Origin of the sequence: Thiopseudomonas acetoxidans, from assembly GCF_030362935.1 — a bacterium.
Taxonomy (GTDB): domain Bacteria; phylum Pseudomonadota; class Gammaproteobacteria; order Pseudomonadales; family Pseudomonadaceae; genus Thiopseudomonas; species Thiopseudomonas acetoxidans.
In genome coordinates this window covers 1-57,144 of the sequence record NZ_JAUCDY010000011.1, presented here as the reverse complement: position 1 = coordinate 57,144, position 57,144 = coordinate 1, and the positions used below count along the sequence as shown (strand labels likewise).

The 57,144-nt window shown below is 48.4% G+C and carries 54 protein-coding genes and 1 tRNA gene (1 of these 55 only partly in view); 32 read left to right on the top strand and 23 right to left on the bottom strand.

Going from position 1 to position 57,144, the window contains the following annotated elements; translation table 11 throughout:
• From nudE to QEZ41_RS09285, 7 genes are all read left to right on the top strand, one after another.
• Positions 1-443, top strand: partial view of an ADP compounds hydrolase NudE gene (gene nudE, locus QEZ41_RS09315; RefSeq protein WP_289411181.1) — the 3' portion only. 118 nt of this gene lie to the left of the window's left edge; only the last 443 of its 561 coding nucleotides appear in the window; its start codon lies beyond the left edge, outside the window; the stop codon is at positions 441-443.
• Positions 443-1,261 (top strand): 3'(2'),5'-bisphosphate nucleotidase CysQ, encoded by an 819-nt coding sequence (gene cysQ / locus QEZ41_RS09310; RefSeq protein ID WP_289411222.1) that lies wholly within the window; start codon positions 443-445, stop codon positions 1,259-1,261. Before nudE ends, cysQ begins: the two co-directional genes overlap by 1 nt.
• 65 nt (positions 1,262-1,326) lie before the next feature.
• Entirely contained in the window at positions 1,327-2,502 is a 1,176-nt protein-coding gene (locus tag QEZ41_RS09305; protein WP_289411180.1) for a YbfB/YjiJ family MFS transporter, read from the top strand.
• Positions 2,503-2,759: 257 nt separating this feature from the next.
• Complete coding sequence (locus tag QEZ41_RS09300; protein ID WP_289411179.1) at positions 2,760-3,089, top strand: ArsR/SmtB family transcription factor; 330 nt, start codon at positions 2,760-2,762, stop codon at positions 3,087-3,089.
• Positions 3,090-3,477: 388 nt separating this feature from the next.
• Positions 3,478-3,678: a YgaP family membrane protein gene (locus QEZ41_RS09295; RefSeq protein ID WP_289411177.1), complete on the top strand. Its 201-nt coding sequence runs from the start codon at positions 3,478-3,480 to the stop codon at positions 3,676-3,678.
• 157 nt (positions 3,679-3,835) lie between these two features.
• Positions 3,836-4,264 (top strand): protein tyrosine phosphatase family protein, encoded by a 429-nt coding sequence (locus tag QEZ41_RS09290; RefSeq protein WP_289411176.1) that lies wholly within the window; start codon positions 3,836-3,838, stop codon positions 4,262-4,264.
• Positions 4,265-4,449: 185 nt separating this feature from the next.
• On the top strand, positions 4,450-5,445 hold the full coding sequence (locus QEZ41_RS09285) for a cytochrome-c peroxidase (protein WP_289411175.1): 996 nt from the start codon (positions 4,450-4,452) through the stop codon (positions 5,443-5,445).
• 243 nt (positions 5,446-5,688) lie between these two features.
• Here the strand turns inward: QEZ41_RS09285 and QEZ41_RS09280 are convergent, their stop codons facing one another.
• From QEZ41_RS09280 to QEZ41_RS09255, 6 genes are all read right to left on the bottom strand, one after another.
• Positions 5,689-7,920, bottom strand: coding sequence for a bifunctional diguanylate cyclase/phosphodiesterase (locus tag QEZ41_RS09280; protein WP_289411174.1), 2,232 nt, complete (start codon positions 7,918-7,920; stop codon positions 5,689-5,691).
• 139 nt (positions 7,921-8,059) lie between these two features.
• A tRNA-Phe gene (locus tag QEZ41_RS09275) sits at positions 8,060-8,135 on the bottom strand.
• 46 nt (positions 8,136-8,181) lie between these two features.
• Positions 8,182-8,457 (bottom strand): oxidative damage protection protein, encoded by a 276-nt coding sequence (locus QEZ41_RS09270; RefSeq protein ID WP_289411173.1) that lies wholly within the window; start codon positions 8,455-8,457, stop codon positions 8,182-8,184.
• 9 nt (positions 8,458-8,466) lie between these two features.
• Positions 8,467-9,519, bottom strand: a complete 1,053-nt coding sequence (gene mutY / locus QEZ41_RS09265) for an A/G-specific adenine glycosylase (protein ID WP_289411172.1) — start codon at positions 9,517-9,519, stop codon at positions 8,467-8,469.
• Positions 9,519-11,696, bottom strand: coding sequence for an AsmA family protein (locus QEZ41_RS09260; RefSeq protein ID WP_289411170.1), 2,178 nt, complete (start codon positions 11,694-11,696; stop codon positions 9,519-9,521). The genes mutY and QEZ41_RS09260 overlap by 1 nt, the downstream gene beginning before the upstream one ends.
• Positions 11,697-11,750: 54 nt before the next feature.
• Entirely contained in the window at positions 11,751-12,152 is a 402-nt protein-coding gene (locus tag QEZ41_RS09255) for an acetyl-CoA sensor PanZ family protein (protein WP_289411168.1), read from the bottom strand.
• A 98-nt stretch (positions 12,153-12,250) separates the two neighbouring features.
• Between QEZ41_RS09255 and hisB the strand changes: the two genes are divergently transcribed.
• From hisB to hisF, 3 genes are read left to right on the top strand one after another with little or no spacing between them, the layout of a single operon-like run.
• Entirely contained in the window at positions 12,251-12,844 is a 594-nt protein-coding gene (gene hisB, locus QEZ41_RS09250; RefSeq protein WP_289411167.1) for an imidazoleglycerol-phosphate dehydratase HisB, read from the top strand.
• A 32-nt stretch (positions 12,845-12,876) separates the two neighbouring features.
• Positions 12,877-13,611, top strand: coding sequence for a 1-(5-phosphoribosyl)-5-[(5-phosphoribosylamino)methylideneamino]imidazole-4-carboxamide isomerase (gene hisA / locus QEZ41_RS09245; RefSeq protein WP_289411165.1), 735 nt, complete (start codon positions 12,877-12,879; stop codon positions 13,609-13,611).
• A 51-nt stretch (positions 13,612-13,662) separates the two neighbouring features.
• The gene (gene hisF, locus QEZ41_RS09240) at positions 13,663-14,433 is read left to right on the top strand and encodes an imidazole glycerol phosphate synthase subunit HisF (RefSeq protein ID WP_289411163.1); all 771 of its coding nucleotides are present in this window, start codon (positions 13,663-13,665) and stop codon (positions 14,431-14,433) included.
• A 267-nt stretch (positions 14,434-14,700) separates the two neighbouring features.
• Here hisF and QEZ41_RS09235 read toward each other — a convergent pair whose 3' ends face one another.
• The 3 genes from QEZ41_RS09235 to gpmI form a co-directional block, all read right to left on the bottom strand.
• Entirely contained in the window at positions 14,701-15,990 is a 1,290-nt protein-coding gene (locus tag QEZ41_RS09235) for a S41 family peptidase (RefSeq protein ID WP_289411162.1), read from the bottom strand.
• Positions 15,991-16,065: 75 nt separating this feature from the next.
• Positions 16,066-17,310: a murein hydrolase activator EnvC family protein gene (locus QEZ41_RS09230; RefSeq protein ID WP_289411161.1), complete on the bottom strand. Its 1,245-nt coding sequence runs from the start codon at positions 17,308-17,310 to the stop codon at positions 16,066-16,068.
• Positions 17,311-17,404: 94 nt separating this feature from the next.
• Positions 17,405-18,940, bottom strand: coding sequence for a 2,3-bisphosphoglycerate-independent phosphoglycerate mutase (gene gpmI, locus QEZ41_RS09225; RefSeq protein WP_289411159.1), 1,536 nt, complete (start codon positions 18,938-18,940; stop codon positions 17,405-17,407).
• A 180-nt stretch (positions 18,941-19,120) separates the two neighbouring features.
• Between gpmI and QEZ41_RS09220 the strand changes: the two genes are divergently transcribed.
• The 4 genes from QEZ41_RS09220 (at position 19,121) to QEZ41_RS09205 (ending at position 21,299) form a co-directional block, all read left to right on the top strand.
• The gene (locus tag QEZ41_RS09220) at positions 19,121-19,537 is read left to right on the top strand and encodes a rhodanese-like domain-containing protein (protein ID WP_289411158.1); all 417 of its coding nucleotides are present in this window, start codon (positions 19,121-19,123) and stop codon (positions 19,535-19,537) included.
• 1 nt (position 19,538) lies between these two features.
• Positions 19,539-19,793, top strand: coding sequence for a glutaredoxin 3 (grxC, locus tag QEZ41_RS09215; RefSeq protein ID WP_289411157.1), 255 nt, complete (start codon positions 19,539-19,541; stop codon positions 19,791-19,793).
• A 63-nt stretch (positions 19,794-19,856) separates the two neighbouring features.
• Positions 19,857-20,324, top strand: coding sequence for a protein-export chaperone SecB (gene secB, locus QEZ41_RS09210; RefSeq protein WP_289411156.1), 468 nt, complete (start codon positions 19,857-19,859; stop codon positions 20,322-20,324).
• A gap of 57 nt (positions 20,325-20,381) precedes the next feature.
• On the top strand, positions 20,382-21,299 hold the full coding sequence (locus tag QEZ41_RS09205) for a response regulator (protein ID WP_289411155.1): 918 nt from the start codon (positions 20,382-20,384) through the stop codon (positions 21,297-21,299).
• A 5-nt stretch (positions 21,300-21,304) separates the two neighbouring features.
• Here QEZ41_RS09205 and ubiA read toward each other — a convergent pair whose 3' ends face one another.
• Together ubiA and QEZ41_RS09195 are read right to left on the bottom strand one after the other, a co-directional pair.
• Positions 21,305-22,201 (bottom strand): 4-hydroxybenzoate octaprenyltransferase, encoded by an 897-nt coding sequence (gene ubiA, locus QEZ41_RS09200; RefSeq protein ID WP_289411154.1) that lies wholly within the window; start codon positions 22,199-22,201, stop codon positions 21,305-21,307.
• A 9-nt stretch (positions 22,202-22,210) separates the two neighbouring features.
• The gene (locus tag QEZ41_RS09195) at positions 22,211-22,774 is read right to left on the bottom strand and encodes a chorismate--pyruvate lyase family protein (protein ID WP_434556809.1); all 564 of its coding nucleotides are present in this window, start codon (positions 22,772-22,774) and stop codon (positions 22,211-22,213) included.
• Positions 22,775-23,031: 257 nt separating this feature from the next.
• Between QEZ41_RS09195 and QEZ41_RS09190 the strand changes: the two genes are divergently transcribed.
• Complete coding sequence (locus tag QEZ41_RS09190) at positions 23,032-23,307, top strand: HU family DNA-binding protein (RefSeq protein WP_289411152.1); 276 nt, start codon at positions 23,032-23,034, stop codon at positions 23,305-23,307.
• A 123-nt stretch (positions 23,308-23,430) separates the two neighbouring features.
• The gene (locus QEZ41_RS09185) at positions 23,431-23,826 is read left to right on the top strand and encodes an SCP2 sterol-binding domain-containing protein (protein WP_289411151.1); all 396 of its coding nucleotides are present in this window, start codon (positions 23,431-23,433) and stop codon (positions 23,824-23,826) included.
• On the opposite strand, the gene QEZ41_RS09180 is transcribed toward QEZ41_RS09185, so the two are convergent.
• Positions 23,823-25,322, bottom strand: coding sequence for a YifB family Mg chelatase-like AAA ATPase (locus tag QEZ41_RS09180; RefSeq protein ID WP_289411149.1), 1,500 nt, complete (start codon positions 25,320-25,322; stop codon positions 23,823-23,825). The genes QEZ41_RS09185 and QEZ41_RS09180 overlap by 4 nt on opposite strands.
• 39 nt (positions 25,323-25,361) lie before the next feature.
• On the bottom strand, positions 25,362-25,625 hold the full coding sequence (locus tag QEZ41_RS09175; RefSeq protein ID WP_289411147.1) for an accessory factor UbiK family protein: 264 nt from the start codon (positions 25,623-25,625) through the stop codon (positions 25,362-25,364).
• Positions 25,626-25,845: 220 nt separating this feature from the next.
• Between QEZ41_RS09175 and glnK the strand changes: the two genes are divergently transcribed.
• Positions 25,846-26,184 carry a P-II family nitrogen regulator gene (glnK, locus tag QEZ41_RS09170; RefSeq protein ID WP_289411146.1) on the top strand — a complete coding sequence of 113 codons (339 nt, stop codon included), beginning with the start codon at positions 25,846-25,848 and terminating at the stop codon, positions 26,182-26,184.
• Positions 26,185-26,422: 238 nt separating this feature from the next.
• Entirely contained in the window at positions 26,423-26,704 is a 282-nt protein-coding gene (locus QEZ41_RS09165; protein WP_289411145.1) for a hypothetical protein, read from the top strand.
• 95 nt (positions 26,705-26,799) lie between these two features.
• Here the strand turns inward: QEZ41_RS09165 and QEZ41_RS09160 are convergent, their stop codons facing one another.
• The 5 genes from QEZ41_RS09160 to QEZ41_RS09140 form a co-directional block, all read right to left on the bottom strand.
• A complete protein-coding gene (locus tag QEZ41_RS09160) occupies positions 26,800-27,282 on the bottom strand; it encodes an acyl-CoA thioesterase (RefSeq protein ID WP_289411144.1) in 483 nt (160 codons plus the stop codon).
• A gap of 50 nt (positions 27,283-27,332) precedes the next feature.
• The gene (locus QEZ41_RS09155) at positions 27,333-27,749 is read right to left on the bottom strand and encodes an SMI1/KNR4 family protein (protein WP_289411143.1); all 417 of its coding nucleotides are present in this window, start codon (positions 27,747-27,749) and stop codon (positions 27,333-27,335) included.
• A 12-nt stretch (positions 27,750-27,761) separates the two neighbouring features.
• Positions 27,762-28,604, bottom strand: coding sequence for a Tim44 domain-containing protein (locus QEZ41_RS09150; RefSeq protein WP_289411142.1), 843 nt, complete (start codon positions 28,602-28,604; stop codon positions 27,762-27,764).
• 107 nt (positions 28,605-28,711) lie between these two features.
• Positions 28,712-29,902 (bottom strand): BaiN/RdsA family NAD(P)/FAD-dependent oxidoreductase, encoded by a 1,191-nt coding sequence (locus tag QEZ41_RS09145; RefSeq protein ID WP_289411141.1) that lies wholly within the window; start codon positions 29,900-29,902, stop codon positions 28,712-28,714.
• A 5-nt stretch (positions 29,903-29,907) separates the two neighbouring features.
• On the bottom strand, positions 29,908-30,363 hold the full coding sequence (locus QEZ41_RS09140; RefSeq protein WP_289411140.1) for a YiiD C-terminal domain-containing protein: 456 nt from the start codon (positions 30,361-30,363) through the stop codon (positions 29,908-29,910).
• A gap of 179 nt (positions 30,364-30,542) precedes the next feature.
• Here QEZ41_RS09140 and QEZ41_RS09135 point away from each other — a divergent pair, with 179 nt between their 5' ends.
• Both QEZ41_RS09135 and mscK read left to right on the top strand, forming a co-directional pair.
• The gene (locus QEZ41_RS09135) at positions 30,543-32,276 is read left to right on the top strand and encodes a potassium/proton antiporter (RefSeq protein ID WP_289411139.1); all 1,734 of its coding nucleotides are present in this window, start codon (positions 30,543-30,545) and stop codon (positions 32,274-32,276) included.
• A gap of 74 nt (positions 32,277-32,350) precedes the next feature.
• Complete coding sequence (mscK, locus tag QEZ41_RS09130; protein WP_289411138.1) at positions 32,351-35,641, top strand: mechanosensitive channel MscK; 3,291 nt, start codon at positions 32,351-32,353, stop codon at positions 35,639-35,641.
• A gap of 47 nt (positions 35,642-35,688) precedes the next feature.
• On the opposite strand, the gene QEZ41_RS09125 is transcribed toward mscK, so the two are convergent.
• On the bottom strand, positions 35,689-35,976 hold the full coding sequence (locus QEZ41_RS09125; protein ID WP_289411137.1) for a DUF2782 domain-containing protein: 288 nt from the start codon (positions 35,974-35,976) through the stop codon (positions 35,689-35,691).
• A gap of 138 nt (positions 35,977-36,114) precedes the next feature.
• Between QEZ41_RS09125 and polA the strand changes: the two genes are divergently transcribed.
• The 5 genes from polA to QEZ41_RS09100 all read left to right on the top strand — a co-directional run bounded on the left by polA (position 36,115) and on the right by QEZ41_RS09100 (position 45,632).
• Positions 36,115-38,844, top strand: coding sequence for a DNA polymerase I (polA, locus tag QEZ41_RS09120; RefSeq protein ID WP_289411136.1), 2,730 nt, complete (start codon positions 36,115-36,117; stop codon positions 38,842-38,844).
• A gap of 348 nt (positions 38,845-39,192) precedes the next feature.
• Positions 39,193-41,370, top strand: a complete 2,178-nt coding sequence (locus QEZ41_RS09115; protein WP_289411135.1) for a malate synthase G — start codon at positions 39,193-39,195, stop codon at positions 41,368-41,370.
• Positions 41,371-41,728: 358 nt separating this feature from the next.
• Entirely contained in the window at positions 41,729-43,669 is a 1,941-nt protein-coding gene (locus QEZ41_RS09110; RefSeq protein WP_289411134.1) for a putative nucleotidyltransferase substrate binding domain-containing protein, read from the top strand.
• Positions 43,666-44,373, top strand: coding sequence for a 3'-5' exonuclease (locus QEZ41_RS09105; protein WP_289411133.1), 708 nt, complete (start codon positions 43,666-43,668; stop codon positions 44,371-44,373). The genes QEZ41_RS09110 and QEZ41_RS09105 overlap by 4 nt, the downstream gene beginning before the upstream one ends.
• Positions 44,374-44,483: 110 nt before the next feature.
• The gene (locus tag QEZ41_RS09100; protein WP_289411132.1) at positions 44,484-45,632 is read left to right on the top strand and encodes an SPM autocatalytic domain-containing protein; all 1,149 of its coding nucleotides are present in this window, start codon (positions 44,484-44,486) and stop codon (positions 45,630-45,632) included.
• An 8-nt stretch (positions 45,633-45,640) separates the two neighbouring features.
• On the opposite strand, the gene gmk is transcribed toward QEZ41_RS09100, so the two are convergent.
• A complete protein-coding gene (gene gmk / locus QEZ41_RS09095; RefSeq protein ID WP_289411131.1) occupies positions 45,641-46,264 on the bottom strand; it encodes a guanylate kinase in 624 nt (207 codons plus the stop codon).
• A 301-nt stretch (positions 46,265-46,565) separates the two neighbouring features.
• Here gmk and QEZ41_RS09090 point away from each other — a divergent pair, with 301 nt between their 5' ends.
• From QEZ41_RS09090 to QEZ41_RS09080, 3 genes are all read left to right on the top strand, one after another.
• Positions 46,566-48,476, top strand: a complete 1,911-nt coding sequence (locus QEZ41_RS09090) for a methyl-accepting chemotaxis protein (protein ID WP_289411130.1) — start codon at positions 46,566-46,568, stop codon at positions 48,474-48,476.
• A gap of 192 nt (positions 48,477-48,668) precedes the next feature.
• Complete coding sequence (locus tag QEZ41_RS09085) at positions 48,669-49,016, top strand: DMT family transporter (protein ID WP_289411129.1); 348 nt, start codon at positions 48,669-48,671, stop codon at positions 49,014-49,016.
• An 8-nt stretch (positions 49,017-49,024) separates the two neighbouring features.
• Positions 49,025-49,846 (top strand): LysR family transcriptional regulator, encoded by an 822-nt coding sequence (locus tag QEZ41_RS09080; RefSeq protein WP_289411128.1) that lies wholly within the window; start codon positions 49,025-49,027, stop codon positions 49,844-49,846.
• On the opposite strand, the gene QEZ41_RS09075 is transcribed toward QEZ41_RS09080, so the two are convergent.
• Together QEZ41_RS09075 and ccoN are read right to left on the bottom strand one after the other, a co-directional pair.
• Positions 49,835-50,032 carry a hypothetical protein gene (locus tag QEZ41_RS09075; protein ID WP_289411127.1) on the bottom strand — a complete coding sequence of 66 codons (198 nt, stop codon included), beginning with the start codon at positions 50,030-50,032 and terminating at the stop codon, positions 49,835-49,837. The genes QEZ41_RS09080 and QEZ41_RS09075 overlap by 12 nt on opposite strands.
• Entirely contained in the window at positions 50,025-51,452 is a 1,428-nt protein-coding gene (ccoN, locus tag QEZ41_RS09070) for a cytochrome-c oxidase, cbb3-type subunit I (RefSeq protein ID WP_289411126.1), read from the bottom strand. Before ccoN ends, QEZ41_RS09075 begins: the two co-directional genes overlap by 8 nt.
• A gap of 423 nt (positions 51,453-51,875) precedes the next feature.
• Here ccoN and QEZ41_RS09065 point away from each other — a divergent pair, with 423 nt between their 5' ends.
• The 3 genes from QEZ41_RS09065 to QEZ41_RS09055 all read left to right on the top strand — a co-directional run bounded on the left by QEZ41_RS09065 (position 51,876) and on the right by QEZ41_RS09055 (position 55,154).
• A complete protein-coding gene (locus QEZ41_RS09065) occupies positions 51,876-53,642 on the top strand; it encodes an SLC13 family permease (protein WP_289411125.1) in 1,767 nt (588 codons plus the stop codon).
• A 72-nt stretch (positions 53,643-53,714) separates the two neighbouring features.
• Positions 53,715-54,128, top strand: a complete 414-nt coding sequence (locus QEZ41_RS09060; protein WP_289411221.1) for a diguanylate cyclase domain-containing protein — start codon at positions 53,715-53,717, stop codon at positions 54,126-54,128.
• 66 nt (positions 54,129-54,194) lie between these two features.
• Positions 54,195-55,154, top strand: a complete 960-nt coding sequence (locus QEZ41_RS09055; protein WP_289411124.1) for a 6-phosphofructokinase — start codon at positions 54,195-54,197, stop codon at positions 55,152-55,154.
• A gap of 93 nt (positions 55,155-55,247) precedes the next feature.
• On the opposite strand, the gene QEZ41_RS09050 is transcribed toward QEZ41_RS09055, so the two are convergent.
• Positions 55,248-55,535 carry an encapsulin-associated ferritin-like protein gene (locus tag QEZ41_RS09050; protein WP_289411123.1) on the bottom strand — a complete coding sequence of 96 codons (288 nt, stop codon included), beginning with the start codon at positions 55,533-55,535 and terminating at the stop codon, positions 55,248-55,250.
• Between the two features lie 275 nt (positions 55,536-55,810).
• On the opposite strand from QEZ41_RS09050, the gene QEZ41_RS09045 reads away from it, so the two are divergent.
• A complete protein-coding gene (locus QEZ41_RS09045) occupies positions 55,811-56,809 on the top strand; it encodes a YecA family protein (protein ID WP_289411122.1) in 999 nt (332 codons plus the stop codon).
• The last annotated feature ends 335 nt before the right edge of the window (positions 56,810-57,144 follow it).

Genomic DNA, 57,144 nt, shown 5'->3' with positions numbered 1-57,144 from the left:
GAGGTCGAGCTGACGGGCATGGCGCGGTGATGATTGTCGCCTTGGATGAGCGCAATAATGCGGTGCTGATTGAGGAATATTGCGCTGGCAGTGCCAGTTATGAATGGTCGCTGCCCAAAGGACTCATAGATGCAGGTGAGAATGCTTTGCAAGCGGCCAACCGTGAATTGCAGGAAGAAGCGGGCTTTGCCGCGAAAGAGTTAGAGGTGATTGCAGAGTTGAGTCTATCGCCCGGCTACATGAGCCAACGGGTGACGGTGGTGCTGGCGCGGGATATTTACCCGTCTAGTTTACCTGGCGATGAGCCCGAACCCATGCGTGTGCGTACCCATCCGCTATCTGACTTGCTTGCATTGCTACGCGAGCCGAATTTTTCCGAAGGCCGCGCTTTAGGTGCACTGTATATTGCGCGAGATTTACTGATGGAGCGTGGCCAATGGTGATGAATGCGCAGCAGATTCAAGCACTGCTAAAGCTGGTAGAGGAAGCAGGGCAGCAAACATTGCCATTTTGGCGCGCTGATGTAAGCGTGAGCAGTAAAGCCGATGACAGTCCGGTTACCGCTGCAGATATGGCGGCGCATCGCGTGTTAGTCGCGGGCTTACAGCAGCTTACCCCTGATATACCCGTTTTATCAGAAGAGGCCTGTGATATTCCTCTAGCCCAGCGCCAACAATGGCAGCGGTGGTGGTTGGTTGATCCGCTGGATGGCACCAAAGAGTTTATCGCTGGCAGTGAAGAGTTCACCGTTAATGTGGCGTTGATTGAGGCTGGTCAGGTGGTGTTTGGCCTAGTGGGTGTGCCGACGCAGAATGTGATTTATTATGGCGGTAAAAATTCAGGTGCTTGGCGTGTTGAGCAAGGTAAGACACATGCCATTAGTGTGGCAAAACCCGCGCAACCCTTGCGTGTTTTAGCCAGTTTGCGCCATTCCAGTCTAGAGCAGCAGCAGCTAATGCAGCGTTTACAGCAAGAAGCTGAAATTGAGCTACTCAATGCCGGCAGCTCGTTGAAGTTTTGTTGGTTGGCAGAAGGTAAAGCCGATCTGTACCCGCGTCTTGCGCCTACGTCGCAATGGGATACAGCAGCCGCGCAGGCAGTGTTGGAAGGCGCAGGCGGAGAGGTGATTGATGAACAGGGTAATCCAATAACTTATGTAGCTCGAGAAAGCCACTTAAACCCGTACTTTTATGCCCTGCCAAAAGGTTCTGTGTGGCGCGATAAAATAGTGAATACAGCGCTGCTAAAGCGTACCGACTAACGTCTCAAGGCTGCAGGAGAAAAAACATAGCACACTAACCAACTATTTTTTAAGCGGTAAGGCATATGAATAACAATAACACGCCAAATTTACTTAAAGTCATCGTTGCCGGTGCCCTTATTTTATTAGTGGTGCACACCCTTGGGCGCTTTATCTACACACCTTTGCTGCCATTGCTGATTGCCGATGGCGCGCTGACGATCAAGCAGGGTGCAGATATTGCCAGTTGGAACTACCTAGGCTATTTGATCGGTGCATTACTGGCGATGCGCTGGCACCGTATTGAGCAAATTCGTAGTGTGTTGCCTTGGGCGTTAGGGATAAATGTGCTCTGCACCTTTCTGCAGACACAAACGGATAGCTTCGAGCTTCTTTCAATGTTGCGGCTGATTAATGGGATTAGTAACGGCATTGTATTTGTGCAGGCGCCGGCGTTTATTTTAGAGTGGCTGGCGCGCCACGGACGCGCCAGTGCCAGCGGCTTGGTTTACCTAGGCGTTGGCGTTGGTCTGATCGTTTCCAGCGCCTTGGTTAGTATACCTGCCGACTGGTTATCAGGCTCCGAACGTTGGTGGCCTGCGTTTATTTTAAGTGTGCCGTTGGCCATTTGGGGTTGGCGACAGCTGATGCGGCTCGAAGTGGCATCGCCCATCACGGTGAGTTCCGCCGGTATACCAGCCAGCAGCAAGCTATTAGATAAAAACAGCACCCCGTTGTTCTTATCTTATGCCGGTGCAGGCATGGGCTATATTTTGCCCATGACCTTCCTGCCGACACTGGCATCACAGTTACCTGATATACCCAAGTCATTGGTCGGTTACAGTTGGCTGGTGGTGGCCTTGGCTACCTTGCCGGCGCCTTGGATCTGGAATAGAGCCGGTGCAATGCTGGGCGACACCGTTGCCCTGCGGGTGAATTACGCATTGCAACTGCTAGGTGTGCTAGCCGTGTTGGTCATACCGGGCACGTTCGGGGTCTTGCTTTGTGGTCTGTTGGTGGGGAGTACTTTCCTTGGCACCGTTTTGCTGTCTCAACGTTTGGCCAGAACCTTGCATCCACACCAAGGGCCACGTCTCTCAGCAGCACTGGTCGCGCTTTATAGTGTAACTCAGTTGGGCGGTCCATGGCTGACAAAACAATGGCTAAACGCCGGTGGCACTCTGCAGGGCGCATTCTGGTTAGGCGCTGGGGCATTGGTCTGGGGGCTGTTCTGGGCCTTCCTTGTTCCGCGAAGAAGTTGACAAAAGTCATGGACTTAGCGTTTTGCTAATGATGCTACAAATTAAAATACTTATTATTCGCGCATAGAATATACTTTTACAAAGACCAATAGCATTGGTTAAATAGTGCGATCCTGTCTTTGATAGACCCTATATAGAGCTATCTAGTTGCTACACCTTATAAATTATAGGTGTCATGCCAACTAGGATTAAACTGTGTAAAAATAAGCTTTCAATTTGCAGCATGCAAAAATGATGACTTTTTAAGGTGAGTAAGCATGAATAACTTGAATCCAGCAGCAATGGATTTGGAAAAGCTGCGTGAAAGCGCAGACGATGCGGGACAGTTGCTCAAAGCATTAGGCAATCCAGATCGTTTACTGCTGTTATGCCAGCTGGTAGAAGGTGAAATGAATGTGGGCGAGCTGGAGAAACGCTTACAAATCGTGCAGCCGACATTGTCACAGCAGCTAGGTGTGCTACGTCGCGAGGGTATGGTTGATACTCGGCGTAGTGGGCGACAAATTTACTACCGCATCAGCAGTCCAGATGCGCTGGCTATTATCAAAACGTTACATGACCTGTATTGCGCAGTGCCTGAGTCATAACAGCACAGCAAGCGCCGTATACGCCTAAATGCCCCTATTGCTTCTTGTAAAAATGCTCTATATTTGTTTTAACTTTGCTTGATGGTCTGTTTTCCCTGTGCGTTGCTTGTGCAGAGAAAGAGTCCAGCAAGGTAAAAGTAAAGGAACCTCTGAATAACGTTACCGAGGACGCTAACACAAGGCAAAAACGTGCGAAAAAGCGCAGTTTACACCGAGTAAATGAGCATTTTATTCGCTTCGCTCCCCCTTCGGGGCCGTGCTAAAGCACGTTCAATCTAAAAATTGTGAGTACGTTTTTAACGCAGTGGTAGCTACGCAGGTAGTTATTCAGAGGCTTCTAAACAAGCTTCATTCTATTCGCTCACTAAGTTTGGACTTGGAGGCAAATATGAAAACAAATATGGCGGTTTGGGATCGTGCAGCGCGTGCTGCAATAGGTGTATTGCTTGTTGTACTCACCTTGGTTGGTGTTATCGGCTGGTGGGGCTGGATAGGTATTGTGCCGTTAGTCACCGCAGCGATGGGAAGCTGTCCTGCTTATACTGTCTTTGGTTTTAGTACCTGTAAAAAGTGTAACGACAAAAGCTAGCATGCGTAGGCGATTGTCTTTAAAAAAGCACCCTCAGGGGTGCTTTTTTATGCCTAGGTGTTTTTAAGCTGTTACTATTCCCGAGTGAATTTTTGACGCTCTAGGGTGCCAAGCTACTTAAATTATCTAGATTTATAAATATGACGATGAGGGCGTGATGCAGCCATTTAAATATTTAACCGAGCAGTTGGCGGTGGCGGGACAGTTGCAGCCGGAAGACATGCAGCGTGCACATGCGGCAGGCTTTAAGACAATCATAAATAATCGACCGGATGCGGAAGAGGCGGGACAGCCTACCAATCAGGCTATTGAGCAGGCAGCAGCGCAGTTGGGCTTGGACTATTACTTTATGCCAGTGCTCGCGTCGCAATTAACCGATGACAATATTGCCGAATTTACTAAGCTGGCTCCCCAGATAGAGAGTCCTGTGCTGATGTTTTGCCGTACAGGAACGCGCTGTACCTATTTGTGGGCATTAGCAGAGGCGGCGAATCAGGATGTGCAATGGCTGGTAGAGCAGGCGCAGCAAGCGGGTTATGACTTAAGTGGTATTGCTGCACGCATGGAGCAAAGACGGCAAAAATAAACTTGTAGTGGGCAGAATCTTAAATTCAGTGCTGGCGTAATAGCGGGATGTGAATATTTGCCGTAGGGTAAGTACATAACATATAAAGGAAATTTCGTTGAAACAGGCTAGCTGGTTGACGTAGATCAAGTATATAAATTTTATCTGCTGCACAGTTAACCTAGTCATAACGAGAGGTGAAACCTATGCATAAGCTAACTACATTAGCTCTAACGATTGGATTTAGTGTGGCTGCAATTGCAGCGCCGCGCAACGAACCAATCCAGCCCATTGAGCCAGCAGCAATCACAGATGAAGCCAAGGTGGAGTTGGGTAAACAGTTGTTTTTCGACCCGCGTCTATCCAAGTCTGGCTTTATTTCCTGTAACTCATGCCACAACCTGAGTATGGGTGGTACGGACAATATCCCAACATCCATTGGTGATCAGTGGCAAGAAGGTCCGATTAACTCGCCTACAGTACTGAACTCCAGCTTAAACGTTGCTCAGTTCTGGGATGGTCGTGCCGCGGACTTGCAAGAGCAGGCGGGTGGCCCTATCGCGAACCCAATGGAAATGGGTTTTACCCATGAGCTAGCCGTTGAAGTGTTGCAGTCTATTCCTCAATATGTAGACAGCTTTAATCAGGTTTACAACGTTAAGAAAATCACCATTAACGAAGTTACAGATGCCATTGCCGAGTTTGAGAAAACCCTAGTTACGCCGAACTCGCGTTTTGACCTCTGGCTCAAAGGCGATGACAAAGCACTGACCAAAACGGAGCTTAAAGGCTATGAGTTGTTTAAAGGTGTTGGCTGTACTGCGTGTCATAATGGTGTGAACGTAGGTGGTAACTCGTTCCAGAAAATGGGCTTGTACGAAGAGTATGTCACCAAGAACCCTGCTGAGGGTGTGGCTGGCTTGACCGGTAATGACTTGGATCGCTTCAAATTTAAAGTGCCAACGCTGCGTAACGTAGAGTTAACCTACCCCTACTTCCACGACGGTGCGTACTGGACTTTGGAAGAGGCGACAGACGTAATGGCGCGCTTGCAGTTGGGTCGTACGTTGAAGAAAACCGAGATTGACAACATTGTTGCTTTTTTGAAAACGCTGACTGGTGAGCAGCCAACATTCACCATGCCTATTCTGCCGCCATCTACTAATGCAACTCCGCGCCCGGAGCCATTTGTTAAAAAGTAATTGGCATAGAAAAAAACAAACCCGCCGCAATGGCGGGTTTGTTCGTTTAGGGCTGCTTTTTTTGGAGCGCATCTTATGCGCGAATGGGATTCAGCCGGAAGCTGTTGAGCGGTTTGCAAGTCCATCGCGCAAGAGTTGCGCTCCCACAGTATTAAGCGTCGCTGCACCGGGCTTGAGTTGGCACAGCTCTTTGTGGGAGCGCATCTTATGCGCGATTGGAATTATCCGATAGCAGCTGAGTTATTAGCTGATTAGTTGCTCAAACTCAGCAGCTGGCATGGGTCTGCCGAAGAAATAGCCCTGCGCCAAAATACAGTTGCTTTGCCGTAAAAACTCAGCCTGTTCTAGGGTTTCTATACCTTCAGCCTGAATTTCTAGCTGCATGCTAAAGCCCAGTGCAATGATGGCGCGGACAATGGCGGCGTCACTGCCGTCGCTAGGTAGGTTGCGAACAAAGCTTTGATCTATCTTGAGCTTGTGCACGGGAAGGGATTTGAGGCGGTTCAGTGATGAATAGCCGGTGCCAAAGTCATCAAGAGCTAAGCGCACATTCATATCACAGAGTTTGTTCAGCAGGCTATCGGCGCGCTCTACATCGTCCATCACCGCGCTTTCAGTGATTTCAAGTTCTAAATAGCTTGGGTCAAGCTGACTCTCGGCTAGTGCCTCAACGACTTTTTCGGTGAAATCTATACGGCTAAACAGTCTGCTGGAGACGTTAACAGCAACAAACTTAAGATCTAAGCCAGCATCCAGCCAAGCTTTCATTTGTTGGCAGCTAGTGTTTAGCACCCACGAATCAATATTGGTAATTAAGCCGCTGTCCTCAGCAATAGGGATAAAGTCAGCTGGGGAAATCATGCCGCGCTCTGGATGCAGCCAGCGCACTAAAGCTTCACAGCCCACGATGCGCTCTTTGGTCAGTGAGTAAACAGGCTGGAAAAACACCCTTAACTGATTGTTTTCCAACGCATAGCGCAGTTCGCTAGCAATACGTAATCTTTGGTAAGCCTGATCAGTAAGCTCGCTGGTATAAAACGCAAAGGTAGCGCGACCAATAGCTTTGGCTTTACTTAAGGCGGTATCGGCATTGCGGAAAATTTCCTCGGAAGATTTGCCGGATAGTGGAAACAAGCAAATACCTATGCTGGCGGTTATGAAAATTTCATTATTATCAACAATAAATGCGGTATCAAAAAGTGTTAGAATTTGCTGTGCGAGCGTAGCGGCTTCGGCGGCACTGCTTACATTGTCAAACACTACAGCAAACTCATCACCGCCAAAACGTGAGAGGGTGGCATTGTTCTCCATAAACTGGCTGAGTCGCTCTGCAGCAGCCTTTAACAGCTCATCGCCTCGCGAGTGCCCGAGGCTCTCGTTGATGTTCTTAAAATGGTCTAGGTCGACGATAAACAGTGCTGCTTGGGTTTTACTCTGTATGGCCCTGCGCAATGACAGTTTAATATGTTCATGCAACAGCAAACGGTTGGACAGGTTGGTCAGCGGATCATAATGTGCTAGGAAGCTCAGCTCAGATTGCGAGCGCTTGAGCAAAGAAATATCAGAAAAAATCGCCACGCTGTAAGTAACGAAGCCGTTTTCATCGCGTATCAGACGAATACTTTGCAGTTGTGGCAGGATTTCGCCATTTTTGCGGCGGTTCCAAATTTCACCGCACCAGTAATCCTGTTCCTCTAGGGAGCGCCACATTTCTTGGTAAAACTCTTTGGTGTGCCGACCCGACTTAAATAAACGCGGGTTTTTACCTAGTACTTCATCAGATTGATAACCAGTAATTAACGAAAAAGCAGGATTAACAAACACAATGGTGTTGTTGTGATCGCTAATTAAGACGCCTTCATGAGTGGCTTCGAAGACGGCATTCGCCTGCAGCAAGCGGTCGTGGTCTTGGCGCTTGGCGCTGGTGTCAGTGGCCATCCCAATTAGACTTAGGGGTTGACCATGGTTATCAAAAATAAGACGGCCGCGAGAGTGAATCCAGCGGTATTCGCCATCGCTGTGTAGCATGCGGTAGGTGTTTTCATAACAGGCAGGATTGCGGTCAGCAATGAACTGCATTACTTTTTTGTAGATGCGCTCACTTTCGTCTGGGTGTAAATAATTCTGCCACTGACTTTGTTCTTTGGCGAAGTTTACCGGCTCATAACCCAGCATGCGGCAGTAGCTGGGTGAAAATGTAATTTTTTTATTGCCATCGGCAAGATGCCATTCCCAAACGGATTCGTGACCTGCTTCCAGTGCGATATTGAGCTTGGTGATTTCTTGCTTTGCTTGTTGGTTAGTGTGTTGTAGCTTGCGCAGTGCAAAATAAAAATACACTGCAGACACCATAAACAAACCAGCTGCAGTGGTATACAGTTTTATTTGTGAATTATTGGTATAAGGAAGCCATAAGCTAACGCTTAGCAAAGCTAGGGCTAATATAAAGTAGCCCACAAAAATCTTACTGAGCATATTAAGCTTCATAGTGTATCTGTCATGCTTATATAAGGATTATATGAATATAGAGGGCGCAGTTACTGTAGATTATTTTGTGAAAACTAGCTAGGCAGAAATAAAAAAGCCCATTCGAAAATGGGCTTTTATTTGAAAATGGTGCCCGGAGACGGAATCGAACCGCCGACACGAGGATTTTCAATCCTCTGCTCTACCGACTGAGCTATCCGGGCAACAATGGGGCGCTATTAAAGAGCTTTATTAAGAGGTTGTCAAGCCTTAGTTGTCGCTGGGTGGAACATAACCTTCTGCGCGGGCAAAATCTTCGCCAGCAAAGAACTTTTCCATCTCTTGCATGACGAATTTGCGGTCATCAGCATCCATCATATTTAAATGACGCTCGTTGATAATCATCGTTTGATGCGCTTGCCATTCATCCCAAGCTTGCTGGGAGATGTTTTGTAAGATGTCTTCGCCTTTTACACCGGGGAAGGGCGCGCGCGCTAAGCCGGGCAGCTCTTGTTTTAGTTTTCGACAAAATACCATACGAGACATATTAAACTCCTAATCGATGAGATTAAACTGCTGTCCAAGTAGTTTTTTAATGGGGGCAGCAAGGCCAATTGCTTGCGGTTGCTTGGTGTTATACCAAAACCATCCAGATTCAGCCAGACAAATTGGTTGCTCGGCTAGTTGGATTAGCCAGGGTTCTATCGTTAGCTCGAAATGGCTAAATTTATGCGTTAGTGGTGGTAGTGGTTGTTGGTCGAGTGATTTGAGCTGGTGCTTGTACATGAATGCATCCAGCTGCGCTAGGTCGTCCAGTTCAGGCAGACTGAATAAACCGCCCCACAAACCTTGCGGTGGACGTTGATAGAGCATGACCTGCTGCTGAGGGTCGCTAATAATTAACATGTTGCTGGTTTTCTTGGGCAGCAGCTTTTTAGGTCGCGGTACGGGCAAGCTTTGTTGCAGGTTTTGTTTGAGGGCTGAGCAGCCTTCACGCACGGGACAGCTATCGCACTGTGGACGACTGCGCGTGCATAGGGTTGCGCCAATATCCATCATAGCTTGGTTGTACTGAGCAAAATCCTGTGCGGGCGTGAGCTGCTCTGCAAGCTGCCATAATCGCTTGCTAGCTGCGCTGGTGTTGGGATGCTCAAATTCGGCGCTGTAGCGCGCTAAAACGCGTTTAACGTTACCGTCTAGGATGGGTGCGCGCACTTGCATGCTTAAGCTGGCTATGGCGCCGGCTGTTGAGCGTCCAATTCCTGGTAGCTCGTTTAGCGCGTCGACGCTGCTGGGGAAGTTGCCAGCATAGTCTCGGCAGATGAGCTGTGCGGTTTTGTGCAGATTGCGCGCACGCGAGTAATAACCCAGTCCGGCCCACAGGTGCAGCACCTCATCTAAAGGTGCTTGTGCTAATTGCTGGATATCGGCAAAGCGTTGGATAAAACGCTGATAATAATCAATGACGGTGCTGACTTGAGTCTGCTGCAGCATAATTTCAGACACCCAAACTTTGTAGGGATTGATGTCTTGCTGCCAAGGAAGAGTTTTGCGGCCGTGTGCCTGATACCAGCGCACAATGGCCGCGCTAAACTCGTGGGGTGACATTATCTGAACAAACCTTTGAGGGCATCCTTAAGGTCAGGGCTGACTTTCTCGCCGAGTTTTTTGTCGAGTTTTTCGGTGAGTTTGCTGCCGGCCAGTTTGGCGGCAATTTTACCCAGCCCGTCTTGGTCTAGCTGACAATTAGGCGCATCACCGGTGAGCGGGCCGCGACAGCGGATAGGCAGTTCTAATCCCACATAACGCTCATTGATGGCGCAGGCAGGGTCGGGCATTTCTCTGCTATCGCCCAGTAGGGTTGCACCGATCTTATAATCCAAACCCAGTAGGTTTAGATCTAATGAGCCCGTGCCTTTCACGTTTAATCCGGGAATGTTAATGGTTAGGTCAGGGTTGTGCGCGCGCCCATTTTTAATGCTGACGCTGCCGTTGAGCGCATTAAACTGAGTGGTGTTGCCAGTAAAGTTTTGCGTTAGTTGCTTGCGGTTAAGCGTTGCAATGGCCGTACACAGGTATTGGTCAACGTTGATGGTGGTGAGCTTGCCATCGCTGACTTTAAAGTTGCTAGCACCATTTAAGTTGGCAACCCAAGCACGTTCGCTGTTGCCTTGAGTGTTGAACTTTCCACTTAAAATAATTTTCCCTTCAAGTGGCGCTTCTTGTTCAAAAGCAGCGAGTAACTTCTCGATGGGGATATTTTTAATCTCTGTGTTCAGCGTAATTTGCGGGTTGTCGGTTTTGGCGTTGACAGTGGCGTTGCTAGAAATACTGCCATCGTAAAGATTTGTTGAGAATTCTTTAAGGGTAAGCGCGCCTTGGTTGGTTTGTGCATTAATATTCAGATTGCGCAGTGGCAGCTTATTGAAGGTTGCCTCTTTGAGTTTCAGTTGCGTATCAAGGTTAAGTTCGCGTAGGTCGGCCAGCGGTAGCACCTCGGCGGTGCTCCATGGGTTTTCAGTGGGCGAAGGGGGCAGTGGGTTATTGCCGGAGCCGCTTGATTTGCTTGAGCTGGTGGCACTGGTTTTCGGTGCTGTGCTGGGCGGCAGGTAGTCGTCTACATTGATTTTGTCACCATCAAGAATGGCGAAAATTGCACCTTTAGCAAGATTTTTACTACCAAAAGAACCGGTAAAGCTGGTTTCATCCAGTTTGATGTTGGCATCGTTGAAGCTAATAGTCTGTGTGGTGCCTTTCACTGCGCTGCTAAATTCAAAGTTGGTTAACGCCTTAGAGTTTTGAGTTTCGGGCAGGTCTATGCCAACGCTCGGTAAAAATTCGCGTAAATTGACGGTGGCAACGGATAGTTTTCCTTGAATTTGCGGTTCTTTGTCAAGTTGCTCGATGCGCAGGTCAGTCATGGCTTTGAGCTGGTTCAAGGAGATTTTCAGCTGGTCAATTACTGCTATTTGCGCACTTTGATCTAACAGCATATTGCCGCGCACGGTGAAGTTAGCTGATTTTCCATTTAAAGGTTCACCGGCAAATTCACCGGCCATTTTTAAGTCCTTAACTTGATAGCGCTGCAGTTCAAAATCTAGACTGGCCAAAGCGCTCATCTCAATGCGTGCGCGAATCAGCGGTTCGGCGTTAGCCATAAAGCCAGATATTTTCAGTGGGATATCTTTATCGGTGCTGATGGCACCGGTGGTGATTTGTACGTTTTCCAGTGTGAAGTGCTGCTTGGCTTGCTCGTCTTTGTAGTCAATACGAGCGCTGTTCACTATTAGGCTGTCAATATCGAGCTTAAGACTGGAGTTAGCTGTTGCAGTGTCTTCAGGTTTTGTTTGACTTTGCTCGGTTGTGCTGCTCTTTTGTTCTTGCTTAGCGGGTTGCGGCTCCCAGTTGCTGAGTCCTTTTTTGTCGCGGTGTAAGTTAAGGCTGAGACCATCCACACGGATGTCGCTCATTTGAATTTCTTTACGCAGCAATGGCATGACGCGCACGGACAAGGCGAGTAAGCGCACATCAGCAAAAGGCTGTTCGGGGGTGGCCAATTGTGCGACTTGCACATCAGTAACCTCAAGCCCAAGCCAAGGAAATAGACTCCAGCCAATTTCACCATTTAAGTGCAGCTCCAACTCAGCTTTGTCGCGTACCAGCTGACGAATTTCATCTTTATAGTCGTTGGGATCAAATAGATGGGTTATAGCAAAACCAGCAGCTACTATGAGCAATAAAAGGCCAACTAAAAATAGCCCTAGAACTTTGCTAACAGATTTCACAATTAGACTCCTTAGTATTTGCTCAGAAATGACTTTAAGTTTAACAGAGGTGGTTTAGTTTGACAGTTGCGTTGGATAATCGTTGCTCTTAGCCCACTGCTGTAGGCTGTCAAGTTGCTGGGGAATACAAAGCGTTAAGCTGGTTTGTTCTTGTTGTGCAACACGATGAACCTCTGACACTAGTCTTTTTGCCACGCCACGCTGGCGGGTAATTTCTCTGATGCATAGATGAGATAACAGCCATTGTGTGCTTTGGCGATTTAACAAAGCAGCACCCAGCAGACGACTATTAAAGCGCGCGGTGACTAAGGCATTGTTAGCTATGCCGTGCTCAATGAGTGTTGTTGCATCGGCGTAGGGTGCCAGTAGCTCAGCTGGCATGTCGGCATAAATTTTATCTAGATCCGCTAAATCTTGCTGGCTGAGTTCGGTTGGATATTCAATAAATACGGGCATGTTGATGATCCTTGGCTGTGTGGAAGCTGCTGTGCTAGCGATTGAGCGCATAGACGCATATAATAGCAAAGTTTAGTTTATCCTTTATGGAGTACAGTATGACTCAGCGTATCGCTTCTGTAGAGCGTAATACCTTAGAAACCCAGGTTAAGGTGTCGATTAATTTAGATGGCACTGGTGAAGGGCGTTTTGCTATGGGTGTGCCTTTTATGGAGCATATGCTCGACCAGATCGCACGTCATGGTTTGATTGATTTGGATGTTGAGTGCCAAGGCGATTTGCACATTGATGATCACCACACCGTCGAAGACGTGGGCATTACGCTAGGGCAGGCGTTTGCTAAAGCTGTGGGTGATAAACGCGGTATTTATCGTTACGGCCACTCCTATGTAGTGATGGATGAAGCCATGTCGCGCGTGGCGCTAGATTTTTCCGGTCGTCCTGGTTTGTTTATGGATGTGCCCTACAAACGTGCGTTGGTGGGCGGCTTTGATGTGGATTTGTTCCAAGAGTTCTTCCAAGGATTTGCTAACCACGCGCAAATTACCCTACACATTGATAACCTACGCGGCTTGAATACGCACCACCAAATCGAAACTGTATTTAAGGCCTTTGGTCGTGCGCTGCGTATGGCGTTGGAGCGTGATCCACGTATGGAAGGTCGCATGCCTTCCACTAAAGGTTGCTTATAAGCCCTGCTCACTATTTTAATTAAGGCTGTTCGATGCTGATTATTCCTGCAATTGATTTAAAAGACGGTGCCTGTGTTCGCTTGCGTCAGGGGCGCATGGAAGACTCCACAGTGTTTTCTGATGATCCAGTTAGCATGGCGGCCAAATGGGTCGAAGCGGGCTGTCGCCGCTTGCACTTGGTGGATCTTAACGGTGCCTTTGAAGGCGAGCCGGTTAACGGTGAAGTGGTCACTGCGATTGCTAAGCTGTACCCCGATCTGCCGATTCAAATTGGCGGCGGTATTCGCACCCTAGAAACCATTGAGCATTATGTGCGCGCCGGTGTGAGCTATGTGATTATCGGCACTAAAGCGGTGAAAGAGCCTGAGTTTGTGGCCGAAGCCTGTAACGCTTTTCCGGGCAAAGTTATTGTTGGGCTGGATGCTAAAGATGGCTTTGTTGCCACCGATGGTTGGGCTGAGGTCAGTGAGCTGCAGGTGATTGATCTGGCTAGGCAGTTTGAGAACGATGGCGTTAGTGCCATTGTTTACACCGATATTGCCAAAGACGGCATGATGCAAGGCTGTAACGTTGAAGCCACCGCTGCCTTGGCGCGTGCGACTCGTATTCCCGTAATTGCCTCGGGCGGTATTCATACCATTGCTGATATTCAAGCGTTGCTGGATGCACGTGAGGCGGGGATTGTCGGTGCCATTACCGGACGAGCTATTTACGAGGGCACACTCGATGTGGCCCAAGCACAGCAACTGTGCGACCAGTTTAAATAACTTAAAGCCCTCAGCAGAGGGCTTTTTTATCTGCACCTAGGAACGAAAAAAATGACACAGCCAAAACGCATTATTCCTTGTTTAGACGTTGAAAATGGCCGCGTGGTAAAAGGGGTCAAGTTTGTTGATATCCGTGACGCCGGTGATCCAGTCGAGATTGCGCGCAAGTACTCGCAAGAGGGCGCTGATGAGCTGACTTTCTTGGATATCAGCGCCACGGTGGAAGGGCGTGCTACCACCTTGCAGATGGTTGAGCGTATCGCAGCCGTGATTAATATCCCGCTGATTGTCGGTGGTGGTGTGCGCACGGTTGAGGATATTCGTGCCTTGCTTAAAGCCGGTGCCGATAAGGTGTCGATTAACTCGGCAGCGGTGTTTAACCCTGAATTTGTGCGTGAGGCAGCCGCTGAGTTTGGCAGTCAGGGCATAATTGTCGCCATTGATGTGAAAAAAGTGTCCGCTGAGGGTGAGCCTGCCCGTTGGGAGATTTTCACCCATGGTGGGAAAAAATCAGCCGGTGTGGATGCGGTTGAGTGGGCGCAGAAAATGCAGGACTACGGTGCCGGAGAGTTGCTAGTGACCAGTATGGACAAGGATGGCATGAAAACCGGGTTTGACCTTGAAGTAACCCGTGCCATTAGCGAGGCAGTGAGTATTCCAGTTATTGCCTCTGGCGGTGTGGGTAATCTTGAGCATTTGGCTGAAGGAATTCTGCAAGGTAAAGCTGATGCGGTGTTGGCGGCCAGCATTTTCCACTTTGGTGAATACAGCATTGCGCAAGTCAAAGCCTATTTGGCCGAGCGCGGCATACCTGTGCGCTAAACCTGTTAGTAGGGTTTGAATTGTTGTAGCGCCACTTCTTGCACTGTTGAAGCGCAGCTGTGGGAGGGCAACTGTGGGAGCGCAACTTTTGCGCGAAAGAACCATCCTGCAGCGTTGAATCCAATCGCGCATAAGATGCGCTCCCACAAAAAGCTGTGCCCCTCAATAGCTGTGCTTCTCAATAGCTGTGCCCCTTAATAGCTGTGCCAACCCAAGCCTGGTGCAGCGAACGCTTAATACTGTGGGAGCGCAACTTTTGCGCGATTGTTATCGGACCTTTTCTTTGCTGGCGATGATGTTTAGACCTTTAAGCAGGTTGAGTGCTTGGTTGAGTTGGTAGTCATCGGTAATCGCATCTACGGTGTTTTTCTTATCCGTGGTACTGGGCGATTTGTCGTTATTTAGGTGTCCAACTAAATCTGCTTCTTTAATAGTGATGCTTTGTTGCTCTTGGCTAATCTTTGCACGCTCAACAACGATATCAGGCTCAATACCTTCAGCCTGAATTGAGCGGCCCAGCGGTGTGTAGTACAGCGCGGTGGTTAGCTTTAAAGCATGCTCGTTATTCAATGGCAGAATGGTTTGTACCGAGCCTTTACCAAAACTGTTGGTACCCATCACAATCCCACGCTTATGGTCTTGTAATGCACCGGCGACAATTTCTGAGGCGGAAGCGCTACCGCTGTTAACCAGAATAACCAAGGGAATATCACCAATACTGGTACGGCTGTTAGCGAAGTAATTTTGCTCGGAGTTATCCAAGCGGCCTTTGGTATACACTATTAAGCCTTGGTCAATGAATAAGTCAGTGACATCAATAGCGGCTTGCAGCAGCCCGCCTGGGTTGTTACGCAAATCAAGCACTAAGCCCTTAAGTAGGTTGTTCTTGTCTTGATTAAGCTTGCGTAGTGCCTTAGATACCTCGTTAGCAGTGTTGCTCTGGAACTGGCTGATGCGGATTAGGCCATAGCCTTGCTCAAGCGTTTGTGCGCGTACACTTTGTGCTTTAATTATCGCGCGCTTAAGTTTTACGTCAAAAGGAGCACGGTTTTCGCGCGCAATAGTCAGCACGATAGAAGTGCCGGGCTTACCGCGCATTTTGGCAACAGCATCCATCAACGACATGCCTTTGGTTGGCTGACCATCAATCTTAATAATGAAGTCTTGGGCTTCAATCCCAGCCCGAAAAGCTGGTGTGTCATCAATAGGCGAGACAACTTTCAATACATCGTCTTCCATACCCACTTCTATACCTAGGCCGCCAAACTCGCCGCTGGTGCTTTCTTGCAGTTCCTGAAAGGCCTTGGGGTCAAGGTAGCTAGAATGAGGATCAAGGTTATTGAGCATACCTTTGATGGCGTTCTCGAGCAGAGTTTTGTCGTCAATCGGCTCAACATAAGCAGACTTGATGCGCTCCATAACCTCAACAAAAGTACGCAGCTCTTCGAGGGGCAGGCGTGGTTCCTGTGGCTCTTTGGCCCCTACTTGCCAGCTTAGAGTTACAGCAAAGAAAGCGATAACTAAACGTTGTACAACAGTTTGCGAGTTGCTTGGCATATGCCTACTCCTAAAAATTCATCTCAACAGCATAAAAGGTACTGTTATGGTCTTGCTGGCGCCTAACAAAGTGGCTTAGGTTCGGCACCATTGATTGGGGTCTGTGGCTTTGCCTTGTTTGCGAATGGCAAAGTAAAGCGCACTTTGTGCTTGTCCGCCAGTATTACCGACGGTGGCTATGACTTGTCCTGCTTTTACGGTATCGCCCGCTGAGCTGAGTAAGCTTTGGTTATGACCGTATAAGGTCAAGTAACCGCCGCCGTGATCAACAATAATGAGCATGCCAGCGCCGCGTAACCAATCGGCAAATACCACGCGGCCCGGATGAATGGCTTTGACTTGCGTGCCTTCCGGAGCCTGAATCAGCACGCCATCCCATAGACTGCGTGAGTCACCTCTGGGAGTGCCGAAGCGGGCAATCAGCGGACCGCTTACCGGCCAAGCCAATTTGCCACGCGCTTTATCAAAATTACCACCCGGATGGCTGAAGCTGCTACTGACCACAATGTGTTTGCCATCTTTGGGTTGATTTTGAATTTGGTTTTGTTGCTGCTGCCGAGCTATCGCCTGCGCTTGCTCTAGGCGGCGTTTTTCTTCTTGCGCTTGCTTGGCTAGCGTAGCCTCAATGGTTGCCAGCACTTTGTTCAGCTCTTGCTGGTCTTTTTCTTTGGAGCTGATTTGCTGTTGCTGTTGGCTTTGCTGTTGATTCAGTTGCTTTACTCGTTGCTGACGCTGCTGTTTTAGCTCGGCTAACTGCTGTTTGTCTGTCAGTAGACTGTTTTTTTGGTTTTCGATTTGTTGTTGCTGTTGGCGGATATCGCTTTGCAGCTCAGCCAGCTGTGTAATGGTTTTATTATAGGTGTCAATCTGCTCGCTACGCGCTTTGTGCATGTACTGGTAGTAGGTCAGGTTGTGGTTGGCATGACCTGGCTGTTGCTGGTTTAAAAATAAACGCAGGGGTTCTTGTTGACCTGCCTGATAGGCGGCGCGCCCCTGTATGGCAATCAGTTTTTGTTGTTGCTGGCGCTGTATTTGCAGCGTCTTCGCTTCCTGGTTGAGCTGCTCAAGCTCTTGCTGATTTTTTTTAAGCTCAGCTTCTAGCTGACGCACTTTAGTTTCCAGTGCGCCAATTTCTTGCTCAGTTTTTTGTAATTCGCGTTGTGCTGTCGATTTTTCACTCTGTGTTTTTTTAAGCCGCTGCTTGAGTTCGGCGATATCCTTTTTGGCTTGTTCAATTTGTTGTCGCGTAGCAGCGCGTTCGTCAGCATAGCTAGGCTGAACGAGACTAAGAAGCAATAAGGCGAGCAAGAAACGTAGCATGACTAAAACCGACCGCACAGAAAAGAACAGTATAAGAGTTAATGAGGGGTATAAATGTTAATAGCCGCACGCGCTACGCGGCGGCTTTGGCTATTTATAAGAGTTCTACAAGGTTGGTACCGGTCATTTCTTCAGGAATAGGTAAACCCATCAATGTAAGTAAGGTCGGTGCAACATCAGCCAAGATGCCACCACTACGAATACGTGCGGTACGCTCACCAATATAAATAAAAGGAACAGGCTTGCAGGTGTGTGCAGTATGCGCTTGTCCGGTGTCGGTATCGAGCATCTGTTCAACATTACCGTGGTCCGCAGTGATCAGCGCTTCGCCACCGACGCGTTTGAGAGCAGCTACAATTTTACCCATGCAGGCATCCAAGCACTCAACGGCCTGCACTGCAGCAGAAAAGACACCGGTATGGCCCACCATGTCGCCATTGGCAAAGTTGACGATAATGACGTCAAATTCTTGCTTATCAATGGCTTGCACGATGCGATCAGTGACTGCGGGTGCGCTCATTTCAGGCTGTAGGTCATAGGTGGCGACCTGAGGTGATGGAATCAGTACGCGGGTTTCGCCAGGGAAAGGCTCTTCACGACCGCCGGAGAAGAAAAAAGTCACATGAGCATATTTTTCGGTTTCAGCAATGCGTAACTGAGTTTTGCCCAAATCAGACAGGTATTCGCCCAGCACATTGGTGAGTGCTGAGGGCGCAAATGCACAAGGGGTCGCAAAGCTAGCGGCGTATTGAGTCAGCATCACGTAGTCGGCCAGTTGCGGTACGCTTTGGCGAGCAAAACCAGCAAAGTCGTCTTGGATAAAGGCTTGGGTGATTTCACGCGCGCGGTCGGCACGGAAGTTCATAAAGATCACCGCATCGCCATCGCTGATAGGCGCCGCGTCGCCGATTTGTGTCGGCTTAACAAACTCGTCAGACTCGTCACGCGCATAGGCCGCGGCTAAGCCTTCGTTGGCCGTGCTGGCGGTAAATTCGGGTTGTGCATCAACGAGCAGCTTCCAGGCTTTTTCCACGCGGTCCCAGCGGTTATCACGGTCCATTGCGAAGTAACGACCAATCAGTGAGGCGATACGGCCTTTGCCTAACCTGTTAAAGGTGTGTTCAATAAAGTCGATGGAACTTTGCGCGCTGCGCGGTGGGGTATCGCGTCCATCGAGGAAAGCATGCACATAAATAGTCTCGGCGCCGCGCTGGACTGCTAACTCCACCATCGCTGCCAGATGTTCTTGGTGGCTATGCACACCGCCATCTGATAGCAAACCCATAATATGCACGGCTTTGTTGTGAGCAACGGCTTTATCTACGGCTTGGCACAGGGCGGGGTTGGTAAAGAAATCCCCCTCGACAATAGCTTTGGTGATGCGGGTGAAGTCTTGATAGACCACACGGCCTGAACCGAGGTTCATATGCCCGACTTCTGAGTTACCCATTTGGCCTTCAGGTAAGCCGACGTCCATGCCACTGGTGGAGATTAAGCCGTTGGGGTAGTCGCGGCGCAGTTGATCGTACACAGGCGTGCTGGCGCTATAGATAGCGTTGTGTTCAGTGGCTTCGCTATGGCCGAAGCCGTCAAGAATCATTAAAACGACAGGTTTTCGAGAGTTTGGCATACTGCTGGGCTCACTAAGTAATAACATTTAATAGAGTTATTTTACCCTGTTGACACTTTTTAGTCATGAATATTAAAAAATGCTACGGATAGCCTTTTGCTGGTAATGCGAGTTTGTGCTGTAGCTTATGCGGCTAGCGTGTATAATCAGCCAATTTTAACCCAAGCTGGGAAGATAATAATGTTGGAACGGGTCATAGAGTTTGTCGGTAATCACTATATTCTGGTGAGCAGTTTTATTGGATTGGCAATCCTGCTAGTGCTGCATGAAACAAAGCGTTCAGGGCGTAATTTGAGTAGTCGCGAGGTGACTGCGCTGATTAATCGTGATGAAGCTGTAGTGTTGGATATACGTCAGCAAAAAGATTTTTCGGCGGGTCATATTGTCGATTCTATTCACATACCTGCGGCTAAACTTAAAGAGCGTATCGGTGAGCTAGAAGCATACAAAGATAAAACCATTATTGTGGTTTGTGCCTCTGGAATGACAGCGGGTGCTTCCTGCTCAGAGCTAAACAAAGCCGGATTTACTACGGCACGTCTTTCGGGTGGTATTGCTGGCTGGCGTTCAGATAACTTGCCAACGGTAAAAAAATAAAATGAGTAAGGTAGTAATTTACAGTAGCGACTGGTGCCCATTTTGCGTGCGTGCAAAGCAGTTGCTAGCCAGTAAGAACGTTACGTTTGAAGAAATACGCGTGGACGGTCAGCCAGAGCTGCGTGCGCAAATGGCACAAAAAGCCGGCCGCACCTCTGTGCCACAGATTTGGATCGGCGAGCTGCACGTAGGTGGTTGCGACGATCTCTTTGCGTTGGAGCGTGCTGGTAAATTAGACACTTTATTACAAGCTTAAATTAGGCTGTTAAAGTGCTAAAGTATTTGTTAACTTGATCTTGAAATCATTAAGGAAGGTTTTATGTCAGAGCAAAATAGTGAAGCAGTTACACAGGAACAGCCCAGCTCACAGTTTTCATTACAGCGTATTTATATAAAAGACCTTTCTTTTGAGGCGCCTAAAAGCCCTGAAGTGTTTCGTGAAAGCTGGCAGCCAGATATTGAATTGAACCTGTTTACACAAAAGCGTCACTTGAATGATGATTTCTATGAGGTTGTGTTAGGTATTACCGTTACCGCAAAAACAGAAGAGCATGTAGCTTTTATTGCAGAAATACAGCAAGCCGGTATCTTTTTAATTCACGGCTTTGATGAGGCCGCTCTAGGTCATGCATTGGGTTCATTTTGCCCAAGCATTCTGTTTCCTTATGCGCGTGAAACCTTAGATAGCGTGGTCATTAAAGGTTCATTTCCTGCATTAATGCTGGCGCCGGTTAACTTTGATGCACTGTATGCTCAAGAAATGGAGCGTCAACAAGAGCAGGCTTAATCAGGGGCTGTTGTTGCAGGCTTGGTGATAAGTTATTAAGTTTTTCTGGGAGATAGCATGAGTAAAGTAAGTGTATTGGTGGTTGATGATGCATCATTTATTCGTGATCTTGTTAAGAAAGGCCTAAGAAGCTATTTCCCAGGAATTGTCACGGATGAGGCCGTTAATGGTCGTAAAGCGCAGCAAGTTTTAGCCAACCAAACCTTTGATCTGGTTTTGTGCGACTGGGAAATGCCGGAGATGTCCGGTTTGGAGCTGCTTGTGTGGTTCCGCGAACAACCGCAGTACGCCAAAGTCCCCTTTATTATGGTGACCAGTCGCGGTGATAAAGAAAATGTGGTGCAGGCTATCCAGGCTGGTGTGTCTGACTACATTGGCAAACCTTTTACCAACGAGCAGCTCATCACCAAGGTCAAAAAAGCCCTCAGCAGAACAGGTCGTCTTGCAGTGCTAGAGGCTGCTGCGCCCAACCGTATGTTAAGTACCGGAACGGCCAATGACTCACTCTCGGTTTTAACTGGTGGCAAGCCCGCTGAAACTGCACCACGAGCCGCTCCAAGCGCGCAACCAGCGGCATTTTCGTCACCATTAATTAACCAAGCACCACCGGTACCAGCCAAATCTGCTGCACCAAAGGGGCGTGGACAAGGTCGCCTGCGCTTACCTAATGCTGAAATGGACTGTGTTATTAAAGCCATTAGTCTCAAGGAAGCAGCGTTGGTGGTTAGACGTACAGAGATTTTGCCGCAAATTCTAGATTCGGTAGTACTGGATTTAGAGCAGGGTGAAACGGCTGAAGTGGCGCGACTCAATGCCTATATCCACTCGCTGACTGCAGTGGACGCCAGTCCTGACAGCGAATGGCTGCAGGTGAATTGTCGCTTTGTCGATAAAGACCCGCAGAAGATGGATTATATTTCGCGCTTAATTGCTCGCGGAACGGCGCAAAAGCACTTTGTCCCCAGCGCTAAATAACGCCACTACACACTGGCTAAAGCATAGTCGGTGACTATCCCTAGGAAAATAGCCAGCCCAGCCCAATGGTTGTGCAAAAACGCCTTAAGTGACGACTGCGCGTCGCGCTCGCGCGTGGAATAAAACTCCCACGTAAAGCATGCAGCAGCGGCCAGCAAACCAATATAAAAATATATTCCCAACGCAAAATTCTGCCCCACTAAGACTAAGCACAGCAGTGCACAAACTTGCAGTGTGAGAATAATGACACGGTCCGCATCACCGAAAACAATAGCCGTCGACTTAACCCCGATTTTCAGATCGTCTTCTCTATCACTCATGGCGTAGTAGGTATCGTAAGCGATGGTCCACAGCAGGTTAGCGATATAAATCAGCCAGACTTCTTTAGGTAGATCGCCTGCTTGTGCGGTGAAGGCAAGAATAATACTGCACGAATACGCCGCGCCTAAAAACAGCTGTGGGTAGTAGGTATAGCGCTTGGTAAAGGGATAGAGTGCCGCCAAAAAGACTGCTAAAAAAGCCCAGTAAAAGGTCAGTTGGTTGGTCAGCAAGACCAAGCCGAAGCTTAGGCTGATTAAAATCGTGAAGGTAATTAACGCTTCCTTGGGTTTAACGCGTCCAGTTGCTAAGGGGCGTTCTTTGGTGCGCGAGATGTGGCCATCAATTTTTCGATCCGCGAAATCATTGATAGCGCAACCCGCAGAGCGCATTAAAATGACGCCTAGTACAAAAATAACCACATTGTTAAGGCTGGGTGAGCCTTGTCCGGCAATCCATAACGACCAAAGCGTTGGCCAAAGTAACAGGTAAATGCCTATAGGCCGATCCCAGCGCATGAGTTGAATAAAATCCCATGCCCGTGGATGAATCGCATTAGCTGAACGCAAAATCTTTAAATACATAACAATAGGCTAGTGTTTATGAGTGGCTAAGTGTTGCCAGAATGCAGGTAAAAAAGCTTCGGCGACTAAAATTTTAAGCGGCTCTTTGCTAAAGCAAGAACGGCGCGCCCAAAGTGTGCTTGCGTCGCTGGTAAAAGGCAACAGCGTATCGGGTAGGATTTTAGGCGTTAATTGGCAGATTTCAATAACGCCACGCTCAAAGGCCTGATCGCTAAATAACAGTTCTCCTAAGGAGCGCGTACCTAAACAGGCTAGGTCAAAATCAGACTCTTGTAGCGAAGCTTGGCTGGCGACGCTGCGTGCATACACCCAGGGCTGTTGCTTGCCGCGCAAAAAAACCTCTCTTACCCAGCCGCTGCTTTGCTCGGGACAGCCTAGAGCAGCACACTCATCAGCGCGCAGCCTTTGCCAGCCTTCATTAAGGGGTAAAACGCTAAAATTATTGTGGCTGAGTTGTATTAGACGCTGAGTTAAAGAGTCTTGATTAAACAACCAGTCGTTAACTAGAGGTTCTGATTGTGGCTGGGAATGCCAGGTTAGCGCTGTGTTTATTGGAGTACTCACGATAACTATCTTGTTTTGCAAAGCGCCAATCTTAACACGTTGGTCAATGGTTTTTTAGTTCTGCATGGCTGTCAAAATTGCCGATGGCAGGCCACTTGGTTTATGTACAAGATTCTTGATTCAAAGCAAAGAAAGGCTCTAGCCTCTGTTGACGGCTCATGTCATTCTTAGCCCCCTACGGCAAAGGCTTTGTTGGGTGAGTTGAATAGGACAAAGCATTTGCTGTTTATACAATAGGTACAATAGGGCAAATTAAGAGGCTTAACATGCGTAAACCGGAGTTGGTTTCAGCTATAGCTGATAAAGCGGGCTTGACTAAACAACAGGCTGGCAGAGTATTAAATGCAATTCTTGATGAAATTACTGTGGCTATGGAGAAAAATGACACAGTAAGTTTGGTTGGTTTTGGCAGTTTTTCCCAGCGCCATCGCGGTGCACGTACTGGTAAAAACCCGCAAACAGGCGCTGAGATGCAAATAAGTGCGAGTAACACCGTAGCATTTAAAGCAGGTAAGCAGTTGAAGGATGCAGTAAACTCGTAGCAGAATTATTGAGTGTATTTGCTTCGATATACTCAGAATTAACGCACAATTGGTGAGAGCTGGTTGTGCGTTTTTTACGCATAATAATAAATAAATTAAGAAAAATCCTGGGGGGGGATAAAAATGAAATTTCGTTTTCTACTGTGGATGATTGCACGCATGCTGAGCAAGGCAAGTAAGGTTAATCCGCAATTACAGCAACAGCTGGCCGACAAAGAGCTAAGCTTTAGTTTGCAGACAATGGATGGCAAGGTAGCCCGTAGCTTTCATGTGCAAAATGAGCGTATAAGCAGTCATTCAGGAACTACGGCATCGCCTATTTTTGTTATGAGTTTTCGTGATGCCAGCTTCGGTTACTCGGTGATGACGGCAAAAAACAAGCAGCTTGCTTTTATGCAGGGCATCCAAAATAAAGATATAAAAATTACCGGTGATACGGCCAAGGTGCTGTGGTTTCAGGGCTTGTTTAAGTATGTCATGCCTAAAAAAACAAAGACTCAACTAAAAACAAATAATTAATTGATGTTCTGAAAGCGATACTGCAATGCTTCGGCTAAGTGGTGTTTGCCTATTATCTCTTGTGCATCTAAATCAGCCAGTGTGCGTGCCACTTTCAGCACTCTGTGGCTGGCGCGCAGGGACAGCTTAAGCCGCTCGCAAGCCTGCTCTAACCAAATTCGATCGGCTTCTGCCAAAGTACAAAACTGGTGTAGCGAGTTTGTCGCGAGTTGACTGTTAGTGCTGCCTTGACGCTTAAGTTGTATTTGCCGAGCCTGACTGACTATAGCTGCAGCTTCTTGGCTGGTTATACCTGACTTGCTCTGCTGCGGCATAAGTGAAGTGGGTTCACGCGCCATGCTGACGTGCAGATCAATGCGGTCTAGCAGCGGCCCTGATAATTTATGGCGATAGCGCGCAATTAGCTCTGGCGTGCAGCGACAGCGCCCATCGGGGTCGCCTAGATAGCCGCATGGACAGGGATTCATCGCCGCTACCAGTTGAAAGCGTGCGGGAAACTTCAGCCGTCCATTGGCACGTGCAATCACAATGTGACCTGCTTCCAGCGGCTCGCGGAGTACTTCAAGCACCTTGCGATCAAACTCTGGCAGCTCATCTAAAAAAAGCACACCTTGATGCGCTAAGGTAATTTCTCCGGGTTGTGGTTTACTGCCACCGCCAACCAACGCAGGTCCAGAGGCGCTGTGGTGTGGTTGTCTAAATGGGCGTTGCGGCCAATGGGTCAAGCTTTGTAAACTGACCACAGACTGTACGGCAGCTACTTCTAGGGCTTCGGCTTCGGTCAGCATAGGCAGTAACCCCGGCAAGCGACTGGCGAGCATGGTTTTCCCAGTGCCGGGCTGGCCGCTGAGCAATAAATTATGCATGCCAGCCGCTGCCACAATCAACGCGCGCTTAGCGGCTTCTTGCCCCTGAACTTCTTGTAAATCAGGGTAGGGTGGGCAGCTATCGGTTAGACCGTTGCTACGGTAGGGTTCAAGGGGTTGTTGTTGGGTAAAGTGATGAACCAGCTGCAGGATATGATCAACGGCATAGATGGTTAGACCGGAGACTAAACTGGCTTCCTCGGCATTGGCGCGGGGCACAATTAAACTACGCTGGGCTTGACGTGCGGCTAAAGCAGCCGGAAGCACACCACGCACTGGGCGAATATCACCGGATAAACCCAGCTCGCCAATGCATTCAAGCACGGGTAGGGTGTTGACAGGAATTTGACCGCTGGCAGCTAGAAGTCCCAAAGCAATGGCCAGATCAAAGCGAGCACCGTCTTTGGGTAGGTCGGCGGGTGCAAGGCTTAGGGTAATTCTTTTATAAGGAAAGCTCAGTCCGCTGGTTAGTAAGGCGCTTCTCACCCGATCCTTACTTTCGCGCACAGCAGTTTCAGGCAGGCCCACCAAGGTGAAGGAGGGCATACCGTTACTTAGATGGACTTCTACATGTACAGGTGGTGCTTCGACGCCAATTTGCGCACGGCTATTGATGATGGCGATGGACATAGTTCCTCCTTGAGCTATGACTTGTGGCTTTTGTTAGTGCTACTGGGCTGGATTTTGCTCCAGTTGTTGCTCAAGAGCCTGTACCTGTTTTTCGAGCGCTTCCAAGCGCTTACGCGTACGCGCCAGTACCAGCATTTGACCTTCAAACTCTTCACGACTGACCAGATCAAGTTTGCTAAAAGCACTTTGCAGCAAGGCTTTTAGTTGTTTTTCTAACTCGGCAGGTGCAATAGGACTTTCTTGACTGAGTAAACGCGTTGCTTGTTCGCTTAGGGTGTCCAGAAAGGCTTTGGGCGGCAGCATAAATAATCCTTAATTGATAAAATATCTAAGCTAATTTTAGCACGCTTTAAAACTAATGCTGGCTAGCAAAAAACATAATTCGCGACTATAGCGCAAAGATTTATTAAAACGGGTTACAAAATCTGTTTCGCGGCTTAGACTATTAAGCCATGAATAGCATTTTCAGGTTTGCTCAAGCTCTACTCACTAATTAGGGCAAATCAGTCCATGGGAGAACAGTATGAAATTGGTCACTGCAATAATCAAACCTTTTAAACTTGATGATGTGCGCGAGGCGCTGTCTGAAATAGGCGTGCAAGGGATAACAGTTACCGAAGTAAAAGGTTTTGGTCGTCAGAAAGGCCACACAGAGCTTTATCGTGGTGCTGAATACGTAGTGGATTTCTTACCCAAGGTTAAAATTGAGGTGGCTATTGCTCAGTCGCAGTTAGATTTGGTGATTGAGACTATCAGTAAGGCAGCTAATACCGGAAAAATCGGTGATGGCAAAATTTTCGTTACCAGCCTAGAGCAGATTGTACGAATCCGCACTGGCGAAACAGGTGTTAGCGCTATCTAAAGGCGCGTAAGCAGTGGGCTGTGTTGCTGCGCTAGCTGCTTTATCAAACAGTCGCTGAAGTACAACCAAGGCACAATGCTTAACCGCTTGTGCCTTGTTTTTTTCAGTGTTCAAATCAGCAAAGCATAGCCACAAAAAAAGATATTTTTTATCGTAGCAAATTTGAAAATTGCGCACTAAAATGCGCGCCAAATAAGCATGTTACTTTTTGACTGTTTGCTGATTTGAGGTTGGTGGAATGTTCGAAGATGATATAGAAGACGAAGACTTAGACACTGAAGAAACTGACGATATTTCGTTGGATGAAGTTGCGGAAGTAGAGGACGATGCAGCTATCGCAGATGAGGTGGTAGAAAGTGATGATGAGGGGTATGACGCGCCGCCTGTTAAAAGCAAAGCCCCAGTGTATGAAGACTTACCCTCTTTAGAAGCTAAGAAAAAAGAGCGTGATGCGCTGGCGCAGGCTATGGAAGCTTTTTTAGCGCGCGGTGGGAAAATACAAGAAGTAAGTTCCGACTAAATTAGCGTTTATAACTATCGGTAAGACTAAACGTTTATAACTATCGGTAAGACTAAAGCCAGTCCATTGATAAAAGCGGACTGGCTTTGTTGTGTTTAAGGGCTGGATTTTAATGCCTCGTAACGTTCGGCTAACTCCGCACGGATAGCACGGCGCTCAACGGCGTTATTGTAGCGACGTATCTCTTCTGCTGTTTTGGCTGTAAACACAGGCACATCAGTGGGTTTTCCCTGCTCATCCACGGCCACCATAGTAAAAAAACAACTATTGGTATGACGTACTACTTGAGTGCGGATATTTTCGGTAATTACCTTGATGCCCACTTCCATGGATGTGCGGCCAGTGTAATTGACGGAGGCTAAAAAGGTGACTAACTCGCCTACATGGATAGGTTGGCGGAAAGTCACTTGGTCAACAGACAGGGTTACGACATAGATACCGGCGTAACGACTGGCGCAGGCATAGGCCACTTCGTCAAGATACTTAAGCACTGTGCCGCCATGCACATTGCCGGAAAAATTGGCCATGTCAGGGGTCATCAACACGGTCATGGATAGACTAGGAGAACCAGGTTTCATGCGTTTCTCATTATTTAAGTGGTGCGTGCAATACAGCTTACAGCTAAAGTTTAGCTTTGCACGGTTGCTAGCCAGCAGTCGTGCGCCCAATCCCAGACGGTTTCCCAGGACTCATCGGAAAAGTCTTGCCCGTTAGAGTCCCAATTAACGACTTCACCATCAGGCTGCACAGCGTAATAGCCGTCAGCATGTTGGCATAAGGGAACAAGGTAGCGCGGTAAGCCTTGCTCCCAAGCCAGTGAAGCGACTTCTGGCAAATAGGTATGCGCACCAGGGTCACTGGCGGTAACTGGCTCAAGGCTGCCAAGTACTATATCGCTAGCGTTAAGTAAGAATTCGCGTAACTCATAGGGAATATGAATGAGTAGCTGTTCTTGTATGTCGAGCAAGTCGTCATCTGTGGGTAGCTCCATAGGGTATGGGGTATCTTCACAGTGTTCGCGTAGCAGATCGAGTACCTCTTCCATAGTGGATGCGCCTTAATTGTTTTGCTGAATGCCGGCAATCAACCAGGATTCGTTGTCACCGTGCGCGCGTTCCATACGCCAGCTTTCGTGGAAAGGCTCACCCTGATCAAAGCGTGAAGTTTTGGCCACACCAGTGAAGGAAAGCGTGGCTACAGTATAGTCTTCCAGCTCTTCAATGCCGTCTAGCTGAACCTCGAGCTGTTCAATATAGGTGGACTGAAAGCCATCACCGAGGCTGGCGCGCTCTTTTTCCAAGAATGTGCGCATTTCAGGGGTTAGATATGCAGCGATTTGGCTAAAGTCGTTGGCATCCCATAATTGCTGTAGCTGCATAAAATGCTCACGAGCCTGCTCAACAAAACGCTGCTGATTAAACCAGCTGGGCGCTTGCATAACGGGTTGCTGTTGAGGCTGGGCGTTGCTGCTGCCAAACAGATTGTTGGGCATTTCACGCTGCATGGGTTGCGGACCTGCGCCAGCAGTTTGCATGCTGGGCTGGCGTCTGGAGGCAATAAATCTAAATAAGAAGAACGCAATAGCGGCAAGAATTAGCATATCGAACATTTGTATGCCTTCAAAACCGTCGCCAAAGAACATGGAGGCCAGCAAACCGCCAGCGGCTAAACCTGCTAGCGGCCCCATCCAGCCCATTTTGCCCGCAGCGGCAGGGCCTTTTTGACCGGGCTGCTGCTTGGGCTGCTGTTGTTGCTGTTGTTGCTGTTGTCTTTGTTGGGCAGGGCGGTGTTTAGCCGGTGCGCCCCAAGATTTGCCACCACCGAAGCGACGTGCTTCAGCATCAAAACTAAAACTTAAGCCGATGAACAATGCCAAGGCTAAGGTTAGAAAACGTTGCATACTAGTCTCTCAGTTGTTGAAATTTAAAGGGTGCACAGTATGCCTTAGAGTTAAACAAAACTTAACCGTTAGATTGTATCTGTGTACTTCTAACAGCTGTGGTTTTGTTAGACGCAAGAACCAGCAGCATGTCCGCTGGCCCAGGCCCATTGAAAATTAAAGCCGCCCAAGTGTCCGGTAACGTCCAGTACTTCACCGATAAAGTACAGGTCAGTTTGATATTTAGAAGCCATGGTTTTGGAGGACACCTCATTGGTATTGATTCCGCCCAGTGTGACCTCTGCGGTGCGGTAGCCCTCAGTGCCCGCTGGTGTCAGTGACCAATGGCTTAGTTGCTGGGCGATGTGTTCTAGTTGGCTGGCTGAGTAATTTCTTAGAGATTGATTATTGAAGTTGAAAAACTCAGTCAAAAGCTGCGCAATTTTTTTGGTGAAGCGCTCACCTAATAGTGTTTTAAGTTCGATATTAGGGCGTTGTTGCTGCTGCTCTAACAGCCACTGCGCTGCATCGGGCCGGTTTAACAGGTCAAGGCTAATAGGTTGACCTGTTTGCCAGTACAAGGACGCCTGCAACACCACCGGTCCGCTTAAGCCGCGATGGGTAAAAAGCAGATCCTCCACAAACTCATGCCCGTTGCAAGTCAGTCTGCAGTTGTTAATCGAGCTGCCGGCCAGCGCAGTGCAGAGCTGTTTGAGTTTCTCATCGGTAATGGTAAAGGGTACTAATCCTGCACGGGTGGGCACTAGGCTGTGGCCAAACTGTTGCGCCACTTGATAGCCAAAACCGGTTGCGCCCATGGTCGGGATCGACAACCCTCCTGTAGCAATCACTAAAGACTGGCACTGATAGGTATGAGCGTTTGTTTTTAACTTGAAGCCGTCGCTGTCTTGATACTGCACGCTGTCGATACGTGTTTTTAGCTGAAGGGTGACGCCTGCTTGCTCGCACTCGGCAAGCAACATAGCCAGCACATCTTTGGCGCTATTGCTGCAGAATAACTGTCCTGCCTGCTTTTCTTCGTAAGCCACAGCGTGCTTATGAATAAGTTCCATAAAGTGCCATGGCGTGTAGCGCGCCAGTGCTGATTTTACAAAATGCGTATTGCGACTGATAAAATCCTCAGGACTGCAGTACATATTAGTGAAATTGCAGCGCCCACCACCGGACATCAAAATTTTTTTACCGGCTTTATTGGCGTGATCCAACACCAGCACTCTGCGTCCGCGCTGGGCAGCGGTTTGCGCGCACATTAGCCCTGCCGCACCCGCGCCGATAATAATTACGTCATAGGTTTGCATAGAGGTTATTGGTGTAACACGAATTGGGCGGTAAGTAGCGCGCCATCTTCGCCCGTGTCAGTTAGCACGTGACTGGTGAGCTGTAAACGCGCTTTGCCGTGTTTGTTGTAGGTGGCGACAAAACGTTGCCAGAGGTGCTCTTCAGGCGCTTCACACAGAGCAGTAATGGACTCGTGGGTGATGGGGCGTGGGTAATCGATCTGCCCTGATTGCACCACTATATGGGTGGTGTTTATACCTATTTCACGCAGGCGTAAATGTAGCCAGCCCCAACTGGCGAGTACTGCGGCACAGTATATGCTGCCGCCAAACATACTGGCTTGGTGGTTGATGTTGGGTGTGAGCGGAAAGCTTAGCTCTAAGCGTTGCTCATGCCAGCTGCATACCTGAACTCCCATCGCTTGGCTAAGGGGAATGTCTTGGGCGAAAACTTGACTGAGGTGTTGGCGAAAATCTGACATGTTCGTTGTTCTGATAATAAGGCTTTAATCTAGAGACCGTATTTTACACGATTGTATCGGTACTTTTGCTGAATTCGCGGCTTGGCTGAAAATAAGCGTAAGAAAACTAAAAAGATTTTCACTATCAAGGTAGAATTATTTATTCTTTTTTATTAACCAGCTATTTTAAGGTGAGTTTTTTGGATCTATCTGCAACCAATAGTTTATTTTTTGTCGGTGGTTTGCTGGTCGCTGTCAGTATTCTGGTCAGCACGGTATCCTCGCGTATTGGTATCCCCATTTTAGTGATTTTTATGGGGGTTGGCATGATGGCCGGTACCGACGGTATCGGTGGTATTGTTTTTAATGATTATTCACTGACCTACATCGTGAGCAACCTCGCCTTGGCGGTGATTTTACTCGATGGTGGTATGCGTACGCGAGTGGCGACTTTCCGCGTGGCTTTGTGGCCAGCTTTGTCACTGGCAACCTTTGGTGTGATTGCTACTGCGGTGTTAACCGGCTTGGCGGCGGCTTGGCTGTTTAATTTAACCCTGCTGGAAGGGTTGTTGATCGGCTCTATCGTCGGCTCAACGGATGCGGCGGTGGTGTTTAACCTGCTTAACGGCAAAGGGCTCAATGATCGAGTTGGTTCAACCCTTGAGATTGAGTCCGGCAGTAACGACCCGATGGCCATGTTCCTGACCGTGACCTTGATTGGCATGTTGGCGGCAGGGCAAACCAGCTTTACCTTGGATTTTCTTGCCAGCTTAGTGCAGCAATTTGGTTTGGGCACGTTGCTGGGTTTAAGTGGTGGCTGGCTATTGGTGCAGATAATAAACCGTCTGACGGTTGCCGATGGCTTGTATCCTTTGTTGGCGGTGAGCGGCAGTATTATGATTTATGCCTTTGCTGGGCATGTCGGCGGTAGCGGGATTTTAGCTGTCTATATTTGTGGCATGGTGCTGGGTAATCGCCCCATTCGTAACCGTCACGGTATTTTGCATATGTTTGATGGTTTGGCGTGGCTTAGCCAAATCGGCATGTTCTTGGTGTTGGGTTTGTTACTTACCCCGCATGAGCTATTGCCTATTGCGGTGCCGGCATTGTTACTGTCATTGTGGATGATTCTTTTTGCCCGTCCAGTTTCTGTGTTTATTGGCTTGCTGCCGTTTCGTGGCTTTAATCTGCGTGAGCGGGTGTTTATTTCATGGATTGGTTTGCGTGGTGCAGTGCCAGTTATTTTGGCGGTGTTCCCGCTCGTTTATGGCCTGCCAAACGCACAACTGTTTTTTAACGTAGCCTTCTTTATTGTGTTGGTGTCATTAATTGTGCAGGGCTCGACATTGCCTTGGGCAGCACGCAAAGCCAGAGTAGAAGTACCACCTGCGCCTGCCCCCATATCCCGTGCGGGTTTAGAGATTTATCCCACCAGCCAGTGGGAGTTGTTTGTTTATAAGCTTAAGCGTGAAAAGTGGTGTATTGGCGCGCAACTACGTGAACTAAAAATGCCTACCGGAACACGAATAGCTGCTTTATTTCGTAACAACTGCCTGTTGCACCCCACCGGTAGTACCCGCTTGGAAGTGGATGATATTTTGTGTGTGATTGGTCACGATGAAGACTTGCCGGCACTGGGTCGTTTATTTAGTGAGGAGCCGGATAAAGGGTTGGATAAGCGCTTCTTTGGTGATTTTGTTTTACAAGGGCAGGCGCAGCTGGGTGATGTGGCCGCTGTGTATGGCTTGGATTTGAAAGGTCGCAACGCAAAAGAAAGCCTTTCTGACTTTATTAGTGAAGCCGTGGGTGGTGAGGCGGTAGTGGGTGACTACACCGAATGGCAGGGCTTAACTTGGGTTGTTGTGGAAATGGAAAATGATAAGGTCAGTAAAGTGGGTTTGCGTTTTCCAGACACTAAAGACGCTGCCATTTAGTACGCCCTGTTCCTAGGTTGTTAAGTAGAAGCTGAAGGTACTAACAGGAACGAATTTTCAGAGTGGATATAAGTATGCGGGTGTGGCGCAGAGTTCTTCTGGTTTTACTGCTTATATGCGGCGCAATGCAGGCAACGGCGGCGGTACCGAGCATTGATTTTATCAAAAAAAATCTTGCTACTTTGAGCGAGCGCAAACTGCCTGAAAACGAACAGCAGTTGGCCCAACAAACGCTAGAACAAACTCTTGTGTGGCTGGATGCGATCGAGCGTGCGAAAAAAGCACAAAGCAGTTTAGAGCAGCAGCTCAGTCAGGCACCGCAGCAAATTCAGCAAAACAAACAAGCACTCGCGCAGCTAGCTCAACAGACCGACAAACAAATTTCACCTAACTTAACTATCCTGCAGTTAGAACAATTAGTCGGCGAGCAAACCCAGCAGCTGGAGTTTTGGCAAAAAGAGCTAAATGATGCCAGCGCATTAATTATTCGTACGCAAACCCGGCCAGAGCGCGCGCAGCTTGAAGTCAGTAACAATCAAAAACGTATCCAAGAAATTAATGCACAAATAAAAGCTGGCAAAGAAGGTGGTAAAGCCTTATTGCTGCCAGAAGCATTGGATCGGCTGCAGGCCGAACTGGGCGCGTTACAGGAGCGTAATAAACTTAATCAAGCAGAGCTGGCAGGCAATAGCGTGCTACAGGATTTGGCCAGCAGTAATAGAGAGTTACTCGCGGCTAAAGTGCAGACGCAAGAACGCTATTTAATCGCTTTACAAGAAATGCTTAATAAAAGACGCCAAGCCGCTTCTGAACAGGCAGTGCAAGAGCAATCCTTGGGTGTCGAAAAAGCCGGTGAGGATGCGTTATTACTGAAGGAAAGTAGTCTTAACCTTAAGTTGTCTGACTACTTACTCACCGTTACCGAGCGGCGCAATCAGCTGACCCAAAAAAGTTTACAGGTACGCCAGCAATTGGAAAACGTGCAGCAAATTGAGCAAGCACTGGAAGAGCAAATAAGTGTCCTACAGGGCAGTTTGCTGCTGGCGAAAATACTGTATCAGCAAAAACAAGCCTTGCCGCAACTAAGTTTTGACCAGCGCCTTACTGAGCAAATCGCGGATACGCGGTTGTATCAGTTTGAGCTTAGACAATTACGCGAAACCGTGCAGCGCCCACAAGAATATGTCGACAGTATGCTGTTGCCGTTAGCCGACGATAACCCACAGTTGCGCGCTGACTTACTGGGTTTGGTCACCGCGCGTAATGAACTGCTACAAAAACTTAACCACGAGCTTAATGCTTATTTAAGCGAAGCTATTCGTGTCCAGTTGAATCAAAAACAATTGCAATCAACTGCGAAGATGCTGCATGTAATTTTAGATGAGCAAATGTTTTGGGTGCCTAGCAATAAAGCCGTTGATCGCGGCTGGTTTAAAAGCTTGCCTGCGCAGCTCAAGCAACAGTGGCGCGCTATTGATATCGGCACTGTGTTTGCCGAGTTATGGCCAGTTTGGCGTGATAACGCTCTGAGTTTTTTCCCCGTATTACTATTAACTCTGCTGGTATTGTGGAAGCGCACTGGCTTGCGTGTGCAGGTACAGAATACCCAAGCCAGTATTGGACATTATCTGCGCGATCGACAGTTTTATACACCGCTGGCAGTATTGGCGGTAGCAGTGGTATCGCTACCTATTGCCGCGCTGTTTGCTACAGCAGGTTGGTTGGCGCAGTTGCATACTCAATCGGTTGCCTATGAGTTTGGTACGGCTTTGCTCAATATGGCTAAGTTAGGGCTGGTGTTTTCCATTGCCTACCGCTTGCTGGCTAAGCAGGGTGTAGCGCAGGTTCATTTTGCTTGGCCGGCCCAGCAGGTGGAGTTTTTGCGTAAGCGCGTGGCGTGGTTGGCGTTGGTGGTGTGGCTGTTGGCTTTAGTGGTGCCATTGGCGCAGGCGCGCTTGTCGAATCTGAGCGAGGACGTGCTGGGTTCGGTGTTGCTGGCAGTGGGTTTACTGGCCTTAAGTTTTTTGCTGGGCAGCGCTGTGTTGCACAAATATGTGGAAGAGCCGCTGCCTTGGTGGGCGCGTGGCTTGGGTATGTTTTTAGCGTTTCTGCCGGTGTTGTTTGTTGGCGCTTTGGCTTCGGGCTATTACTACACCGTCTTGCAGCTGACGGAGCGTTTGTTAACCACATTGGTATTGCTGGTGGTGTGGATAATTATGCAGGCGATGCTGGAGCGTGGCTTGATTATCGCCGCGCGCCGCTTGGCGTGGCAGCGTGCCGAGAAAGCGCGTAGCAATCAGCAGGAGTCAAACGAAGCGGAGCAGTCACAGGCTAGGATGGGATTAAATATAAGCGAGGTAAATCAGCAATCCTTGCGTTTGGTGCGTCTGCTTTTACTGCTTACATTAACGGCGGGCATTTATTGGATTTGGGCGGATGTGATTTCGCTGTTTGCCTACTTAGACAATGTGGTTTTGTATGAAGACAAATTTAGTAATGATTTGAACGCCGCGCAAGCGATTCTTAGCCTGCGCGATCTGCTGAATGCGGCGGTTATTGTGGCCATGACCGCGATGCTGGCGCGTAACCTACCGGGATTGCTGGAAGTCTTGTTCTTTTCCAGGTTAAACCTTGCTCAGGGCAGTGCGTATGCGGCCATTAGACTGCTGACCTATGCAACAGTGTCGGCTGGTTTTGTCATGACCTTGGCTGTGTTGGGTGTAAGCTGGAGCAAGCTGCAATGGCTAGTGGCAGCCTTGTCTGTAGGTTTGGGTTTTGGTTTGCAGGAAATATTTGCCAACTTTGTTTCAGGCTTAATTATCTTGTTTGAGCGGCCCGTACGTATTGGCGATGTGGTCACCATTGGTAATTTGTCGGGTACGGTAAACCGTATTCGTATACGTGCTACTACAATTATTGATTTTGACCGTAAAGAAATTATTGTTCCCAACAAGGTGTTTGTGACAGAGCGACTTATCAACTGGTCTCTTTCAGATACCGTGACCCGCGTGGTGGTCAATATAGGTTTGGCGTACGACACTGATCTGGATTTGGCGCGAAAGTTGATGCTGCAAACGCTGCAGGAAAACTCGCGAGTTATGAGCGATCCAGAGCCAGTAGTGTTGTTTTTAGGTATCAGCGAAAGCACCTTTGATCATGAGCTGCGTTATCACGTGCGCGAGCTGGGCGATCGTAACCCGTCCATTGATGAGGTGCTCAATCAATTAGTGGTGCGCTTTCGCGAGCATAAAATTGAGATGGCCTTTAAACAATTGGATGTGTTTATTAAAAATGCACAGGGTGAGCAGGCGCATTGGAGTACTAAACAGCGTACCTTTAATCAGTTAGAGCCAAAGCAAGACTAGTGGCGTAATGGCAAGCAGCCCAGAGATGGGCTGCAGCGATTTGATCTTTACCAAGTAAAGATTTTCCAAGAAGGGATGCGTAGCTCAGGCTTGCCAGAGTGATAAAAATCCTCGCCTTCACCCTCAGCACGTACTAAAAAATATGCAGGACCTACCTTAGGCGTTACTTTCACGGCATACAAAAAGCCATTGACGCGGTACTCCTCAATTTTTTGGTCGCCTTTTTGGGTGATGGTTACTTCAGGCTCACCCAGAGAGTCGGTCTGCGCGCTTGCCCAGAAAGGCGCGCAAGCAAGTGCGACTAGCAGTAAGAGTTGCTGGAAATATTTAAACATGGCGATGTCCTTATTAGGCAGCTGCAAGACAGCTAAGTCATAGATGTTAAGAATGTAATATACTGCAAAATCCTTAGAGGGTCTGCTAATTTGTCCGTGATTGTTGGTTATCACGACTAATAATAAAGGTTGTTAATTATGTCTGCGTCTGCGTTAGTATTGGTTGATGGTTCTTCCTATTTGTACCGTGCGTATTTTGCTTTGCCGCCGTTATCAACCTCAAGCGGGCAGCCAACGGGAGCGGTTCGTGGTGTGTTAAACATGTTACGCAGTTTGCGTAAACAGTATCCTGGCAGCGTGATTGCTGTGGTGTTTGATGCTAAGGGGCCCACCTTCCGCGATGAGCTGTTTGAGCAATATAAAGCCCAGCGCCCACCCATGCCCGATGATTTACGCGCGCAAATCGAGCCTTTGCATCAGTGTGTGCAGGCAGAAGGCTTTCCGTTGCTGTGCGTTGAGGGCGTGGAAGCGGATGATGTGATTGGCACTTTGGCGTTAGAGGCGTGCAGCCAAAATATGCCGGTAGTGATTTCCACCGGCGATAAAGACATGGCGCAGCTGGTCACCGAGCGGGTTACCTTGGTTAACACTATGTACAACACCGCGACAGACGAAGCTGGGGTGAAAGAAAAGTACGGTATTGGCCCTGAGCTTATTATCGATTTCTTGGCATTAATGGGTGACAAGTCCGACAACATTCCCGGAGTGCCCGGCGTGGGCGAGAAAACCGCTTTGGGTTTGCTGCAAGGTTTGGGCGATATGGACTCCATCTATGCCAACCTAGACAAAGTCGCTGAGCTGCCGATTCGTGGTGCAAAAACATTGGCGGCAAAACTGCTTGAACACAAAGACCAAGCGTATTTATCCCGTCAACTGGCAACCATTAAAACCGATGTGAAGCTGGCAGTGCAGGCGACTGAGTTACAGATGCATGAGCCCAACTATGCCCAGCAGCTGGAGCTTTATCGTCAGCTCGAATTTAGAGGTTGGTTAGCTGAAGCCGAAGAAGCCGCCAGTAAAAGCACAGCAACCATCCCAGAGCCTGCCGCTGTAGTCGAGACTAATTACAGCACCATTTTCACCCAGGCCGAACTTAACCAGTGGTTGGCAAAACTAAAACAGGCTGGGATATTTGCCTTTGATACTGAAACTACCAGCGTGGATGCGCAACAAGCGCAGCTGGTGGGTTTGTCGTTTGCGGTAACCCCAAACGAAGCTGCTTATGTGCCCTTAGCGCACAGCTATATGGGTGTGCCACAGCAGTTGCCGCTGGAGGATGTGTTGGCGCAAATACGGCCTTTGCTTGAGGATGCTGGTTGCATAAAAATCTGTCAAAACGGCAAGTACGATATCAATGTGCTGGCGCGCTATCAGATAGATATGCGGGGCGTACTGCATGACAGTATGCTGGCTTCCTACGTGCTCAATGCTACGGCCACGCGACACGATATGGATAGCTTGGCGCGCATGTATCTACAGCGTGAGACGACTCCTTTTGAGAAAATTGCCGGCAAAGGAGCCAAACAGCTCACTTTTGCTCAGATTGATTTGGCTGTAGCTGGGCATTACGCCGCAGAAGATGCCGATATCACCTTACAGTTACATCAAACTCTGCAGGAAAAGTTGCAGAAAATAGAGTCACTGGCGCGCGTCTATGCTGATATTGAAATTCCGCTGATGCCAGTGCTGGCACGAATTGAGCGCAAAGGCGCTTTGGTTGATGCCAATTTGCTGGGCCTGCAAAGTCTTGAACTGGGTGAAAAACTCACTGAGCTAGAGCGCCAAGCCTATGCCATAGCAGGTCAACCCTTTAACCTTGCTTCGCCGAAACAATTGGGTGAGGTTTTATATGAAAAGCTAGGCTTGCCGGTGTTGGGTAAAACCAACAAAGGGCAGCCCAGTACCGCTGAAGCTGTATTAAGCCAATTGGCAGAGCAAGGGCATGAGTTGCCGGTGTTGCTGATGGAGTACCGCAGCCTCAGCAAACTCAAAAGCACCTACACCGATCGCTTGCCTGAACAAATCAATCCGCTCACAGGACGTATTCATACCAGTTACCATCAAGCGGTGACAGCGACAGGACGCTTATCTTCCAGCGATCCGAATTTGCAAAACATTCCAATCCGTACCGCTGAAGGACGACGCATTCGCCAAGCCTTTATTGCTGCACCAGAGCATTGCTTATTAGCAGCGGACTACTCGCAAATCGAGCTGCGTATCATGGCGCATTTAGCGCAGGACAGCAGTTTGCTCGAAGCCTTTCGCAACGATCGTGATGTGCACAAAGCCACCGCTGCCGAGGTGTTTGGTGTGGCCTTGGATGAAGTCACCAGCGAGCAGCGTCGCAACGCCAAAGCGATTAACTTTGGCTTGATTTACGGCATGAGCGCCCACGGCTTAGCCAAACAAATCGGCAGCAACCGCACCGAAGCACAGCAGTATATTGATCGCTACTTTGAACGTTATCCGGGTGTGCTGGCCTATATGGAGAACACCCGCAAACAAGCGGCAGAGCAAGGCTATGTAGAAACACTGTTTGGACGCCGACTCTATTTGCCCGAAATTAAGGCCAAAAATCCAATGCTTCGCAAAGCAGCGGAGCGCACAGCCATTAATGCGCCGATGCAGGGCACGGCCGCCGATATCATCAAACGCGCGATGATTGCTGTGGATGCGTGGTTGAGCGATAGCGATTTGCGTGCGCACGTGGTGTTGCAGGTGCACGATGAGCTGGTGCTTGAAGTGCATCAGGATGATGTGGAGCAGGTACGAAAAAAGCTGTTGCCATTGATGAGTCAAGCGGCGCAGCTCGATGTGCCGTTATTGGTTGAAGCGGGAGTGGGTAACAATTGGGATGAAGCGCATTAAGGATTAAAAAGTTTGAACTTTAATAATACGCTCAAGTCTGATTACATGAATGTCTCCTATTGAGTGTTCTCCAGCTGTAAATATTGTGATGAGTTAAGTTGGCAGAACTCGGACATCTATCCCTAGCAGTCCGAGCTTATACTCCGAATCTCTTCCCCCAACCGGAGATTCGGAGTTTTTTTTGCCTATTATTTAAGCGCTCCGCTACTGCACCTTGTGTATTTCTAAAGTCGCATTTTTACCTCTGTTATTTTTTTCGTAATCCTGTAGTATTTAGAATCTTTCACTACACAGCATTTTTAGCTGTGTTTTTATATAAGGCTTTTTCAAGCAGAGAGTGAGGCAAAGATGACCGAACGTGTACAAGTAGGCGGCTTACAAGTCGCTAAAGTTCTCTATGACTTCGTAAATGAGCAAGCTATTCCCGGCACTGGCATAGATGCAGACAAATTCTGGGAAGGCGCAACGAAGGTTCTGCAAGACCTTGCACCGAAAAATCGCGCCCTGCTAGAAAAACGTGATGCCTTACAAGCGAAAATTGATGAGTGGCACCTTGCACGCAAGGGCCAAGCTCATGATGCAGTGGCTTATAAAGCATTCCTGCAAGAAATTGGATATTTGTTGCCAGAAGCGGCGGACTTCCAAGCCAGCACACAAAATGTTGACGATGAAATTGCTCGTATGGCGGGTCCACAGTTAGTAGTACCTGTGACCAACGCACGTTTTGCGCTAAACGCTGCCAATGCACGCTGGGGTTCGCTCTATGATGCGCTTTATGGCACTGACGTAATTAGCGAAGCAGATGGCGCTGAAAAAGGTAAAGGCTATAACAAAGTCCGTGGCGATAAAGTAATCGCCTATGCACGTGCTTTCTTAGACAAAGCTGTACCTTTAGCTGCGGGTTCCCATGCAGAGTCCACAGGTTACCGTATTGCCGATGGCAAGCTGATTGTTGCCCTTAAAGGCGGCACCAATACCGGCTTGGACAATGATGCACAGCTCGTTGGTTATCAGGGTGACGCCCAAAATCCAACAGCTATCCTGTTGAAAAACAACGGTTTGCATATTGAGATCCAGATTGACCCCGATAACTTTATTGGCAAAACCGACGCTGCCGGCGTTAAAGATATTATTTTAGAAGCCGCCATCACCACCATCATTGACTGTGAAGACTCTGTGGCCGCTGTGGATGCCGACGACAAAACCCTGGTGTACCGCAACTGGTTAGGCTTGATGAAGGGTGATTTGTCCGAAAGCGTCACCAAGGGCGACAAGACCTTTGTGCGTGAGATGAATCCGGATCGTGAATACACGGGTTTGAATGGCGACACCGTCACCCTGCATGGCCGTTCACTGCTGTTTGTGCGTAACGTTGGTCACCTAATGACGAACCCCGCGATTCTTGATGCAGACGGCAACGAGATGCCAGAAGGTATAATGGATGCGTTGTTTACGAGCTTGATTGCTTTGCATAACCTGAAAGGCAACACCACGCGTCCAAACAGCCGCACCGGCAGCATGTACATTGTGAAGCCAAAAATGCACGGCCCAGAAGAAGTGGCCTTTGCTGACGAGCTGTTTGCGCGTGTTGAAGACGTTCTTGGCATGCAGCGCTACACTCTGAAAATGGGCATCATGGATGAAGAGCGCCGTACTACGGTTAACCTGAAATCCTGTATTAAAGCAGCCAAAGAGCGTGTGGTGTTTATTAACACAGGCTTCTTGGACCGTACCGGTGATGAAATCCATACCTCTATGGAAGCAGGCGCCTTTGTTCGCAAGACGCAGATGCGCAGCGAGAAATGGATTGCTGCTTACGAAGATTGGAACGTTGACGTGGGTTTAGCTACGGGGCTATCGGGCAAAGCACAAATTGGTAAGGGTATGTGGGCGATGCCAGATCTAATGGCTGACATGGTTGAGCAAAAAATAGGTCACGTGAAAGCCGGTGCCAACACCGCTTGGGTTCCGTCACCGACTGCAGCAACCTTGCACGCCACGCACTACCACGAGTTGGATGTATTTGCGCGCCAAGAAGAGCTGAAAAAGCGCGAGTTTGCTTCTTTGGACGACATTCTGACCATACCGTTGGCGCCTAGCACCGACTGGACTGCAGAAGAAATCCAAGCCGAACTGGACAACAACGCTCAGGGTATTCTGGGTTATGTTGTACGCTGGGTTGAGCAGAGCGTAGGGTGTTCAAAGGTTCCAGATATCAATGATATCGGCCTGATGGAAGACCGTGCCACTTTACGTATTTCCAGCCAGCACATGGCTAACTGGTTGCGTCACGGCATTACCGACGAAGCGCAAATCATTGAAACCATGCAGCGAATGGCAGAGGTAGTTGACCGTCAGAATGCAGGAGATCCTTTCTATCGCAACATGGCACCTAACTTCGATGACAGCATTGCTTTCCAAGCCGCACTGGAGCTGGTACTGGATGGCCGTGCACAGCCTAATGGTTACACCGAACCTGTATTACACCGTCGTCGCCGCGAATTTAAAGCGAAGAACGGACTGTAGTACAGCCTGAACTGTAGTGATGAAAAAACCGCCTTTGGGCGGTTTTTTTTATTTATGGAGTTTCGCTCTAGCTGGGGTATAAACGCCAGGTTCTGATGTGCTTACGATTATTTCGAGTCGAGCATAGTAAAACTGCTATCTAAGTGAGCAGTCATTAATTGACGATAGTTTAGTAATAACTTTGGTCTTCTATTGGCATAAGTACTTGTATAGTTGTGCGAATTTGCACAGAATCAGCCAATACGCAAACAAAAACAACAAGATGCATACAGGTCTGAGCCTACTCACTGCAACTTACGTCCAATTGGGCGAAGCTTGGCAGAAAAGTACTATCCTCTGCCCTGTAGGAGGAATGTAGATGAGCCGTCATGATGCCTTTGCTGAGACTGGACGTGCTGCGGTACAGCAAAATATCCAAGGAACGTTAGACTTTTTAAAACAATATCCACCTTTTGATGCAATGGAAGCCTCAGAGCTCGGCTTCTTGGTGGAAAACTGTATTTTAAGATTTTATGCCCAAGGTGAGTCCGTTATTGCTCCAGAGGATGGGCCAGTAGAGCATCTGTACATTATTAAGCAAGGCCGGGTTTATGGTGAGCGACGTAAAGGACAGGGCACCAGCGATGAAACCACCTTTGAGCTCTCTGCCGGTGAATGTTTTCCCATAGCAGCTATATTAAGTGAGCGCGAAACGCGCACAGTACACGTTGCTGAAGAAGATACGTTCTGTTTTTTATTTAATAAAGCCGCCTTTATTAAACTGATTTCGCGCAGCGAACACTTCCGTGATTTCTGTGTGCGCGGCATGAGTAGCTTGCTTGATCAGGTGAATCAAAAAGTGCAGAGCCGTGCTGCTGAGTCATTAGGCTCGCAGATTTCGATGGACACCAAGCTGGTAGATATTGCGTCCATGCGCATGCCTGTGACCTGCACTAAGGATACTCCACTGCATGAAGCAGTGCAGATAATGCACGAGCAGCAAGTCGGTAGTATTCTTGTTGCTGATGTTTTGCAGCGACCACAGGGGATTTTTACCCTGCGCGACTTGCGCCGGGTGATTGCCGATCCTAATACGGATTTACGTCAGCCCATGCAGCAAGTTATGACCGCTAACCCATTTTGTTTATCACCAGATGCGACGGCCTTTGATGCTGCTTTAGCCATGACTGAGCGGCACATTGCTCATATCTGTTTAGCCCAAGATGGGCGTATTGTTGGTATGGTGTCTGAGCGCGATTTGTTCTCCTTGCGCCGTGTTGATTTGGTGCATTTGGCGCGCGCTATACGCACCGCACCAAGTCTAGAAAAAATAGTACAGATGCGTAGCGATGTGCGTGAGCTGGTTGAGCGCATGATTGCACATGGTGCCAGTCCAGAACAAACAACGCGCTTGATTACTTTACTTAACGATCACACTACCTCAAGGGTGATCGAGCTGTGCATAGAAAAACATGGTGACCCTGGAGTTAAGTTCTCGTGGGTGGTATTTGGTAGTCAAGGGCGGCGGGAGCAAACACTACATACGGATCAGGATAACGGTATTTTATTCGAGGCCGACAGCCAAGCAGAAGCTAATGCTATACGACAAAAATTATTACCCATTGCGCGTGAAATCAACGTCGCGCTTGATGACTGCGGCTTTGCTCTGTGTAAAGGCAATGTGATGGCGGGTAATGCTGAGCTATGTTTGTCGAGGCGTGAATGGTCGAGCTATTACAGCAAGCTCATTCGTGAAGCCTCGGCAAATCGTATGGTGTATAAGGGAATCTTCTTTGATGTGCGCGCTGTTTGGGGTGATGAAGATGCTTGCGTGGCGTTGCAGCGTGACATGCTCGAAATGGTGGTTAATGACAAAGCATTCCAGAAAATTCTTGCGGAAGGAGCCTTACAAAACCGCCCGCCCTTGGGTGGCTTGTTCCGTAACTTTACTCTGGCCAAAAAAGGTGTCGAAAAAGACACTCTAGATTTGAAAATAAAAGGCTTAGTGCCCATCGTTGATGGTGTTCGTGTGTTGGCGCTAAGTCATGGTATTGAAACCAATAATACGCTGGAGCGCATACGCCAACTGGTGCGCAAGGGCATAATCGAACGTTTAGATGGTGATGCCTATATCGAGGCATACCACTTTATTCAGTTGATTCGCATGCAGCAGCATCAGCTGCAAGCCGAGCAGGGTGTGGCGTATTCAAATCGTATCTACCCCGATGAGCTGAATACACTGGACCGCCGCATTTTGCGTGAATCGTTCCGTCAGGCCCAGCGCTTGCAAAGCAGTTTGTCGTTTAGGTATCAGCTGTGAAACTCTTTAAATGGTTTAGCAAACGTCCCGAAGTGGATGAAAAAGATATGGCGCGTCTGTATGCCTTGCCTGCGCCTGAGCCCATTGCTGAGCAGCCATTAGCTAGCCAGCGCTTTGTGGTGGTGGATTTAGAAGCAACGGGGCTCAATACCCTAAAGGATAAAATACTGTCCATCGGTGCAGTCGTCATTCAGGACAACTCTATCGAAATAGGACAATTGTTGGCGCGCACACTTAAGCGTGAAGGACATAAAGTCAGTGAAAGTGTGCTGATTCACCAGATTGCCCCGAGCGATGTGGCGGCGGGTGAACGCACAGAAACAGCGATGCTGGATTTTTTAGAGTTTGTGGATGTCAGCCCGCTGCTTGCTTTTCATGCGGATTTTGACCAGCGTTTGCTGATTCGTGAATTCAAGGATATTTTTGGTTTTAACTTTAAACACCCGTTTTTCGATTTGGCAGAAATCGCGCCAATGCTCTACCCCGATCACGGTATGCGCTGTCCGACTATGGATAGCTGGGTCGAGTTCTTTGGTTTGCACGTATTACAGCGCCATAACGCCTGTGCCGATGCGATGGTCACCGCTGAGCTAATGCTTATTTTTCTCAAAAAAGCTCAAGCCCAAGGCATACATACGCTGAAAGATTTAGAGGTCAGTTTGAATAACTGGCGTCGTCGCAAATCCAGCACTATGTCAGTCTAATAACGCGCGATACGCTTTATGGGTTGTACCGTTTGTCGTAAATAGTGCACGAAAATGCCATCATGCCGATATCACTGCCAGTTAGGTTGTAGCGATACTGGGAGGCAGATATGCATATTGTGGCAAGCAGTAATCTGAATATTCAAACAGAACAGCAGTTAGTATTTGGCCGCGAGGTCACCGAGTCTTTGCGATTTAATAACGGCGCGCAGAGTATTCATTATCAGCGACATGAAAAACAGCTGTTTGCCTCGGCTGAGCAGATGCAAGTTAGCAGCGAACCTAAGCCCGCGCTCTCGAAGGCGGCGCTCGATAGTTATGCAAAAAGTATTAGCCCTGCAGAAAGCCGTTCAGCCAGTCTTGCTAATACGCCTCAGTCAGAAAGTGCGCTGGCAGATTTTGCACCAGATGAGGCGGATGTAGAAAAACTACGCATGTTACTCGCTGCCTTGGCGCGTCTGAATGGCGATTTTAGTGCCTATCAAGAAATGTTGGTTAAATTCAGCCAAAACGAACTAGCAGATTTTTCTAGTAACCCAGCGCCAGTTAACGCAAGCGTAGGTGCCGCCGCAGTGTCTGCGCCGCCAAATAACGCTGCACCTTCGCTAAGCTATGACTATCACGTTACCCAGTGGCAGCAACAAGAGCTAAAGGTGCACAGTAGCGGCAGTCTCACCACCGCGGATGGGCGGACGATAGACTTTAATTTTGCAATGCATATGCAACACACACAAGCCAGTCATGAGTCAGTAAGCATCAGAGCGGGAGCTGCCTTAAAAGATCCATTGGTGATTAATTATGCCGCTAGCTCGGCGCAACTCAGTTCGCAGCAAATGCAGTTTGATTTGGATGCGAATGGTCGTAAAGAAAGTCTAGCCATGTTAGGCAATGGCAGCGCTTATTTGGCTTTGGATAAAAACGGTAATGGACGTATCGATGATGGGCGCGAGTTATTTGGTGCGCTGTCAGGTGATGGTTTTGCTGATTTAGCCCGTTACGATGATGACGGCAATGGGTTTATTGATTCGGCAGATGCCGTGTTTAAGGATTTAAAACTCTGGTTGCCGGATAGCCAAGGCAAAGGTCGCTTGCTGAGTTTGGCTGATGCGGGTATTGGCGCGCTAGCGCTGCAACATGCACAAGGAAGTTTTGATTTGATTGCCAATAATGAGTTGCAAGGTCAGGTGCGTAGTAATGGAATCTTCGTTTTTGAAGATGGTCGCATTGGCAGCATGCAGCAAGTGGATCTGGTGGTTTAAATCACTGCCTACTGAGGTTTGAGCAGTTCGCGCAGTAGTTCGGTATGTTGGCTTTGCTGTTTATTGAGGACGAGTTGATTGGCGGTAAAAATGGCTTTTAGCTCGTCCAGTGCCTGATTGAAATTATCATTGATAATCAGGTAATCAAACTCAACGTAGTGACTCATCTCGCTGACGGCTTGGCGCATGCGGTTTTCAATCACATCGCTGTTGTCTTGCCCTCGGTTTTGTAGGCGTTCGCGGAGCGCTGCTTGGCTGGGCGGCAAGATAAAAATAGACTTGGCTTCGGGCATAAGACGTCGAATTTGCTGCGCACCTTGCCAGTCAATTTCTAAGATCAGATCGTAACCCTCAGCTAGAGTGTCCTGCACCCATGCTTGTGAGGTGCCATAAAAATTACCAAACACTTCAGCGAACTCCAAAAATTCACCCTGATTAATCATTTCCTGAAACCTATCTCGAGCAGTGAAATGATAATTGACGCCATCTTCTTCGCCGGGACGCATAGGGCGAGTGGTGTGCGAGACAGAGACACGAATAAAAGGAAGGTCGCTTACTAAAGACTTTACCAAGCTGGTTTTACCCGCACCTGAAGGAGCGGACAGAATATAAAGAATTCCTTTTTTACTCATGTTTTAACTCACTAAGCCGATTCAGTGTCGCGCTGGATGTGAAAATGCTGTGCTTTTAAGACGCGCTAGTTTAACCAAACTTGAGTGTTATAGCATGTTTAAATTATTAGATGGCCGGTGCAGTAACTTTTTGTGCTGTTGCGCCAGTTAAAATAACTATGTAGCTTGCTAGTCATTGAGTGATATCAAAACAACACTGTCTGGGAGTGGCAAAATCTCGGCTGTTCATGGTGAGGGCAGGTACATCAGTGAATCATGTTTTGAGTGGCCGAGTTTCAAACTCTAAAAATAGGGACGATTAATGCTAAAAATCAAAAGTAACCTTGGGCTTAAATTAATGTTGGGCTTTGCTTGCATGCTGATACTGGTGGCAGGCGGGATAGGGTTTTTATCGGTAGACCGCTCTGGTCAAGCGTTGAGAGAGCAAATTAATAACACATTGCCACACATGGCGCACGAAGGAGCGAAGCTGGTACGCAGTCGTATTGATACGCAGTTGCGTGCTATTGAAGAGCTGTCAATGCGTCCAGAATTTGATGGCAATATTGAACATACGCAGCTGAGCTTTCTGCTGGAAAGCAGTCAGCGACTCGGTTATCTAGGCATGGGCATTGTTGATAAAAAGGGTATTGCCCATTACCCCGATGCACCCTCGGCTGATTTAGCGTCTAGGGACTACATTCAAAAAGCCTTCCAAGGTCAGACCAATATGTCTGAAGTGATTATTAGTCGAGTTATTAATAAGCCTGTGATCATGTTGGCTGCTCCTGTGTACCAGCATGGTCAGGTAGTGAATGTGCTGATTGCGCGCATGGACGCTACTGTGCTGAGTGAGATTGCTGATGACCAAGGGTATGGCGCGCACGGCAGCGCACTGATTGTTAACGCACAGGGGACGCTGATTGCCAGCCCCGATCGCAGTCATGTTTTGGAGCAACTTAATCCCGGTGAGCAAGCAAAAACAAATCCGGATTATGCCTCCTTAGCTGCCGCAATCACGCAAATGCGCAGCCAAAATCAGGGAGTAACCAGCTACCAGTACTTTGGTTTGCAGCGTATTGCTGGGTTTGCGGCGATTCCCGGCACGCAGTGGGTGTTGGCTGCTGTGGCTGACAGTGATGAGGTGTTTGCTTCACAGGTGTCGTTACGCTGGCTGTTAATGGGTCTAACCCTGATGTTTATTGTTTTGGGCATGCTGGCGACCTATTATTTTGCACGTAAAATCACTTCACCACTCAGACGTGTCAGACGTACGTTACTAGAAGTCAGTAACAAAAGTGATTTGCGTTTGCGTGTTCCAGTGCTCAGTCAGGATGAAGTAGGGCAGGTGGCAGAAACGGTCAATGACCTGCTGCAGCATTTCCAAACGATTCTTGGTGAAATTCAGGCAGCCAGTATTAGTGTGGCTACCGCTTCTGAGCAAATGAGCTCCTCTAGCTCACAGGTACTGCGAACAGTGGATGAGCAAGAAGGTCAGACCCATTTAGTAGCTACGGCCATGGAAGAGATGAGTGCCAGCATTCAAGAAGTGGCTAACAACACGATTCAGGCAGCGGAAATGGCGACGTTGGCGCAGCAGGAGACGAGTGGCGGCCATAGAGCAGTACGTGGTTCTATTGATGCGATTACCTCTTTGAGCGAACAAATTCTCAATTCGGTGACGGTGATTGAGGAGTTAAATACGCATACCAAGGATATTAGCCAAGTATTGGACATGATTCAGGGCGTTGCTGAACAAACCAACCTGCTGGCGTTGAACGCTGCCATCGAAGCCGCACGTGCCGGTGAAGCCGGTCGTGGTTTTGCGGTAGTAGCCGACGAAGTACGTTCGCTGGCAGGCAATACGCGCAATGCGACAGATACGATTCGTGAAAAAATGGAAGTGTTCCAGCAAGGCTCTTTGCGTGCTGTAGAACAAATGCATGCCAGTGCTGAGCTAACGCGCAATAGTGTTGAGCGCGCGCAGGAATCAGGTACAGCCTTAGACCACATTCAAGAGGCTGTGGGCCGTATCGAGTCTGCCAGCTTGCAAATCTCTACAGCTGCTGAAGAGCAAAGCCAGGTGGCGCAGGATATTACGGTGAACGTCAGTGGCCTAAGCCAAGGGATTGTGCAGGTGGCGCAGGCAACCCAGCAAACCGCAGAAGCCAGTCGCCAATTAGCGACACTGGCGCGCCAGTTAAAAGAGCAAGCACAGCAGTTTAGCATTTAAAGTCCACTGCAAATCAGCCAGCAGGCGCGCATTGCAAATACAGCTATGCGTGCCTGCTGCTTTTCTCCCCGGTACTACTTTTTCTAACCGTCAAATCGCGCTTGTCATGCACTTCAGTTAAGCTGATAGTCCTTAGGACGTTAAATTCGCCCTAAACAATCTCTGTTGAACCCGTATTTAAAGAGCGTTTTAATGACTATTAATTGGCTGATGTTAATTGTGGGCGGCTTTTTTGAGACGCTGTTTGCTATTAGCTTAGGCAAAGCGCAACAAAGTGTTGGCAAAGCGCAAGCATTTTGGTTGGCGGTATTTTTGCTGTGTGTATCTTTGAGCATGTTTTTGCTGTACAAATCTATGGGCGGTGCAAAGCCTATTCCCGTGGGTACTGCTTATGCGGTTTGGGGTGCCATAGGTGCAACAGGCACAGTGATAGCCGGCATATTGCTGTTTGATGAACCTGCGACCTTTTGGCGAATGTTCTTTTTAGCCAGCCTGATTGCTTCGGTCATTGGTTTGCAGTGGGTAAGTTCACAGGGTTGAGGTGGCGAGTGGATTTAAATCTAGCGCGTACTTTTTTGGCAGTGGTGTATAGCGGCAGTTTTATTTTGGCTGCCCAGCACCTGTGTGTCAGTCAAACCACCGTAACTGCACGGATAAAAAATCTAGAACAACAGCTCAAGGCGCAGTTGTTTTTGCGTAACGCAACAGGGGTTAGCCTTACCGAGCAGGGCGAGCTGTTTATTCCTTATGCCCAAAGTTTTCTCAATACGTGGCACGGTGCTGTGCAGACAATGCAGCAGCAAAACCAACCGCAGCCCTTAAAGCTGGCAGCTGAAATTAGCCTATGGAGCCCATGGCTTACGCGTTGGTTTAACAGTCTTATTAAACAGCAGCCGGAGTTACATGTAACGGCTACGGTGGCTGAAGCGACAACCCTGCTATCAGGATTGGACGCTGGTGAGCAAAATGTGGTGTTGGCGCATCAGCCTTACTACCGTCCTGATATGCAGGTGGAGCAGTTGGTTGAGGAGAAGTTGATTCAAGTAGCGCACCCGCAACAACCGGAGCCTTGGTTGTTTATCGACTGGGGCGTTGCTTTCAAGCAGCAATACCAACTTGCCTTTCCGGGGCAAACCCAAGCGCAAATCCAAACCAATCTAGGTCCGTTAGCGTTGCAGCTTATACTAGAGCACGGCGGCACTGGGTATTTTCGCACCCATGTTGTGACGCCTTATTTGGCCAGTGGGCAGCTGGTGCGTAATCAGTCAGCGCCCGAGTTTTCTTTGCCTATTTATGTGCTTTATAAAAGAAGCAATACACACCCCGATCTGCACTTAGCGCTTGAGTTGTTGCGTAGTTTAAGCGTCTAGACTGGTTTGTAATGCGAGCCTGTCTGGCACACACACTAAACCGGTTTCCTGCTCAACACGCCTAGCCTGACTTAAATTATCTGCAAACGGTAGCATCGCTGCCTGATTGGCTTCGTGGCCGGAGTAACGCAGCCACTGGTTCACAATAAGCGGTGCGCAGACGAGTAACACAATTAAACTAAACATGTTGTAAGTCTCCTTGTGGTTGAGCTAAGCGATTATCCCTGAGCGTTAACCAGCAGTTGATAGCAAATAAAATCATACCAAAAGCAAACAGGCTGCCACCGATTAGGCGTGCTACGTAGCCGTAGTGACTGGCACCGATGGTTTCAACAAAGGAATAACTGAGCGTGCCGTCTTGGTTAATAGCGCGCCACATTAAGCCTTGGCTAATACCGTTGACCCACATGGCCGCGAGGTACATTACTGTACCCACTGTAGCCAGCCAGAAATGGATGTGAATCAGTTTTGTGCTGTACATGCTTTCACGGTGCCACAGTCTTGGAATCATGTAGTACAGACTGCCGATACTGATCATCGCCACCCAGCCGAGCGCACCGGCATGCACGTGACCAATAGTCCAGTCCGTGTAGTGGGAGAGTGAGTTGACGGTTTTAATCGCCATCATTGGACCTTCAAAAGTGGACATGCCGTAGAAGGCCAGAGAAACCACTAGGAAGCGCAAGATGGGGTCGTAACGTAACTTATACCACGCGCCTGACAGCGTCATCATCCCGTTGATCATGCCACCCCAGCTGGGGGCAAGCAGGATCACGGACATGACCATGCCTAAGCTTTGTGCCCAGTCGGGCAGGGCGGTGTAGTGTAAGTGGTGCGGGCCGGCCCAGATATAAATAGAGATAATGGCCCAGAAATGCACAATCGAAAGGCGGTAGGAATAAATCGGACGGTCTGCTTGCTTGGGTACGAAGTAGTACATCATGCCTAAAAAACCGACGGACAGAATAAAACCAACCACACTATGCCCGTACCACCACTGGATAAGTGCATCAGTAGCACCTGAATAAGCGGAGTAAGACTTGGTTAAAGTGACAGGAACTGCGGCACTGTTTATTATAAAAACCATCGCGGTTACGAAAATAAAAGCACCGTAAAACCAGTTGGCTACGTAAATGTGTGCAACCTTGCGTCGCGCGATGGTGGCAAAAAACAGCCAAGTATAAACAAGCCAGAGTGCAGCTAAAACTATCGACAGCGACCACTCCATTTCGGCATATTCTTTACTGGTGGTGGAACCCATGGCATAGCTAATTACGATAAGCACTAATAAAACCTGCCAACCCCAGAAAAATATCGAAGCCATTAGGTCTGAGGGCAATCGTGCATAGCTGGTGCGCTGAACAATATAAAAAGAGGTGGCAAACAGCGCGCTACCGCCAAAAGCAAAGATAACCAAGCTGGTATGAATAGGGCGAACACGACCAAATGTCAGCCACGGGGTGTCGAAGCTCAATGCCGGCCATACCAGTTGAGCAGCCAAAAACACACCAAAGCACATGCCGACCACACCCCAGACAATGGTTGCCAGGGTGAACTGGCGTACAACTTTGAGGTTGTATTCAGGTACTTGAATTGAATTTTGCATAATGACTCACGCAGCCAATACTACAAGCATGCAGCACAGCTACGGCCTCTGTTAGATAATTGACTTGGATCAAGAGTAAGAGTGTGCTGAGTACTTTGCTAATGAAAAATATTGCGCTGAGCTAACAATAAAGCTGATAGGGTTTGATTGATATGGATTTACGACTTCTGTTGGAGCGCACGCTTGCGTGAATGTGCTTTTCCGGCTGGGTTTATGTTCTGCATCGCGCAGAAGCTGCGCTCCCACACCGCGGGTCTTGTTGGGGTGCAACAGCTGAGCTTCAACAAGAGTTTGCTGCAATAAACAGATACGCCAAGCAAGAAACTCATTTAATCTAACCCTACAGTTTTGCTATATATTGGCATCACTGTCTAATAGGGTAACGCCAATGCGCTGCTCGGTACTGATGTTTAGAGGTTGGCTATGACCCTTGAGATTTTTCTCGTTCTGTTAATCACAATGGTAGCGCTGGTGCTTTTTGTTACTGAGAAGCTCCGCATTGATGCCATTGCGATTTTGGTATTAGTCAGTCTGACCTTGCTGGATCTGGTTAGCCCTGGGCAGGCGTTAAGTGGTTTTAGTAATGCTGCCACTATCACCGTGGCTTCCATGTTTATTCTTGCTGCTGGATTACAAAACAGTGGCGCCTTAGCCGGCATACAAAAACTGCTTAGCGCAGCGCGTTCCCCCTTGCAATTTATGCTGATGTTATTTGGCTTGCTGGCGCTGATTGCCCCTTTCGTTAATAACACTGCCGTGGTAGCTATTTTTATTCCCATAGTTATTGCAGCCAGTTTAAAAGTGGGCTTGGCGCCCTCTAAAGCATTGATTCCACTGTCTTACGTGGCGCAAATGATGGGGGTGGTCACGCTCATTGGTTCATCCACCAACCTGCTGGTGAACTCCATTGCTAAAGATCTAGGTCATCCAGGTTTTAGCATGTTTGAGTTTTTCCCCTTGGCTGTCATTTGTGCCATCGCCGGTTGCCTGTACCTACTGACGTTTGGCCGCTGGTTATTACCCGAAGTACGCAGCGCGGATTTGGAAAACCTGTACGAGTTTGGTCATTATATTAGCGAGTTAAAAATCACCGAAGACTCCAAGTTGCTGGGTGTCAGTGTCGAAGAGGCGCAGCTGAGTAAAAATTACAACGTCTTTATTCTGGAATTACTGCGTGACGGGGAAAAATATTGGGCGCCACGTTCAGAAAAGCTGCAAGAAGGTGATATTTTACTGGCACGTGGGGTTTGGTCTGCACTGGAAGCTCTGAAAGATGAGCAAAAACTAGAGTTTAATACGCAAACAGATTTTCAGCTTAAAGGACGTAAGCAGGGGAAATCAGTGCTCACAGAGGTCATGATCGCACCGCAATCCCGTGCAGCGGGTCGTTTACTGGCTGAGTTAAATCGCAGCTGGCGCTATAACGCCTCGGTCATGGGGGTACAGCGCCGAGGACAGGTATTACGCAGTCAGCTTAATAGTTTGCGGTTGCGTATCGGTGATATTTTACTGCTAGCGCTACCGGAAAAAGACCTTGCTGCGCTGCGTAAAGATAAAAGTGTGATTGTGATTTCCCAGCGTGAAGCCAGCCAAGACTATGGTTGGCGTGCACCTTTTGCCGTTGCCACTATGGCCGCTGTAGTTATAGTTTCGGCACTCGGTTGGTTACCCATCGCTATTTCAGCGCTTACAGGTGCCGTTGCTATGACCTTGGCGGGCTGCATTCATGCCGATGACGTGTATGAAAGTACCGACTGGTCCATTGTGATTTTAATTGCCGGGTTGTTACCGCTGGGGATTGCTATGAGTAGCAGCGGTGCGGCTCAGTTTTTGGTGGATAACAGCATTGGCTTGGTGAGCCACTTAGGTCCGCATGTGGTGCTTGCGGTGCTTTATCTGATGGCGTTGTTATTTGGCGAGTTGATGAGTAATTCGGCGGCGGCTGTCTTATTGACACCTATAGGGTTTTCTACCGCACAGCTGATGGGCGCTGACCCTACGCCGTTCTTGATTGCCATTACCTTCGCCGCCTCAACCAGCTTTATGACCCCGGTGGGATACCAAACCAATATGATGGTGTATAGCGCTGGTGGTTATAAGTTCAGCGACTTTATTAAGGTGGGTTTACCGCTTAACAGTATCTTTTGGGTATTGGGCGTGATTTTTATTCCACTGTTCTGGCCGTTTTGAGCCGCCTGACGTAACAGGCAAGCCGTCACTAAAGTGCTAGCATAATAGTATTATTATATTTGATATAATTACCTGCTATTTGAGCGCAAACCCACGAAACAGCCCTTTGCGCTCCTGTTTCTGGATTTAAATAAGTTTAAGCCGCTTAACGATACCTTTGGTCATGACAAGGGTGATCGGGCACTGTTCGAAACTGCACAGCGTATCCAGAGTGTCCTGCGCGACCATGACGTGGTAGCGCGATTGGGCGGTGATGAGTTTGTGGTGCTGCTACGTGAAGTTAAAGAGTTAAGTGACGTTGAGAAAATCATCGCGCGCTTGCACGAGGAAATACAGCAACCCTTAGATTTTTGTGATGGTTTTAGCCTTGGTGCATCTATAGGTTTGGCGATGTATCCTGAGCATGGGCAAGACGGTGCCAGCTTACTCAACTATGCAGATCAAGAAATGTATAATGATAAGCAGCGCACCCGCACAGTCAGATGAAGGGGCTAGGCGAAACGGACGGTTGAAAACACAGCCTAAAATTGATTTTTAAAAGGTATTTTCTATATGGGAATTGCAATCATGACCTCGGGTGGTGATTGTGCTGGGATGAACCCTGGCATCAAACGCTTTGTGGAATACAGTATTGAAAAAGGGCTGAAGCCCTATTTGATCTGTGATGGATTAGAGGGCTTGATCGATAACCGTATTCAGCCAGCTACCCATGCGGATGTGGCGGGTATTATCACCAAGGGTGGTTCGGTGTTGCGCTCATCACGCTCGGCGCGTTTTTTTGAGCCTGAGTACCGTCAGCAGGCTTATGACAACCTTAAAGCCCACGGCATCGACATGCTAGTGGTTTTGGGTGGTGATGGCTCTTTCCGTGCACTGGATGTGTTTTATCGCGAGTTTGGCATTGCGTTTTGTGGTATCCCAGCGACCATTGATAACGATATTTTCGGCACAGATTATTGCTTAGGTGTAGATACCGCACTGAATGTTATCCGCCAAGCTACGGACCAAATCCGCGATACCGCCAGCTCGTCCAGGCGCGCGTTTGTTATTGAAACCATGGGTCGCGATTGCGGTTATTTGGCGTTAGTTTCTGCGCTGACCAGTGGTGCGGAAATTTGTTTGATTCCTGAACTTCCCTACGATCTAGACAGCTTAAAAAAACGCTTCCAAGCAGAAATTGCTGATGGACGTACCTACATGATTGCCATTGTTTCTGAAGGTGTGGACTTTGCCCCGCAACTGACCCGCTGGCTGGAAGAAGAAGTGGGCATGGAAGCGCGGCTGACAGTCTTAGGGCATACCCAGCGCGGCGGTAGCCCCACAGTGCTGGATCGCTTGCGCGCGTTTGAGTTCGTCACTATTGCCATTGATGCGCTAGTGACCGGCAGTAATGACGGCGTGGTGTTCTACAAGAACTGCCAAATGGCCACACGCTCTATCTCAGAGGTAGTGTCCGGTCGTAGCGAGATCAGCCCCGTGTATCTCGAAGAAGGGCGTAAATTAACGCGCTAGGAGAAGCCTGCGCTAGACTGATAGAACGCGATAAGAGAAAGTAATTTGCTGTTGAGTTGCGCAGCAAATTACTTTAAAAACAGGGTAAGTATTTTATGTATGTGCTATGGGTTTATCAGTGAATAGATAATCCTTTAATTCTTTGTCGAGCTGCGGATCTCTTCTACGAATCCACTCAAGCACCATCGCCGCGTGCTCTTTTTCTTCATCCCGATTATGTATCAAGATTGCCCGTAGCTCATCGTCTTTACAGGCATCGACCCGTTGATTGTACCAATCCACAGCTTCGAGCTCTTCCATCAAGGACGTTATGGCACGGTGCATGTCTCTTGTTTCGTCTGTGAGCTCGTCGATAGGCTCGTGATAACCTTCGTTTGACATAGTGTTCACCCTAAGAGTTAGATGGCTAGGGAAGCGCTGAGTAATTGCCTGCTCTCCTAAATGTAAACAGACAATAGGCGGCTACCTATACGACTTAGGTAAGAATAGGTGCAAATGTTTCAATAAAGAGTGGATTTAGTTGGCCAAGCAGTCAGGACTGTTAATCGTCCCAAAGCTTTAAACGCTTTAAATGATGTGCAGAAAACTTTGATTTTAGGCGGCTAATTCGTAATGATGGATGAAATTAAATCCGTACAGATAAGAAGAGATTTGTCGTGAAAACTAGTCGAAACGATCCATGCCCCTGCGGCAGTGGGAAAAAATACAAGCGTTGCTGCATCGATCACGCAACCAATCAGCAGCAAGGCGTGTTTGACGATATTGCGCAGGTCATAGCCATGAATCCAGACCTAAGCCTGGATGACCTGAATGTGATTGCTGAACAGCGCGTTCAGCAGCGCAACAATCAGCCCATCGCTGACTTTTGTGGTCTCTCATCAAGCCAGATGTCCAACTGGATGTATGCACCCTTTACAGAGTTGGATTTAGTAACAATCACGACACCAGCTGATTTATCCGCCAGTCCGGTAATGCGCTACCTAGAGATAATTCTAGATGAAGCCATGGCGAATGAAGGCTCATTTAAAGCGACCAGCAAAGGCAATTTACCTGCCAAGCTGGTCAAGCAAGCCAGCGAGCTGTTGCCGGAATTTGCTATAGCCGAATATCAGACTTACCCTAGCATCAGTGAGTACATGGGCAGTAATGAAGATAAGTTTAATGCGCTGCATTACACCCGTATCTTGGCAGAAGTGGCAGGCATTATTTACCGTAAAAGCGGCCGCTACCATGTTAAAAAAACAGCGCAAAAGCAGTACCAAAACCAAGGTTTGCGCTCCTTCTTTCTGCCCATGCTCGAAGCCGCGGTGGCCAAGTACAACTGGAGCTATCTAGATGCGTTTGATGACGACATTGATCTGCGATTGTTCTGGATGTTCCTACTCTGGCGCATACAAAGCCATGGTTCGGTTGACCAGCTCATGGATGAGGTCTATGTGGCTTTTCCTTCATTGCTCCAGCAGTTACCTCAAAATGAATACAGCACACCACACAGGCAGCTCGACAGTCGTATTGAAAGCCGCTTTGTTAGACGGTTTCTAGAGTACTGGGGCTTTGTTACCCTCAACCCCAAACGCTACTCCGGCGAAACAAGGCTGTCGCGACAGGCAAGCATCCAGCCGCTACTGATGCAGACGTTTACGTTTAGGGTTTGAGTTGTAAGCAGGGAGTTCAGTTAACAAGAAAAATAATGGATAGAAGATAATGGATACTAGGTTGTCCATTTTCTGTATATTATTTGCAAAAACTTGGCCACCTTTTTGCCCTTTACTCTGCATAACTCGACCGTGTTGCAGCCCGCACCAGCACAGCATCATGCAGGATTGCATGGTGTGTTTGCAGACAGTTTACCTTATGGTTGGAGGTTGCTATTACAGGATCGTGTTTTTCATTTTGCCGACTGGAAACAAGTGTGTAAATACCCCATTTATAACACAGTCATCTCGTAGAGAATTTATGCCGCATTTCGGTACTCTAACGGCGTCATGTC

Coding starts and splice junctions, on each gene's coding strand:
- glnK (WP_289411146.1), top strand. CDS start 25,846: ATGAAATTGGTCACTGCAATAATCAAACCTTTTAAACTTGATGATGTG.
- QEZ41_RS09115 (WP_289411135.1), top strand. CDS start 39,193: ATGACCGAACGTGTACAAGTAGGCGGCTTACAAGTCGCTAAAGTTCTC.
- QEZ41_RS09270 (WP_289411173.1), bottom strand. CDS start 8,457: ATGTCTCGTATGGTATTTTGTCGAAAACTAAAACAAGAGCTGCCCGGC.
- gmk (WP_289411131.1), bottom strand. CDS start 46,264: ATGAGTAAAAAAGGAATTCTTTATATTCTGTCCGCTCCTTCAGGTGCG.
- QEZ41_RS09295 (WP_289411177.1), top strand. CDS start 3,478: ATGAAAACAAATATGGCGGTTTGGGATCGTGCAGCGCGTGCTGCAATA.
- QEZ41_RS09300 (WP_289411179.1), top strand. CDS start 2,760: ATGAATAACTTGAATCCAGCAGCAATGGATTTGGAAAAGCTGCGTGAA.
- QEZ41_RS09145 (WP_289411141.1), bottom strand. CDS start 29,902: ATGCAAACCTATGACGTAATTATTATCGGCGCGGGTGCGGCAGGGCTA.
- QEZ41_RS09150 (WP_289411142.1), bottom strand. CDS start 28,604: ATGCAACGTTTTCTAACCTTAGCCTTGGCATTGTTCATCGGCTTAAGT.
- QEZ41_RS09155 (WP_289411143.1), bottom strand. CDS start 27,749: ATGGAAGAGGTACTCGATCTGCTACGCGAACACTGTGAAGATACCCCA.
- mutY (WP_289411172.1), bottom strand. CDS start 9,519: ATGTCACCCCACGAGTTTAGCGCGGCCATTGTGCGCTGGTATCAGGCA.
- QEZ41_RS09285 (WP_289411175.1), top strand. CDS start 4,450: ATGCATAAGCTAACTACATTAGCTCTAACGATTGGATTTAGTGTGGCT.
- polA (WP_289411136.1), top strand. CDS start 36,115: ATGTCTGCGTCTGCGTTAGTATTGGTTGATGGTTCTTCCTATTTGTAC.
- QEZ41_RS09165 (WP_289411145.1), top strand. CDS start 26,423: ATGTTCGAAGATGATATAGAAGACGAAGACTTAGACACTGAAGAAACT.
- gpmI (WP_289411159.1), bottom strand. CDS start 18,940: ATGCCAAACTCTCGAAAACCTGTCGTTTTAATGATTCTTGACGGCTTC.
- grxC (WP_289411157.1), top strand. CDS start 19,539: ATGAGTAAGGTAGTAATTTACAGTAGCGACTGGTGCCCATTTTGCGTG.
- QEZ41_RS09090 (WP_289411130.1), top strand. CDS start 46,566: ATGCTAAAAATCAAAAGTAACCTTGGGCTTAAATTAATGTTGGGCTTT.
- QEZ41_RS09290 (WP_289411176.1), top strand. CDS start 3,836: ATGCAGCCATTTAAATATTTAACCGAGCAGTTGGCGGTGGCGGGACAG.
- QEZ41_RS09230 (WP_289411161.1), bottom strand. CDS start 17,310: ATGCTACGTTTCTTGCTCGCCTTATTGCTTCTTAGTCTCGTTCAGCCT.
- QEZ41_RS09220 (WP_289411158.1), top strand. CDS start 19,121: ATGTTGGAACGGGTCATAGAGTTTGTCGGTAATCACTATATTCTGGTG.
- QEZ41_RS09255 (WP_289411168.1), bottom strand. CDS start 12,152: ATGCCCGTATTTATTGAATATCCAACCGAACTCAGCCAGCAAGATTTA.
- hisA (WP_289411165.1), top strand. CDS start 12,877: ATGCTGATTATTCCTGCAATTGATTTAAAAGACGGTGCCTGTGTTCGC.
- secB (WP_289411156.1), top strand. CDS start 19,857: ATGTCAGAGCAAAATAGTGAAGCAGTTACACAGGAACAGCCCAGCTCA.
- QEZ41_RS09205 (WP_289411155.1), top strand. CDS start 20,382: ATGAGTAAAGTAAGTGTATTGGTGGTTGATGATGCATCATTTATTCGT.
- hisB (WP_289411167.1), top strand. CDS start 12,251: ATGACTCAGCGTATCGCTTCTGTAGAGCGTAATACCTTAGAAACCCAG.
- mscK (WP_289411138.1), top strand. CDS start 32,351: ATGCGGGTGTGGCGCAGAGTTCTTCTGGTTTTACTGCTTATATGCGGC.
- QEZ41_RS09050 (WP_289411123.1), bottom strand. CDS start 55,535: ATGTCAAACGAAGGTTATCACGAGCCTATCGACGAGCTCACAGACGAA.
- ccoN (WP_289411126.1), bottom strand. CDS start 51,452: ATGCAAAATTCAATTCAAGTACCTGAATACAACCTCAAAGTTGTACGC.
- QEZ41_RS09100 (WP_289411132.1), top strand. CDS start 44,484: ATGCATATTGTGGCAAGCAGTAATCTGAATATTCAAACAGAACAGCAG.
- cysQ (WP_289411222.1), top strand. CDS start 443: ATGAATGCGCAGCAGATTCAAGCACTGCTAAAGCTGGTAGAGGAAGCA.
- QEZ41_RS09065 (WP_289411125.1), top strand. CDS start 51,876: ATGACCCTTGAGATTTTTCTCGTTCTGTTAATCACAATGGTAGCGCTG.
- QEZ41_RS09055 (WP_289411124.1), top strand. CDS start 54,195: ATGGGAATTGCAATCATGACCTCGGGTGGTGATTGTGCTGGGATGAAC.
- QEZ41_RS09075 (WP_289411127.1), bottom strand. CDS start 50,032: ATGTTTAGTTTAATTGTGTTACTCGTCTGCGCACCGCTTATTGTGAAC.
- QEZ41_RS09280 (WP_289411174.1), bottom strand. CDS start 7,920: ATGCTCAGTAAGATTTTTGTGGGCTACTTTATATTAGCCCTAGCTTTG.
- QEZ41_RS09190 (WP_289411152.1), top strand. CDS start 23,032: ATGCGTAAACCGGAGTTGGTTTCAGCTATAGCTGATAAAGCGGGCTTG.
- QEZ41_RS09185 (WP_289411151.1), top strand. CDS start 23,431: ATGAAATTTCGTTTTCTACTGTGGATGATTGCACGCATGCTGAGCAAG.
- QEZ41_RS09235 (WP_289411162.1), bottom strand. CDS start 15,990: ATGCCAAGCAACTCGCAAACTGTTGTACAACGTTTAGTTATCGCTTTC.
- QEZ41_RS09110 (WP_289411134.1), top strand. CDS start 41,729: ATGAGCCGTCATGATGCCTTTGCTGAGACTGGACGTGCTGCGGTACAG.
- QEZ41_RS09175 (WP_289411147.1), bottom strand. CDS start 25,625: ATGCTGCCGCCCAAAGCCTTTCTGGACACCCTAAGCGAACAAGCAACG.
- QEZ41_RS09160 (WP_289411144.1), bottom strand. CDS start 27,282: ATGAAACCTGGTTCTCCTAGTCTATCCATGACCGTGTTGATGACCCCT.
- QEZ41_RS09305 (WP_289411180.1), top strand. CDS start 1,327: ATGAATAACAATAACACGCCAAATTTACTTAAAGTCATCGTTGCCGGT.
- QEZ41_RS09125 (WP_289411137.1), bottom strand. CDS start 35,976: ATGTTTAAATATTTCCAGCAACTCTTACTGCTAGTCGCACTTGCTTGC.
- QEZ41_RS09180 (WP_289411149.1), bottom strand. CDS start 25,322: ATGTCCATCGCCATCATCAATAGCCGTGCGCAAATTGGCGTCGAAGCA.
- hisF (WP_289411163.1), top strand. CDS start 13,663: ATGACACAGCCAAAACGCATTATTCCTTGTTTAGACGTTGAAAATGGC.
- QEZ41_RS09085 (WP_289411129.1), top strand. CDS start 48,669: ATGACTATTAATTGGCTGATGTTAATTGTGGGCGGCTTTTTTGAGACG.
- ubiA (WP_289411154.1), bottom strand. CDS start 22,201: ATGTATTTAAAGATTTTGCGTTCAGCTAATGCGATTCATCCACGGGCA.
- QEZ41_RS09140 (WP_289411140.1), bottom strand. CDS start 30,363: ATGTCAGATTTTCGCCAACACCTCAGTCAAGTTTTCGCCCAAGACATT.